Below are 57,671 nucleotides of genomic sequence, written 5' to 3'. Positions count from 1 at the left end.
TTGCGTGATAATATGAAATTTTCAAAATTTGAAAAAGTGCAAAGAGAACATAATTTTGTTATACTTGATGAAGTAGATAGTATTTTAATAGATGAAGCAAGAACTCCACTTATTATAAGTGGGCCTACAAATAGAACTTTAGATGGTTATATTAAAGCAAATGAAGTAGCAAAACAAATGCAAAAAGGCCAAGCAGCTGCTACTCCTCAAGAATTACCAAGTGGTGATTTTGTTGTCGATGAGAAAAATAGAACTATCATGATTACAGAGGCTGGAATTTCTAAGGCTGAAAAATTATTTGGAGTAGAAAATTTATATAGCTTAGATAATGCAATATTAGCCCATCAACTTGATCAGGCCTTAAAAGCGCATAATTTATTTGAAAAAGATGTGCATTATGTATTAAGAGATAAAGAAGTTGTAATTGTTGATGAATTTACGGGAAGGCTAAGCGAAGGAAGACGCTTTAGTGATGGCTTGCACCAAGCATTAGAGGCTAAAGAAGGAGTAAAAATTCAAGAAGAGAGCCAAACTTTAGCAGATATTACTTTCCAAAATTATTTTAGAATGTATAAAAAATTAGCAGGTATGACAGGTACTGCACAAACTGAGGCAACAGAATTTTCTCAAATTTATAATTTAGACGTAGTGTCTATACCTACAAATATACCGGTTGCAAGAATAGATAAAGATGATTTGATTTATAAAACTCAAGAAGAAAAATTTAAAGCAGTTATTGAAGAGATAAAAAAAGCAAATGCAAAAGGTCAACCGGTTTTAGTAGGGACTGCAAGTATTGAAAGAAGTGAAGTATTTCATAATATGCTTGTAAAAGAACGCATTCCTCATCATGTGCTTAATGCTAAAAATCACGAGCAAGAAGCTTTAATTATCCAAGATGCGGGTAAAAAAGGCGCAGTAACTATAGCTACCAATATGGCAGGTCGTGGGGTTGATATAAAAATAGATGATGAAATAAGAGCTTTAGGAGGGCTTTATATCATAGGAACTGAGCGCCATGAAAGCAGAAGAATAGATAATCAACTTCGTGGGCGTGCAGGACGTCAAGGTGATCCTGGCGTAAGTAGATTTTATTTAAGTTTAGAGGATAATCTTTTGAGAATTTTTGGTGGTGATCGCATTAAAAATATCATGGAAAGATTAGGTATAGAAGAGGGTGAGCATATAGAAAGTCGCATTGTTACAAGAGCTGTAGAAAATGCTCAAAAAAAAGTTGAAAGTTTACATTTTGAAAGTAGAAAACATTTGCTTGAATATGATGATGTGGCAAATGAACAAAGAAAGACTATTTATAATTATAGAAATGAATTACTAGATGAAGAATTTGATTTGCAAGATAAAATTTTAAAAAATATTGCTGAATACAGCAATCATTTGGTAAGTCAAATTTATCTAAATGCAGAGCTTGAAGATGATGTTAAGCATTTTGAAAGTTTAAAACAAAAAGTAAGTTATGAGTGTAATCTTGAGCTTAGCGAAGCTGATTTTAAAGATTTAGGTGTAATTGAAGTAGAAAATAAATTAAGTGAAATTTTAGAAAAAGCTTACAAAGATAAAATGAGTATTATTGAAGATAAGGAAGCTAGAAGAATTGAAAGAATTTTATATCTTCAAATTTTAGATAATCTATGGAGAGAACATTTATACCAAATGGATATTTTAAAAACTGGTATAGGTTTAAGAAGTTATAATCAAAAAGATCCTTTGGTAGAATATAAAAAAGAAAGCTATAATCTTTTCATGGAGCTTGTTGAGCGTGTTAAATTTGATAGTTTAAAATTACTATTTAATGTAGTTTTTACTCAAAAAGAAGCGCAAAATTTTGAAGAAAAAAGCCACGAACAAAACGAGCAGTTTTTAGCTAGTACTACAGAAAGTGGTGTTGATGAAAATGGTGAAGCACAAATTACTAAAGTGCCTAGAAATTCACCTTGTCCTTGTGGTAGTGGTAAAAAATATAAAGAATGCCATGGTAAAAGTGGTCCTAAAAAAGGTATTTTAGCTTAAGGTATATAATGAATTTAGTTATAGTTGAAGATGATATAAATATGAGAAAATCACTCGAAATCGCTTTGAGTGAGTATGAAGAATTTACTATAAAATCTTATAAATCAGCAACTGAAGCTTTAAAGAAGCTAAATGATGATGTTGATTTGATTATTACAGATATTAATATGCCAGGTATGGATGGTATTGAATTTGTGCAAGCTTGTGAGAATAAATATGATTTTATTATTATTACAGGTAATGCAACACTAAATCGTGCTATAGAGGCAGTAAGGCTTGGGGTAAAAGACTTTCTAGTAAAACCATTTGATATTAATACTTTAGTAACTGCGATAAAACGCGCAAAAATAATTCAAGAAAAGACTTCTAAAAAAACAAATAAAAAGACTGTCAAAAAAGATGAAAATCAAGATTTTTATGGCACTTCTAAGGCTTTGGAAGATTGTTTAAGATTAGCTACAAAAGCTGCTAAAACAGATGCAAGTGTGCTTTTTTTTGGAGAAAGTGGGGTAGGTAAAGAGGTTTTTGCAAATTTTGTACATAAAAATTCAAAAAGAGCGCAAAAACCTTTTGTGGCTATTAATATGGCAGCAATTCCATCAAATTTAATAGAAAGTGAGCTTTTTGGTTTTGAAAAAGGTGCATTTACTGATGCTAATACTACTAAAATAGGGTTGTTTGAGCTTGCTAATGAAGGCACTTTGTTTTTAGATGAAATAGGTGAAATGCCTTATGAAATTCAAGCAAAATTATTAAGAGCTTTGCAAGAAAAAGAAATTACAAGATTAGGAAGTACTAAAAGTATAAAGATTGATGTAAGAATTATTAGTGCAACTAATGCTCATATAGAAAAAAAGATTGCAGATAATGAGTTTAGACAAGATTTATATTATAGACTTAATACTATTCCTATTAATATACCACCACTAAGAGAGCGTCAAGAAGAAATTTTACAAATTGCGCAAAAGGTCTTGCTTGATACGTGTAAAGAATATGATTTTAATGAAAAAACTTTAAGTCAAGAAGCACAAGATGCTTTACTAGCTTATGATTTTCCAGGTAATATTAGGGAATTGATTTCTATTATACAAAGAGCTTGTATTTTAAGTGAAAATGATGAGATTAGTACTCAAGATTTATTTTTAGAAAGTAGAAAAAGTAAAGATATTAAAAATCTCGAAAAAGAATTGATTTTAGAAGCTTTAAAAAATTCACAAGATATTACAGAAGCAGCTAAGCTTATAGGGATGAGTGAGAAAATTTTTAGCGAAAAAATGAAAAAATATAATATTACTTAAAAAGGACGGACAATGAAAAAAATAGCTATTGTAGGTGCAACAGGAGCAGTTGGTGAAGAACTTTTAAATGTCTTAGACGAGCTTGATTTCCCAGTTGAAAGTATTTTACCATTAGCAAGTGCAAAAAGCGCAGGTAGTGAAGTAGAATTTAGAGGTAAAAGCTATAAAGTAAAAGAATTAACTCCAAGTGTTTTTAAAGAAAATCCTGTAGATATTGCTTTTTTTAGTGCTGGAGGAAATATAAGCGCTGAGTATGCAAAATACGCAGTAGAATGTGGTGCTGTGGTAATTGATAATACGAGCCATTTTAGAATGGATGAGAATGTTCCTTTAGTAGTTCCTGAATGTAATAGTGAGGATATTAAAGATTGGGAAAAAACAGGGATTATTGCTAATCCAAATTGCTCTACTATACAAATGGTGCATGTTTTAAAACCACTTGATGATGTATTTAACCTAAAAAGAGTAGATGTGAGCACTTATCAAGCAGCAAGTGGTGCGGGTAAAGAAGGTATGGAGGAATTAGTTCAAGGAATGCAAAGTTTTTTTGCTTTTAAACTAGATGAATTTGAAGCAAAAACTTTTCCATACACTCTGGCTTTAAATTTGATTCCTCAAATTGATGTTTTTAGTGACAATGGCTACACTAAAGAAGAATTAAAAATGGTGAATGAAACGCAAAAAATATTACATAAAAAACTTGAAATTTCAGCAACTTGCGTAAGAGTCCCTGTGCTTAGAAGTCATAGTGAAGCCATTACTATGCATTTTGAAAAAGATGTTGATGTTGCTAAGGTTAGAGAGATACTTTCTAAAGCACCAAGTGTTGTTGTGATTGATGATGTAGAAAATAAAAAATATCCTATGCCGCTTTTTACAAGCGATACTAATGAAACTTATGTAGGAAGAATAAGACGTGATATTAATCATAAAAACATTTTGCACTTATGGTGTGTGGCTGATCAAATTCGTGTAGGAGCTGCTACAAATGCAGTGCGTATTGCACAAAAATGGCTAGAGTTAGTTTAAAAGGAGAAAAATGCTAGAAAGATTTTTTGAGAATTTATTAGTTAAAAGTCGTTTGGTTACTATTTTACCTGTAATTTTTGGTTTAATAGGGGCTTTTGTTTTATTTTTTATCGCAAGTTATGATGTGATTAAAGTTTTAAAATATGTATTTGAATACTTTATGTTGCCAAATTCTACGGTGGATTTGCATGAAGATATTGTTGGTTTGATCATAGGAGCTGTGGATTTATATTTAATGGCTTTGGTTTTATTTATTTTTTCTTTTGGAATTTATGAGCTTTTTATTAGTGAAATAGAGGATTTCAAACAAACAAAGCAATCAAAAGTTTTAGAAGTGCATAGTTTGGATCAACTAAAAGATAAACTTGCAAAAGTAATCATCATGGTTTTAGTTGTAAATTTTTTCCAAAGAATTTTACAAATGCAACTTAATACAGTTTTGGATATGACTTATTTGGCAGGTTCTATTTTGGCTCTTTGTGTGGGGCTTTATTTCTTGCATAAAAGTGATCATTAATAAGGAATAAAAATGATTTTTATTGATGCGTGTTTTAAAAAATCAACCCCTTATACTCCAGTTTGGATGATGCGTCAAGCAGGAAGGTATTTACCTGAATACATGGAAGTTAGAGCAAGCGCTGGGGACTTTTTATCACTTTGCAAGGACTATAAAAAAGCAAGTGAAGTTACTTTGCAACCTGTGGATATTTTGGGTGTTGATGCAGCTATTATTTTCTCAGATATTTTAGTGGTGCCTTTAGAAATGGGTATGGACTTAAAATTTGAAAAAGGTGAAGGGCCGGTATTTTCAAATCCCATTAAAACTAAGGAAGATTTGGAAAGATTAGATGTTGAAAAAAGTATTAAAAATCTTTCTTATGTTTATGATGCACTAGCACTTACTAGAGAAAAACTTGCGCATGATAAAGCTTTGATTGGTTTTTGTGGAAGTCCTTGGACTATTGCTACTTATATGATAGAGGGTGGTGGTAGTAAAAATTATGCAAAATGTAAAAAATTAGTTTATCAAAATCCTGAATTTTTACATCAAATTTTATCTAAACTTACTTTGGCTTTAAAGTGTTATATCCAAGAGCAAATTAAAGCAGGTGCTAATGCTATACAGATATTTGATAGTTGGGCAAGTGCTTTAGAAAAAGAAATGTTTTTTGAGTTTTCTTTTAAATATATGCTTGAAATTGCTGATTTTATTAAAGAAAAATATCCACATATTCCTGTGATTTTATTTCCTAAAGGTGTTAGTGGATTTTTAGATGATATAAGTGGGAATTTTGATGTTTTTGGTGTAGATTGGAGTACGCCTTTAGAATTAGCAAAAGAAAAACTAAGCGCTAAATATACTTTACAGGGTAATATGGAGCCTTGTAGATTGTATGATAAAAAAGCTATTGAACAAGGTGTGGATAAAATTTTAAATATCATGCAAGATAGTGCACATATTTTTAACCTAGGACATGGTATTTTGCCTGACATTCCTGTTGAAAATGCTAAATATTTTATCAAGCTAGTTCAAGAGAAATCTAAAAAGTGAATAAAATTACCTTTGGCCCCATAAGCTCAAGAAGATTTGGGCTTTCTTTAGGGGTTGATTTAAGTCCAAATCAAAAGCAATGTAATTTCGATTGTGTATATTGTGAGTTGCAAGCTGCAAAACCCGTGGAAAAATCTTTAGTATATCCAAAAATTCAAGATATCTTAGAACAGGTAAAACAAGCTTTATCTAGTAATGCGAAATTCGATTTTCTGACATTAACTGCAAATGGTGAACCTAGTTTATATCCTCATTTAAAAGAATTAGTTTGTGAGTTAAATAAAATAAAACAAGATAAAAAACTCTTAATCTTAAGTAATGGTAGTGGTGTGTTAAATACACATGCATTTGATGCTTTAATGGATATTGATGTGGTTAAATTCAGTCTTGATAGTGCTAAAGAAAAAACATTTTATAGGATAGATAGAGCTTTAAAACAAATTAAGCTTGAAATAATGATTGAAAAAATGATAATTTTTAGGAAAAAATTTCTAGGTGAGCTTATCATGGAAGTATTGATTGTACAAGGCTTAAATGATAGTAAAGAAGAAATGTTAGCTTTAAATGAAGTATTTGATAAAATAAAGCCATCAAGAGTAGATTTTAGCACTATTGATAGACCTCCAGCTTATCCTGTTAAAGGTATATCTATGGAAAAATTAGAAGAATTAAGTATGTATATTACTAGTGTGCCTGTTGTGCTTGCTAAGCATTATTATAAAGGCGAAAAGATTGATTTTAATACTCAAGAGCTTTTGAAGATGTTACAGCTTAGAGCGCAAAGTGAATTTGATATAGAAAATAAATTTAGTCAATATAGCAAAGATGTATTAGAAAAATTAATTAAAGAGCAAAAAGTCGTTGTAAAAAATTTAGCAGGAGTAAATTTTTATAAAAAAATATAATTTTTTGTAAAAAACTCTTGACAAAAGTTGTTTTTTCTTATATAATACCATTTCTTATTTATTGATGTTCCGGATTAGCTCAGCGGTAGAGTAGTCGGCTGTTAACCGATTGGTCGTAGGTTCGAATCCTACATCCGGAGCCACTTCATAAAATTATTTCCATATATTATAGTGTATTAACAAGTTAATTTATAATTTATTTTTGTATATATTTTTTAAGAATTAATTAGTATTTTCTTGTTTTATGAAAATACTAATTTTTAATATCAAAAGTAAAGAATTTGCTTTCAAAATTATTACCTACTTTTTCATATTGAAACATAGCAGGTTCTAGGTTTTGCACTTCATGGTATAAAAGTCCTAAAGCAAGCCTTGCTTCTAAGGTTTCTTCGTTTTCCAATCTTGCTAGTTCAAGTAAGGCTATAGCTGAATTTGGATTGTTTGAGCCTATTGCTGCAACTGCAGCTAAAAATAAAGTTTGCGCATCTTTGATTTTATAATCATCTATTAAAATATTATAAAGTGTGTATGCTTCTTGGTATTCTTTTGCAAAAATATCAACATAAGCTAGAGCAAAAATCAGCCCGATGGAGTTTTTATTGCTCATGGCAAGTCTTTTTTTAATGTCGTTTCTAACATGATTAAGCAAGCCTGTTATTTGCATAAGTGTTACATAACTATCTTTAACTATTCCAGCTCCACCAAATAAAGAATTATAATCAAGTTTGGTAGTTAAAAAATACATTTGTGCTTGTTTGGCATACTCTTTAATATCAAGATTTGTATTTTTAGAATTAAAATATAAAATATTGCTAATTATATCTTCATTTAATAGATCTTTTAATTCCTTAATTTTTTGATTTCTTAAAGTTTCAAGATTATTGCCATTAGCGGCTATAATAGCAAACATTAGCTCTAAAGGTGTATTGTTTGTGTTTGAAAGATTATCTAAATAAGGGATCATGGCGGTAAAATCATTTTTGGCTAAATGCAATAGGTATTTAAATATATTATGATTTTGATCTATAGTGTTGTCTGCTTGGAGATTTTCTAAAAGCTCATTAGCTAGTTTGGTATAATCTTTTTTTACTAAATCCATACAATATATAGCAAAAATCCCTGCGATATAATTTTTGGGATTTAAATGATATGCGGTTGAAAAATGCTTATAGGCATTGTTATAATCTTGTAATTGTGCATAAGTTAGCGCAAGATTATAATGAATTACATCGTGAGCATGATAAATTTCACTTAAGTTTTTAAATTCTTGATTTGCTTCTCTTAAATGAAAATTAAAAGCTAAATTAATAGCATGAGATAATTCTATATTAACCCCTGATAAAGCCTTACTTTTAACAAGCAATTCATTTTCGTATTCATAACCTTGTATAAAATTACCCAAATCAGCCTTTGTGATAAGCTCCATACTTTGCTTAATATCAAAAACACGATAAGGCGAGAAGTAAAACAGCAAATCATAAATTTGTTGTTTTCCGGTAATCAATCTTTTGGCAAAATGCTGTTGGGCTATGTCGATATTTGAAAAATTTCTTTTTAATCTGGTTTTGATATTATAATATTTTGAACCTATATTTCTATCTTTTATATATAAAGCTTTTAAAATTTGAGCTCCGCTTTCAAATTGCCCTGTTTTTAATTCTACTAAAGCTAGGGCAACTTTACTTCTTGCCTCGTGATTTTCTATTTTTGAAGCTTTTTCAAGATATTCTTTAGCTTTTTGATATTCACCTGATTTTGCATATAATAAGCCCAAGGGTAAACTTACTTCGTAATCTTCTTGTTTTTGTAAAAATTCAATAGCATTTTTTTCTGATTTTAATAATGCATAAATTTTTGCTCCAAGGTAGTAAGATTCGCTTTGGTATCCATTAATATTATTTGAACGCATAAACATCTGTAAAGCTTCAGGATAAAATCCTTGATAATAATTAATTAAGCCTAGGTAATAATCATACAAAGATGATTTAGAATCTTGTGGTAAATGTACTTTTGCTAAGTCAAGATAGTAATTAAATTTTTCTTTATTACCAAGATTAAAATAGCATACAGCTATATTGATGGCCGCAGCTACTTTATGTTCTTCTAATTCTAAAGATTGTTTAAAATTTTCAATGGCACTAGCATAGTCTTTTTGTTTCATTTGAGCTACGCCAAGATTATAGCTAGATAAGGATTGATTGAAAATATTAATATTATTATAAAGTTCTAAAGCGCTTTCTACATCACCTTTTTCGTATAATAAATTTGCTTTTTGCACTACAAGATCTAATGCTGATTGTTTTACTCTTGTGATGCTTGCACTAGTATTATCATCTAAGATTTGAGTACTTAAAGCGGATTTTTTATCTTCTTTGAAGACTATGAGTAAAATTAAAACTACAAGCAGTATTAGAGCAAGACCTCCAAGCGCAGAAATTAAAATAATAAATTTTTTATCAAAAAGCTTTTTTTTCTCTTCAGGTTGTGGTGTTTGAGGTTCTTCTTCTACTCTTTGAAAGGTACTTTCTTCCTCCTCTAGTTCAGGAGGTATCATACCAGGAGGGATAGCTTGTTCTTCTACTCCTGGATTTTCATCTATCTCAGAGAAAGCTTTTTCTTGATTATCTTGTTCTTTAAGTGTTACTTCTTCGGCCATGTTTTCTCTTAAAAGTATTTTCTTAATACATCAGGAATTCTTATATTTCCATCTTTTTCTTGATAATTTTCCATAATAGCTACTAAGGTTCTACCAACAGCTAATGAAGAGCCATTAAGTGTATGCACTAATTCGTTTTTGCCTTTATCATTTTTAAAGCGAATTTTTGCACGTCTTGCTTGAAAATCTTTACAATTAGATACAGAGCTAATTTCACGGTATTTATTTTGTGATGGAAGCCAAACTTCTAAATCCACTGTTTTTGCAGCTGAAAAACCTAAATCTCCAGTACAAAGCATCAAATGTCTATGTGCTAGACCTAAAGAACTTAGTAAATCACTAGCACAATTTAGCATTTCTTCAAACATTAGCTCGCTTTGATCAGGCTTGCATATGCTAACAAGCTCTACTTTTTCAAATTGATGTTGTCTTATAATACCTCTTGTGTCTCTACCTGCACTTCCTGCTTCTTGTCTAAAACAAGCACTATAGCAAGTCATTTTTAAAGGTAATTCTTCTTGAGTTAAAATTTCATTAGAATAAAGATTAGTTACAGGAATTTCAGAAGTTGAGATGAGGTATAAGTCGTCATTTTCTACCTTATACATATCATCTTTAAATTTGGGAAGTTGTCCGGTGCCATACATGGTCGCACTATTTACTAAAAATGGCACATTAACTAACTCAAAACCTCTGCTTCTATTAAAATCTATCATATAATTTACCAAAGCTCTACTTAGTAAAGCCCCTTCGTTCTTAAGCACACAAAAGCGACTTTGTGAGATTTTAACTCCTCTTGTAAAATCAAGCCAATTTAATTTTTCTCCTAAATCATGATGTTCTTTGATTTCAAAATCAAAACTAGGTGGAGTTAAAACTTTTTTTAATTCTATATTCTCATCTTCATTCTCTCCAAAAGGCACGCATTCATCAGGGATATTTGGTATTGCTAGAGCAATTTGTTCTAGTTTTTCTTCTAATTCATTAACGATTTTTGATTGAGTATTAATTTTTTCTTTATTTTGACTTAGTTGCGCTTTTAAACTTTCTTTATCTTGCGCTGTTGCAAGTTCTTTGCTAAATTTGTTTTGAAAAGCTTGAAATTCTTCTAAAAGCGCTTTTTCTTTTTTTAAATTTATAAATAAATCACTCAGTTCTTTAAGTAAATTTTCATCCACTTTTTTAGCTTTTAGTTTTTGTGCAATTTCATCAAAATTATTTTGCAAAAGTTTTAAATCTAACATTCTAACTCCTTTTATAGTCCTATTTTAGCATAAATTTTTTCCATTGTTTCTTGGGCTTGTTTTTTTGCTTTGTTTGCTCCAAATTCTAAAATCTCTTCGATTTTAGAAGGATTAGCTAATAATTTTTCATATTCTTCCTTAGCCGAGGCAAAATACTCACTAACGATTTCATTTAAATACATTTTAAAATGCCCATAGCCTTCGCCACCTTTTTCATAACGGCTTTTTAAAGCTTCTTGTTCTGTTTTGTTTAAAAACAATTTTGCGATTTTAAATATATTACAATTTTGCCAATCTTTTGGATCTTCTAAAGCTGTACTATCTGTGACAATGGAAGAAATTTGTTTTTTAATAGCTTTTGGTGTATTGAAAATATCAATTGTATTTTGATAGGACTTACTCATTTTAGCTCCATCAGTACCAGGTACTACAGCAACTTCATCATTAACTTTAGCTTGAGGTAGGGTAAAAATTTCACCCCATTCATTATTTACTTTTAAGGCTATATCTCTTGCTATTTCAACGTGTTGAATTTGATCTTTACCCACAGGAATTACTTGAGCATTAAAAAGTAAAATATCTGCAGCCATTAAAACAGGGTAAGAAAAAAGTCCATGGTTGGCATTTAAACCTTTGGCAATTTTATCTTTATAGCTATGTGCTCTTTCTAAAAGTCCCATTGGGGTAAATTGAGAAAGAATCCAATAAAGCTCTATTACTTCTTTTACATCGCTTTGCAACCAAAACACACTTTTTTGTGGATCAATCCCTAAGCTTAAAAAAGCTGCCGCAGCTTTGAGTGAATTTTGTCTGAGTTTTTCTCCATCAAAACTTGAAGTCATAGCATGATAATTTGCTATAAACATATACATTTGATTTTCTTCTTGCATATTTAGCATTTGTCTTATAGAGCCAAAATAATTTCCTATATGTAAATCCCCACTTGGCTGTAGTCCCGTAATAACTCTCATTTTACCTCTTTTTTAATTTCTTTAATAATCTCATTAACGCTTTTATTTTCAATATCTATAATAATATTTGCCTTTTTTTCGTATTTTTTTGCTCTTTGATCAAAAAGAATTTTGGCATTATTTGTATTTGCAAATAAAGGTCTAGTGGTTAATTCTTCTTTGCTTAGTCTTTGTAAAAGATAATCAAAACTTGCTTTTAAATAAACAATAATACCAATATTTTTTAATTTTTTTTGCTCTATAAAACCACCGCCACTTGCAATGGAGCAATTTTGCAAACAATGTAAAAATAAAGCTATTTTTTGCTCTTCTTTACGAAATTTTTTCTCTCCATATGTTTTAAAAATTTCACCAATTTCAAGATTATATTTTTCTTTGATTAAACTATCTGTATCTAAAAAGATTTTATCATATTTTTTAGCATAAGCTCTTGCTATGGTTGTTTTACCACAGCCCATAAAGCCTACAAAAAGGAGATTATCCTTCTTGCTCATCTTTGCTACCTTTTTTTCTTGAAGCTAAAATCAAAGGAACACCTTCAAAATTAAATTGTTTTCTAATTTGATTTTGCAAATAGCGCTTATAGCTAAAATGTAAAGCTTTTGGTCTATTCATAATTAGAGCTATTTTTGGAGGTGCTAAGTCATATTGAACTGCATAATAAATTTTTACTAATTTACCATAATCATGTGGTAGTGGATGAGCTCTTGTGGCTTCTTCCACTAAAGCATTTAATTTTGCAGTTGGAATTTTTTGCGTGAAATTGGCAAAAACTTCTAAGATTTTATCTAAAAGTACATGTACTCTTTTTCCGCTTAAAGCTGATACGCTTACAACGGGTGCATAAGCTAGAAATTTAAAACGATCTAGTTTTAATTCTTTTAAAGTTTTATCAAAATCAAGTTCGCTTTTATCCCATTTATTAAGCACGATAATCACACCTAAACAATGTTTAGCAGCAAGTCCTGCAATACGCTCATCAAGTTCATTAAAACCCTCAGCTGCATCAAGTACTAAAAGTGCAATTTGAGCATTAGCTAGGGCATATTCGGTTCTATTTAGCGCATAACGTTCCAAGCCTTGTATTTTCCCACGTTTTCTAATCCCTGCAGTATCTACAAACTCAATGATTTTATCTTTATGCATAATGCTTTCATTAACAGGATCAATCGTAGTGCCTGCTATATCGCTTACCACGCTACGTTCTTCTTTTACTAAAGCATTTAAAAGACTTGATTTTCCTACATTAACCCTGCCGATAATTCCTACTTTAATATGGTTTTCATTGATGGTTTTTAGTTTAAAATCTCCACTATTTTCATCAAAATTTTCTAAATAACTTTCAAAGTCTTCTTCTTCATCTGCATTTAAATAACTTTCATTTAAAAACTTACCAGCCCACATGCAAAGCTCATCAATGCCTATATTATGTGTAACCGAGATGTTAAAAACTTCTTTTACTCCAAAATTAGAAAATTCCCAAGATCTTTCCTCATCTTTTTTGTTATCGACTTTATTGATTACTAAAGCTATGGGTTTGTTGAGTTTTTTCATTTCATAAAAAAATGCTTTATCTTCATCATCAGGTAAAAATTTACCATCAACCATATAAAAGATAATATCACTATTTTTAGCAGCTTTAAGCGAATTTGCTTTGACATTTTTAAAAAGCTCATTGCTCTCATCAAGCCCACCACTATCTATTAATAGGGCTTTTTTGCCATCAATTTCTACCTCTATTTTGTTAGTATCTCTTGTAGTTCCGCTTATGTCGCTAGTTATTGCAATGCGCTTTTTTGCAAGTCTATTAAAAAGACTTGATTTGCCAACATTTGGTTTTCCTATTAAAATAATACTTTGCATTAATACTCATTTTTTAAATTTTTATTTGTGATTATATAAAAATTGCCTTAAAATTAAGCAAAAAAGACTAAAATAACGGGAATTTTTATATGGAATTTATATGTTAAGAATAGTTAAAAAGAATTTAGGTATATATTTTATGATTATTGCTTCTATAGAATTTGCACTTGTAGGTGCTTGTGCAAAAATTCTTAGTGAAGAATTATCATCGATCGAAATTATGTTTTTTAGAAATATCATAGGCACAGCTTTTATGCTTTATGCGCTTTCAAAATTAAATTTTCATAAAAGTGGTGGGCATTTAGGTTTGCTGATTTTTAGAGGTGTTATAGGGACAATCGCTTTATATCTTTTCTTTTATAATGTTTCTAATATTTCATTAGGTGGCGCTTTTGCTTTTCAAAAAACAGCACCTATTTTTATAGCTTTGATCGCTTTTTTGTTTTTTAAAGAAAGTTTAGGATTAAAAGCTTGTTTTGGGATTTTGATTGCTTTTATAGGGGTGTTGTTAATTTGTCAGCCTTTTGCAGATAGCACTACGCATTCAGGTTTTGATTTAAAAAATAGTATTTTAGGAATTTTAAGTGGTTTTTGTGCAGCTTTAGCGCTAACTAGTGTAAGAGAACTTAGAAAATCATACCCAGCGCCTTTTATAGCTTTATCTTTTGTTTTAATTGGTACTTTGATGCCTTTAATGTCTATGGTTATAGGTTCTTTTTATGAAATAAAAGAGCTTGATTTTTTAATTGCTCCTTTTGTTATGCCTAGTTTTAAAGCTTGGATTTTTATTGTTTTGATGGGAATTTTTGGAGCAATGTATCAAATTCATGTTACTAAAGCTTATGGAGTAGCAAAAAAGGCAGGGGTTGTTGCAGGAGTTAGTTATATAGATGTAGTTTTTACTTTGTTTTTAGGTATATTATTAGGAGATGAATTTCCTAGTTTTATGGTTTTTATAGGAATTTTTAGCATTATTTTAGGAGGAATTATTTTGGTTAGTAAGCAAACAAAAGGAAAGAAAAATGGAAAATAAAACAGATTTAATTTATGGTTTAGAAGATAAACCACCTTTTGCTAAAGCATTTTTTGCTGCATTAGTGCATTTGATGGCTATGTTTGTGGCTGTGATTACACCTGCTTTATTAATTTGCAAAGGTCTTGGAATAGATGATACTAATACAGCTAGAATTATTTGTATGTCGCTTTTTGCTTCAGGTGTTGCTTCGCTTTTGCAGATTAAAACTTGGGGTCCTATAGGGAGTGGGCTTTTATCTATTCAAGGAACTAGTTTTAACTTTGTTGCGCCTATTATTTTAGGTGGGCTTGTTTTAAAAAATAATGGTTTATCGCAAGAAGCAATGCTTGGAGCTATTTTTGGTACTTTAATGCTTTGTTCTACTACCGAAATGATTATTTCTCAAATTTTACCTTTTGTAAGAAGAGTGATTTCGCCTTTGGTTTCTGGTATAGTGGTGATGATTATAGGTCTTAGTTTGATTAATGTTGGCCTTGTGAGTGCAGGAGGTGGATTTGCGGCTAAAGCAAGTGGTGAATTTGGTTCTTTGCAAAATTTATTATTAGCCGGAGTTGTAATTTTAAGTATTATTGTTTTAAATCGTTTTAATAATGCCTATATAAGAATTTCTTCTTTATTTATAGCTATGATAATAGGGCTTTTAGTGGCCATGACTTTTGAAAATTTTAGCTTTAATTTTAATGAAAATTTGCCTTTAGTGTTTTTACCTGATCCTTTACATTATGGCTTGAGTGTTGATTATAATCTCATTTTACCTTTGATTTTGGTTTTTATGGTAACTTCCTTAGAAACAATTGGTGATATTAGTGCTACTAGTGAAGTTTCAAATCAGCCGGTTAAAGGTGAACTTTATGCAAAAAGATTAAAAGGCGGGGTTTTAGCAAATGGTTTTAATTCTTTTGTTTCAGCCTTTTTTAATACTTTTCCAAACTCATGTTTTGGGCAAAACAATGGTGTCATAGCTTTAACAGGTGTTGCAAGTCGCTATGTTGGATTTATTGTAGCTTTTATGTTGATGATTTTAGGTTTATTTCCTATTGTGGCTGATATTACTTTACAAATTCCAGAGCCTATTTTAGGTGGAGCAACTTTAGTAATGTTTGGCACTATAGCTGCAACAGGAGTTAGGATTATTTCTAAAGAAAATTTAAACCGTCGTTCTATTATTATCATAGCTATGAGTTTGGGTATAGGGCTTGGAGTTTCTAATAATCCTGATATTTTAGAATTTATGCCAATGTGGTTTAAAACTTTATTTTCTTCAGGGATTGCAGCAGGTGGGATTACAGCTATTATTTTAAATTTTGTTTTCCCTCTTGAAGAAAATAATAAAAATAAAGTAAAATAATAAAAATAAAGTAAAATAATAAAAAACAAGGAAAAATGATGAAAAAAATGATACTAATAGCAGGGCCTTGTGTGATAGAAAATGAAGAACTTGTTTTTAAGGTTGCACAAGAGCTTGAATGCTTTTTAAAAGATGATAGAATTGATTTTTATTTTAAATCAAGCTTTGATAAAGCAAATAGAACTAGTATTAATAGTTTTAGAGGACCAGGTCTTGAAAAAGGTTTGGAAATTTTGCAAAAAGTGAAAGATAAATTTGGTATGCAAATTCTTACTGATATTCATGAGAGTTCTCAAGCAAGTATTGCGGCTGAAGTTGTAGATGTTTTACAAATTCCTGCCTTTTTATGTAGGCAAACTGATTTATTAGTAGCTGCTGCTAAAACAAAGGCTAAGGTAAATGTAAAAAAAGGGCAATTTTTAAATCCTGAAGATATTAAATACAGCGTAGCTAAAATTTTACAAACTAGAGACATTAACGAAGAAGGTTTTGAAATAGCCAAAGAAAATGGTGTTTTTGTAGCTGAGAGAGGTTCTAGTTTTGGCTATGGAAATTTGGTTGTAGATATGAGAAGTTTGGTTATCATGAGAAAATATGCTCCGGTTGTTTTTGATGCTACTCATAGTGTGCAAATGCCAGGAGCAAATGGTGGAAGTAGTGGAGGCAAAAGTGAATTTGTAGAACCTTTAGCAAGAGCTGCTGCTAGTGTGGGTGTGGATGGATTTTTCTTTGAAACGCACATTGATCCTTGTAAGGCTTTATGTGATGGACCAAATATGCTTGATCTTTCAAGACTTAAAAACTGCGTAAATACGCTTTTAAAAATTCAAGAAATCATTTAAAAAGGAAAAATATGAATATAATAGAAGGAAATTTAAGTTTAAAAGGTGATGAGAAAATTGCAATTATCAATGCAAGATTTAATCACATTATCACAGATCGTTTAGTTGAAGGTGCTAAAGATGCTTTTTTAAGACATGGGGGCAAGGAAGAAAACTTAAGTCTTATTTTAGTTCCAGGTGCTTTTGAAATTCCTTTTGCATTAAAACAAGCTTGTGAGAGTAAAAAATTTGATGGAATTTGTTGTGTTGGAGCGGTAATTCGTGGAAGTACGCCACATTTTGATTATGTAGCAGCTGAAACTACTAAAGGTATAGCAAGTGTAGGGCTTGGAGCTAATATGCCTGTAAGCTTTGGAGTTTTAACAACTGATACTTTAGAGCAAGCCATAGAAAGAGCAGGCAGTAAAGCAGGTAATAAAGGTTTTGAAGCTATGCTTACTGTAGTTGAAATGCTTAATTTAATCCAAAAAATTAAGGCTTAAAATGGCTACTAGACACCAAGTAAGACAAAGTATAGTTTCTTTGCTTTATGCAGCACAGTTAAATCAAGAAAATAAAGATTTTATTAATGAATTTTTAGATGAGAAAAAAATTCGCAATGATCAAAGAAAATTCACTCTAGATTTATATAATGGCATTAATGAGCAACTTACTTTGCTTGATGAGAAAATTAATGAGTGTTTGAAAGAGCATAAGTTAGATGGAGTGGCTAGTATAGAAAAAGCTATTTTGCGTTTGGGTGCTTATGAGATTTTATTTACTTCTACGCAAAAAGCGATTATTATTAATGAAGCTATAGAGCTTGCAAAAGAAATGGCAGGGGATAATGCTCCTAAATTTATCAATGGAGTACTAGATAAAATCAACAAGGAAGCGCAATGAAACTTTGTGTGGCTTTTGATGTGGCAAGCTATGATGAGTGTATAAATTTAGCCAAAGAATTAAAAGGCTTAGACCTTTGGGTTAAAATAGGGCTTAGATCGTATTTAAGAGATGGGGTAAAGCTTTTAGAGGCGATTAAAAAAGTCGATAATTTTAAAATCTTTTTAGATTTAAAACTTTATGATATACCAAATACTATGGCAGATGCTTGTGAAGAGCTTGCTAAGCTTGATGTAGATATGTTTAATATTCATGCAAGTGCAGGTAAAAGTGCTATGTGTATGATTATGGAGCGTTTAAATGCTTTAAGCAAAAGACCTTTGGTGCTTGCCGTATCTGCTTTAACTAGTTTTGATGAGCAAGAATTTTTTAGTGTATATAAACAAGATATCAAGCAAGCTGTTAAGGATTTTTCTAAAATTAGCTATGAAAGTGGTCTTGATGGTATGGTTTGTTCGGTATATGAAAGTTTATTAATAAAAGAAAACACTAATTCAAATTTTATCACATTAACCCCTGGAATTCGTCCATTTAAAGAAAATTCAGACGATCAAAAAAGAGTAGCTGATATAGAGTGTGCTAAGGATAATTTGTCAGATTTTATCGTAGTTGGAAGACCTATTTATAAAGCAAAAGAACCTAGAAAGGTTTGTAAAGATATATTAGAGCATTTAAAATAAGCCTTTCTTTAGGCTTATTTTAAATATACTTTCATTTTTTTATTATTTAAAACAATTCCATCATCATCACTAATGATTTGAAAATCTCCGTTGAAATTTCTTAAGAAATTATCTTCAAATTTCATAGATTCTTGATCGCAAAGCATTTTTGTTGAAGCAAGATTATCTTCTATTTTAATGCTATTTCCTTGATCTTTATAGTTTCCAAAAAATCTATTACATCCTGAAACACCAAAAACTCTTTTGTCTTTATTATCAAAACTAATGCTTGCTTTAGAATTTTGAGGAAGTTCATAACTTTTTCCATTAGCTTCATAAGAACTTATAGTAAATTCTTTATTTTGTAAATCATCAACACTTAAATTTGCCACAGAACACCCACTAAAAATAGCTAAGCTTGCTATACTTAATGTAATTATTTTTTTCATTTTGATTCTCCTTATACATGAAAATGTTTTAATTCATCTTCTAAATTTTGACAAACTACATTTAACTCATGAGCAACATCAAGTAAAATTTTTGAAATTTCTTCGTTTTTATCACTTAATTTTACTGTTTCTTGCATTTTATCAAGCAAAGATTGTAAAGTTTCTTGTGTGCTTGAGATTTTTTGCATACAAGCATTTGCTAAATCTCTTGCATTTTCATTGCAAACTTTTACTTCATTAGTTCCTTCTACAAGATCTTTTGCATCTTGATTTAAAGAATTAATTTCTTTAGCATTGTGTTTTAACTCTTTGGAAACTTCATTAATACTATCTACTAATTGCTTGGTGACAATAGCAATATTTTTTAAAAATTCCTCTGAGTTTTGAGCAAGATTTCTTACATCTTCAGCAATAACTGAAAAGCCGCGACCAAATTCTCCAGCACGTGCTGCTTCAATACCTGCATTTAATGATAAAAGATTAGTTTTATCGGCAATTTCTCCCATCATATCAGAAGCTTTTTTAATCTCTTCTGCTTGTTTTTCCATAACTTCAACTTTTTGAGATAACACATCTTCATTTTCTGCAACAACTCTTACTTTATCTACTACCTGATTTAGTGAATCAAGCATAGTATTTAAAACTTCAAAAGATTTTGTATTTGCCTTGTTTGCATTATTTGAAAGTTCAGCAAGATCTTGTAACTCTGTATGAATTTGCTCACTTAAATGATAAGATTCATCGGTTTTTGTATGACCTTCTTTAGTTCTATTTGCTAGATCAAGTGCATTAGCATTTAAAAGTTTAGATTGTTTATCTACCATTTGAGAATTTTCATTAGTAGAAATTACTGCATTTTGAATTTTTTCAATAAATTGATTAATATAAGTACAAGCTTTACCTATCTCATCAGTGCTTTTTATGTTAATTCTTGCGCGTAAATCTCCATCGCCACTAGCTAGCTCTTTAGCATGTTTTAAAAGATCTAAAACAGGATTACCCACAACTATTTTTAAAATATAAAGCACAGCAAAAACAGTAAAAAGTAAAGCTATGCTAAAAATAACAATATAAGTTCTAGCTGAGCTTGCTAAATCATCATCTACATGTTTTAAGTCATTATACATATCCATAACCCCTAAAACATCACCTTCTTTAGCATTTGCATGGCAAGCAAGACAACTCTCATTGGCAATTAATGGACGTATAAGCCTTAGATAATGTCCTTGATCATTATTAATCTCAACTGCTTTAATTTCTGGCTTGTTAAATTGCTCATTGATAATACTTTCATTGCTTTTTGTGTATTTTTGCATTTCAAAAAGCTCAACGGTGCTTTTTGAAGGATAAATTTTAATATCTTTTATACCTTCTATCTCACCTGCTTCTTTTATAGCTTGTTCTATAATGGCAGGATCACCCAAATTCATCGCCATTCTTAGTGTTTGAAAAACAGAAGTGCTTAAGGTATCTAAATTTGCACGGCTGATTCTATTGGTCGTTTGCTGAGAGTCTTTTTGTAAAATAATTTGCATAATAATAAAACTAATTAGCAATGTAGAAATCATTGCTAAAGATATCTTTGCACCTATGCTTTTAAACATTTAAGCTCCTTGTGTTAATGTAAAAAGTGTCTTACGCCACTAAAATATAGTGCAATACCATATTCATTAGCAGCTTGGATGATATCCTCATCTCTTATGCTTCCACCTGGTTCAATAATAGCTTTTACACCTATTTTGCTAGCCTCATCTATGCTATCTCTAAATGGAAAGAAAGCCTCGCTTGCTAAAACACAACCATTTAAATCAAGTCCCATTTCCTTAGCTTTATTAATAGCTGCTTTAGCTGCATCAATACGACTTGTCATACCCATGCCAATAGCCACCATAGCGCCATTTTTTACATAAACTACGTTATTTGATTTGGTAAATGCAGCAATTTTCATAGCTATTTCAAGATCTTTTAATTCTTGTTCATTAGCTTTTCTTTCGCTTTTTAATACCGCATTTTTTAATTCATCTTCTTTAACTTCATCGCTATCTTGATATACAAAACCACCATCTATATGTTTAAAATCATATTTATCATAGGCTCTAGTTAAAAATGGCGCTTTTTGTGTAAAGATTTTAATACGTTTTTTATCTTTAAATACTTCCAAAGCATCATCATCTACATTTGCTGCAATGATTACTTCTATATAAATTTCATTGATTTTTTGCGCTAATTCTTTATCTAAAGTTCCATTAATAGCTACAACTCCTCCATAAGCACTTAAGGTATCGCATTTAAGCGCATGGATATAGCTTTGGAGTAAGTTTTCTTTTATGGCAAATCCACAAGCATTTGCATGTTTTACAATGGCTACTGCTGGAGCTTTATCAAAAGCACTTGCTAAATTTAAAGCTGCGTTAATATCGGTTAGATTATTAAAACTTGCTTCACCTTTTAAGGTTGTAAAATTGTGCGTGAAAAAGTCATCAAATTCATATAAGGCACCTTTTTGATGAGGGTTTTCTCCATATCTTGTATCAAATACTTTTTGACCTACAATAAATTTACTTGCCCCAAAACCACCATTAAAACGCTCGTTCATATAGTTTGCTATATAAGCATCATAATTTGCTGTATGCTCATAAGCTTTGATCATCAATGTTCTTCTAAAATCAAGATCTAAAGTATTATCTTTTAAAGCTTGTATGATTTTACCATAGTCTAAAATATCGCAAACCACAATGACATTTTTAAAGTTTTTTGCACCACTGCGTATCATAGCAGGACCGCCGATATCGATATTTTCTACAATCTCATCAAAATCTTGGGTTAAAATTGTAGTTTTTTTGAAAGGATATAAATTCACACAAAGTAAGTCTATGCTTTCTATATTATGTTCTTTAGCTTGCTTTTGGTGATTTTTATCTTCTCTTTTGTATAAAATTCCGCCATGAATTTTTGGGTGCAAGGTTTTTACGCGTCCTTCAAACATTTCAGGACTTTGAGTAAAATCACTAACTTCTTGTACTTGTAGGTTGTTTTCTTTTAAAAGCTTATAAGTGCCTCCAGTAGATAAAAGCTCAAAACCTAATTTTGCAAGCTCACTAGCAAATTCTACTACTCCTTCTTTATCACTGACACTAATTAGTGCTTTCATTGATTTTTCCTTTCTATGTATTGTTTTAAAAATTCATAAGATTCATTAACTTCTTGAAATTTTTTTACACCTTCTTTTATTTTTGCTTCATCGCTGTTGTTCGCGTTTAAAATATCAGGATGATATTTTTTAGCAAGTTCTCTATAGCGTTTTTTAAGCTCTTGTAAATTTACATTTTCGCTTACACCTAAAATCTCACATGCTTTTTGCAAATTCATGCCTACTTTTTGAGTTTGCATAGAATTTAGAAGTCTTTCAAGTATATTTAGATCAAGATTAAAGGCTTTGACAATGGCTTTTAATACATCTTTTTTAGTGCTGTTAAGTTCTCCATCAATCAAGGCCATTGCAACCAAAACATTTAATATATTAATTCTTTCTTGTTGAGGTAAAGGTACTTCCTTGATGAGTTCTTTGGCTACTTCATAGGTGTCATTTAAGGTGTTTTTGTGTTCATTAAAACTTTGTTTTAAAAATTCTCTTTCTCTTGAATCTTTAGCGTTATAATCAAGAATTTGTGAGATCATATTAGCTTCATTTTCGCTAACCCTGCCATCACTTTTTGCTATTTTTGCTAAAAGTGCTATTACATAGTAGTTTAATCTTCTTTTAAAGCCATCAATTCTTTCTTCGTGATAGCCTTGCTTAAAACCTTGAGAGAAACTTTTAGCCCCTTTTTTAAAGGAGCCTAAAAGATCATCTTTACCCCATGTTTTATAATACCAATAAAATGCCAAAATTGCCAATACAAGTAAAACAAAAAGCATTTTTATCCTAAATACTCATTAAATTTATCAAAATAAATTGTTTGTAGTTTTGCTAAAGATATCTTAATATCATCTAAAATGAAATCTTTTTCATTTAAATTTCCAAGTTTTGTAAATTTAATTCCCATTTCATTTACAAATTTAATAAATTTTTCTTCATCTTTAACGCCAACTATAACTCTTGTCGGACTTTCTTCGAAAATAAAACTCTTATCTTCAAAATCAGTTTTTACTTCAATACCTAAATTTGCTTTTGCACTCATTTTAGCTAAAGTAATAGCAAGACCACCTATGCCTATGCTATTAGCACAATCAAGTAATTTTGCTTCGTTTGCTTTTAGCAAGAAATCCCATAGTTTTAATTCTGCTTTAAAATCAATATCTTTAAGTTCTCCTGCTACTTTTTGATCTAGTACTTTAGCAATCAAAGATCCACCAAAACTACCTTTGCTTTCTCCAAGTAGATAAATAGCCCTAGTGTCTTTACTAAAATATGATTTTAAAACATTTTCTGCTTTTTCATTTACCCCAACGCAAGCTATAGTTGGGCTTGGAAAAATACTTACACCATCGGTTTCATTGTATAAAGAAACATTGCCGCTTACTACAGGGGTATTGAGTTCTTTACAAGCTAATTTAATACCTTCGCAACCTTGTGCAAATTGCCACATTACCTCAGGATTTTGTGGGTTGCCATAGTTTAAACAATCACTAATTGCTAAAGGTCTGGCTCCTGAGCATGCTATTTTTCTTCCTGCACTTGCAACAGCTGCTGCTGCGCCGATTTTTGGATTTACATAGTTTAATCTTGAGTTGCACTCAATGACCATAGAAAGTAAGCAGTTATTTTCTTTAATTCTAATACTATTTGCACCTAAAGCCCCATCACTTTTTAAAGTATTGGTTTGTACGCTTGAGTCAAATTGCTCATAAATATAAGCTTTATTGCTAACATTTTCATCTGCAAGGAGTTTTTCAAATGCTTCTTGAGTAGGAATGTTAAGCTTAAATTGATAGTTTTTTATCTCATCTAAGTATTTTGGTTTAGCCACAGGTCTATCAAGCATAGGTGCTTTTTCGCTTAGTGGCTCAATCGGGATCAAACCAACTAATTCATCATGCCAAAATAGTTCCATTTTACCAGTATCGGTAACTTCGCCTATAATGGCAGCATCAAGCCCCCATTTGTTAAAAATTTCAATAACTTTTTCTTCATAGCCTTTTTTAGCACAAATTAGCATTCTTTCTTGAGATTCACTTAACATTAACTCATAAGGAGTCATACCTTCTTCTCTCATAGGAGTTTTATCAAGGTAAAGTTTCATACCGCTACCACTGCGTCCTGCCATTTCAAAAGAGCTTGAAGTAAGTCCTGCTGCGCCCATATCTTGAATTCCAACTATATAATCAGTTTTGAAAAGTTCTAAACAAGCTTCCATTAATAATTTTTCAGCAAATGGATCGCCAATTTGCACGGTTGGTCTTAAGCTTTTGCTAGATTCATTAAAACTATCGCTTGCCATTACAGCTCCACCAAGCCCGTCACGACCAGTTTTTGAACCCACATAAATTACAGGATTACCTATACCTTCAGCTTTTGCATAAAAAATATCTTCGATTTTGCAAGTTCCAAGTGCAAAAGCATTAACTAAGATATTTCCGTTAAAACACTCATCAAAAGCACATTCTCCACCTATGGTAGGCACACCCATGCAATTACCATAGTGTGAAATTCCACTTACTACACCTTTAACTAAATATTTTTGATGTTTGCCTATTTTTTCATTATGGATATTACCAAATTTTAAAGAATTCATACCTGCAACAACTCTTGCACCCATGGTAAAAACATCACGTAAAATTCCGCCCACACCTGTTGCTGCACCTGCGAATGGCTCTATAAAACTTGGGTGATTATGACTTTCTACTTTAAATACAGCTGCCATTCCTTTGCCTATATCTATTACTCCAGCGTTTTCACCAGGACCTTGGATTACCCAAGGGGCCTTGGTTGGAAAGCCATTAAGGTATTTTTTACTTGATTTATATGAGCAATGCTCACTCCACATAGCAGAAATTACTCCAAGCTCTAGCAAATTAGGCTCTCTACCTAGTATGTTTAAAATTTCTTGATATTCCTCGTCGCTAATTTTGTGTTGTTTTATAATTTCTTTATCCATTTTCTCTCCTTTTTATTTTCCTAAACAAAAATTACTAAACATAGCATCTAAAATTTCATCTCTTTCAAAATATTTTGTAAATTGAGCTATTTCTCCTATGGCTAAATTTAATTCAAAAGCAAAAAGTTCTAAAGAACTTTCTTTTAATAAATCTCTTGCACGCAAAATAGCTTCGCTAGCATTTTTACAAGCATTGAGTATTAAGGTATTGCTAATTAGCATTCCATCGCCATCTAAAGTATTTAAGTATTCATTTAAACTTTCCTTAATGGCTTGAGTGTTTTCTTGGGCGCAAATGCGTATACAAGAAGTGCTAATTTCATGTTTAAATTTGGTGGTTAGATCGCTTTTGTTTAAAACATAAATGATTTTTTTATCACAATCTTTTAAAGCTTGTAAAATACGCTCATCTTCTTCTTCAAATTCTTTAGATCCATCGAAAACAGCTATGATAATATCTGCTTCTTTAATACTTTCATAGCTTAAATTAACCCCGATTTTTTCTATCTCATCATCTGCATTTCTTATACCTGCTGTGTCGATGATTTTGATTAAATGTGAGCCTATTTTTAAACTTTCCTCGATACGATCTCTTGTGGTGCCTGCAATATTAGAAACAATAGCTCTATCAAAAGCTAAAAGTGAATTTAACAAGGAGCTTTTTCCCGCATTTGGCTTACCGATAATAGCGACTTTAAAGCCTTCTATAAGTCCTTTTTTACTTAAAGAAATATCTACTATATCACGTAAAAGTTTTGAATTTTTTTCACACATAGCAATGATTTGATCAAGCAAATCTTGCGGTAAATCATCATCTGCATAATCAATGCTTGTTTCTACAAAAGCAAGGGTTTGAACAAGATCCATTCTAATGGTATTTAAAAATTTACTTAAATCACCTTTAATGTTTTTTGCTATGATATTTGCAGCACTTGTTGATTTTGACATGATGGCATCCTGTATGCTTAAAGCTTTTAAAAGATCCATCTTGCCATTTAAACAAGCTCTTTTGCTAAATTCTCCAGGGTTAGCAAGGCGTGCACCTGCTAAAATAAGCTCATCAAGTAAAATTTCACTCAAAGAAAAACCCCCATGAAGTTGAAATTCTACTATATCTTCTCCTGTAAAAGAGTAGGGGGCTTTAAAATAAATTACTAAAGCTTCGTCTAAAAAATCGTTGTTGTTTTTATAAAGTTTGCACAAATGTGCATAGCGGGGTGTTAGTTCTTTTTTGTGGGTAATTTTCAATGCAAGCTCTAAAGCTTTCCCCCCACTTATTCTAATAATACTTATAGAGCCCACTCCATGGGCTGTGGCAATGGCAGCTATAGTATCATTCATTCATTTTTCTTCAAAAAATCATTCACAACGATATATCTTTGATCGTCATTTTGTTTGATAGCTACATATTTATCAGGAAAGCGTTCTCTTAATTTTTCTAAAGCAAGTTTTAGCCAAATTCCATCAAGTGGTTTTGTTTGAACTCTTCCTGTACTTTCTACTTTTTCTATAAGAATTTTTAAATAATTTTCTATAGCTTGGGTTTGATTTTCTAAAAATTGAGCAATTTCTAGTCTTGGTTGAATTTTGTATTTAGCGCTAAGCCAGTTATAAAGTAAATAAGAAAAAGCCTTATATCTATGAGCTTCTTTGCCTATAAGTAAAGCCGCGTCTTCTCCATCAAGTTTTATTAGTACGCAATTTTCATCCCAAATGCTAACTTGTACAACTTTGATGTCAAAATCAAAAGTTGCTAGTAGCTTTTCTAGTGAAATTTTTATCTCATCAATATAGGAAGCGATATTTCTTTCTTCTGATGATTCTTTATGAAATGAATCAAAAATGGCATCATTTTTTACTTTATAGTGCTCTTTAGGTTGAGTAATATCTTCAATTGGTTTTTGAAAATTTTCTTTGTATTCTTTCTTAGGTTCGTTTTTATCAAAGTTTTTTTGCGTATGCTTGTTAAATTTCTCATTATGAAATTTTTTAGTTTTTTCTTGATGAGGTTTTTGAGTTTTTTTATGCCCTTTGATACAAATAATAGCATTTTTTCTAAACAAACCAAAAAATCCTGCTTTAGCATGCTGAATAACTTCATATTCTAGATCAATCACAGAGCACTCAAGTTGCTTTGAGGCTTCTATGAGTGCGGTTTGTAAGTCTTTAGCTTCTATGTTCATGTTTAGCTATTTCCTCTTTTTTGTGGTTTTTGAAAAGTTTATTTACAATCACTTGTTGAATAAGTGAACATATATTATTTACACACCAATATAAAGTTAAACCTGCTGGGAAGGTTAAGAAGAAGAAAGTGAAAATTAATGGTAAAAATTTCATAATCTTTTCTTGCATAGGATCTTGTATGGCCATTGGTGTGATAAGTTGTTGGATAAACATAGTTAGACCCATAAATATAGGTAAAATAAACCATGGATCCATTACAGATAAATCTGTAATCCAAAAAGCCCAAGGTGCAGCTTTAAGTTCTATAGCATTTAGTAAAACTCTATAAATTGCAAAGAAAATTGGAATTTGAATAAGTATAGGCAAACATCCACTCATAGGATTTGCGCCATGTTTTTTATAAAGTTCCATCATATGTAAATTCATTTTTTGCGGATCACCTTTATAGCGCTCTCTGATATCTTTCATTTTAGGTGCCAAATCTTTGAGTTTATTCATAGAAATCATTGATTTATAAGTAAGTGGGAAAAGAATAATACGCACGATTAAAGTCATCACTACAATAGCCCAACCCCAGTTGCCCATGTAGCCATGTAAGAAATTTAAAAATTCAAACATAGGCTTAGCTATAAAAGTAAACCAACCATATTCCACAACATCATCTAAATCCGCATGAATGCTTCTTAAAATTTCATGCTCTTTTGAGCCAACATAACCGCTTGCTTTAAAAGTATTTGTCGCACTTGCAAAAACGATAGAGTTTTCGTGATTGTCTTTAGTAACTACAGCATTAAGTGGTTTTTCAAAATTATAAAAGAAGGCACTATAATAGCGATCTGAAGCTGCCATAAGGGTTACATTAGAAAAACTTTCATCATTTTCTACATCGCCATCTTCTAACATTGTGATTTTATCATCTTTATCTAAGATTAAAACCCCATGCACTGTATAGCTATCAACTGCTATATTTGGACGATAACCTGGAGTGATAAAATAAGCTGCGTCTTTACTTAAATTAACCTCTAAATCATAGTTTCCATATTTATGGAAAGTAATTTTTTTAGTTACTACTAAATCGTTTAGATTTTGAGTAAGGATTAAGGTTGTGTTTTCATCGCTTACATTGATAGTTTTTTGACTTGTGGTATATGAAGTATTAAAAGCTTCTTGATTGATTTTTGCATCGCTAAATCTTACTTCTAGTGGTAAAGGCGATAAAGAAGTATCTACTAGATTAATACTTTTACCATTTTCATCTTTGTATTTTTCATCACTTAGATAAAATTTAGCTATCCTACCTAAAGAGTCAATATGTGCTTCAAAATGCTCACTTTTAACAACTGCTATTTCTTCTTTTTGATTAACACTAAGTTCTGTTTTTGGAGCTTGGGTGTTTGTGTTTGTAGTGCTTTGTGGAGCTGAGTTGTTTTGTTCTATTTGGGTGATATTTTGCTCAGTTTGTGGAGCTTTGGGGATAAAAAAATAATCATAAACTACAAAAAATAAAAATGATAATACAACAGCGATTAATATGCGTTTTTGTTGAGATAAATTTTCTGACACGGATTGTCCTTTGGAAATATAATCTTAATTAAAAAAAATTGATTATCGTTGCAAGGGATATAAAGATAGTTGAGTTGTTTTAAAGCATTAAAACTAGGTTTAAAACATATACCTGAGTTTAGATTATTCTTGCGTATTTTAGGATAATCAATACCACCTTTAAAAAACGGATTGCATTTTAAAATTCTTAAAAAAACTGCACCAAATGCTTTAATAATATTATTTTTTTTAAATTGCCACAAGGCGTATTCAGAGCAACTTGGGTAATACCTACAGCATTGTGGTTTAAAAGGACTGATAAAGAGTTGATAAAATCTGATAAGTTTTAGACAAGCTATTTTATACATCCTATTTTTTTCAAACCCCATTTCAAGTTTTTTTCTAATTTTAAAAAAGGAATTTCAGTGATACTTGTTTTAGCTACAAGTATGTATTTTCCGTTTTCAACTTGATTTTTAACCTGAAAAAAAGCTGATCTTAAGAGCCTTTTGGCTCTATTTCTTATGACAGCTTTTCCAACTTTTTTGCTAGCAACAACAGCGAATTTTTTTTCATCACTCAAAATGTAAAAGATGATCATGCCTTCGCAATGCCATTTTTTACCTTCTTTATAAATTGTTGCAAACTCTCCTAAGTCGTTAATACTTAGAAAATCTTTTATACCGCTAATCTTTTTCTACCTTTAGCGCGTCTAGCATTGATCACTTTGCGACCATTTTTACTTTTCATACGTACGCGAAAACCATGAGTTCTTTTTTTAGGGGTTTTATGTGGTTGGTATGTTCTTTTCATATTTTTTCCTTAACTTAAAATAAAAAACAAAATAATAAGCGAGTATGTTAGCAAAATCTTACTTAAATCTGCTTTTAATTAAGAGTTATTTTAAAACTTTTTGCTAAATTTTGATTTTATTTTGTAAATTAAGGAAAAATAATGGCTTTTGAAATTTGTGAGAGTAAAAAAGAAGATTTAGAAAAAATTTTGGAATTACTCAAAGAACTTGCTATTCATGAAAATATGCTTGATGATGTAAAATGTACAACTAAAGAGCTTGAAGAATCGTTTTTTAAATATGAATATGCTAAGGCTTTGAGCTTAAAGGTTGATGGTGAGATAATAGGTTATGTGATGTATTATTTTACTTTTTCATCTTTTTGGGGTTTGGGTGGGTTGTACTTAGAAGATATTTACATACAGCCAAAACATAGAAAAAAAGGCTATGCTAGAGCTGTTTTTAAATACTTAGCACAAATTTGTAAAGAAAAAAATCTCAAACGCTTAGAGTGGGTTTGTTTAAATGATAATGATTTGGGTATTGAATTTTATACCAAGTTAAATGCAAGACATATGAGCGAGTGGAGAACTTATCGTTTAGAGGGTGAAAATTTAGAAGCATTGATGTGATGAATAAACGCAGTTTGTATTATCTAAAAGCTTTTGGTTATGAATACTTAAATGAACAAAAGAAAATTAGACATTTTAACTTAAACTTTAAAGAATTAAATGAAAGAGTGAAAACTTGCAATCTTTGTCATTTTTCTAAACTAAGAAAACATAGTTTAATAGAAAAAGAAGCCAAAAATGCTAAAATTTTGATTTACCAAGCCTTTGTTGATAAAGAAGAAAATGAAAGTGGAAAGTTTTTTGCTTCTAAAAATAAGCAAGAGTTTTTAATGCTTTGCGAAGAGCTTTTAAATTTAAAAGAAGATGAAATATATTTTTCTTATATGTTTAAATGTTTTAGTAATTTTAAAATAGATGATCAAGCACTAAAATTATGCTTGCCGTATTTTTATAACGAGCTTGATTTTGTAAAAGCAAAGATTATTTTATGTCTTGGTCAAGAAGCTTTTGCGAGTTTGGGTTTTGAGAATTTTCAAAAATACAAAGGGCAATGTATGCGTTTTAATAATGCTTTGCTTTTGCCAAGTTATGATTTGAATTTTGTGAGTAAAAATCCTAGCTTTTATACTGAATTTATAGAAGATATTAAAAAAATAAAAGGTTATTTATGAGAAAAAGTTTAGTTTGTTTGTTGATGAGTTTTGTTTTAACTTTAAGTGTTTTTGCAAAAGAGCAAAAGCCATCACCCATAGAACCTAGTGAGTCTTTTTATCCTAATTTAGAATTTCAAAATTGCGATAATGATTGTTTGTTTACTTTGTTAGAAACAGGACTTTATTTTAATTTCTTATCAAGATTTAACAATGATAATGCAAATGAACTTTTGGTTAATATCTATACTAAACTTTTAAATTCTATTATAGATTTTGAAAAAAGAATTCAAAAAAATGCTAGTGTAAAACTAGCTATTATTTTACCTGAGCAAACGATTAAAAGTTATTCTAATACTATTATAAACTCAAGTATAGCGTATTTGCTAAGACAAAGAGCGCAGATAAAAGTAAAGGTGTTTTTAATAGGTACTGAAGATGAGAGCAAGATAGCTAAAGCTTTTAAACAAGCTCAAGAAGAAAAATTTAATTATATCATCGCAGGTTTTACGGATAAGGGTGTGAAAAATTTATTAAAAGAAAATCTTGATTTAAATGTAAAAGTTTTCATACCAACTGTACATAAAAGAAATTTTGATACGCAAAATGAAAATGTGTATTTTGGAAGTATAGATTATCAAAAACAAATTCAAAAACTTTTAGAGTATTCAAATGGCAAAAATATTATTTTTTCAGATGGAACACCTTTGGCAAATCGCTTAGATGAGAATGTTTTAAACGCAGGTAATGGTAGCGAGAAAATTTATACTATTAATAGTTCTAAATTTGATTTTAGAAGTATTTTAAATCAAAATAGAAGTTTTCAAGATTCTAGTATTATTTTAAATACCTCTTTGATAAAAACAGCGCTCATAAGCTCGCAAATAAGAACTTATGATATAGAACCTTTTGTGTTATTATCAACTCAGATTAATTATAATCCTATTTTGCTAAGTTTAACGCAAATTAATGATAGAAAAAAACTTTTGCTAGCAAATTCCATTTCTAATGAGGATCAAACTCTAAGCTATCTTAATGAGCTTTTTTCGCAAAATATTAACTATAACTGGATAGCGTATGCAACTAGCGTGGGTCTTGATTATTTTTATACGCAGTTTTTAGATAAAGACTCTCAAAGAATTTTCGATGAGAGTTTAAATAATAATCAATTTGACTATAAGGTTAAGATCATACGCTCGCAAGGCTTAGGTTTTACTCCTTTGCAAGATCAGTAAAAACCCTAGCTATAGCCTCATCTATAGGGGCTACTTTTTCATTTTTTAAAAAGGCTAGGGTAAATTCAGCCTCAAAAAGCTTGGTATTTTCTTTATAAATCTCTTGTTTTATACAAACTGAGGCTTTTTTAAGCTTTGTGATAAATGTTTTTACTTCTATAAGATCTCCAAGTTTAGCGGGTTTTAAAAAGTTACAATTTGCTTTAGTAAGTAGGAAATGTCCTGTATTTTTATCAAAAATTTTTGCATTTTTTTGAAAAAATATCTCACTTCTTGCTCTTTCGCAAAATTTTAAGTAGTTGCTATGGTATACCACTCCACCTGCATCGGTATCTTCATAATAAATTCGTATTTGCATTTAAAATCCTTTTTTTGTTTTTTATAATACATTATATTGAAAGTAAATTGAATATCAAATATGAATTTTAATCATTAATATTCTGTCTTAAATACATTAATAATTAGATATTATTCTATAATTTTTATTTTATATTTGGAAATTACATGAAAAAAGTGAAAAATAAAACTTTAGCCGAACAAGTATATGATGAATTAGAAAGAAGAATAGTTTTTTGTGAAATAGAGCCTGGTAGTATTTTGACAGAACAGGGCATAGCAAATATGCTTGATGTTGGACGTACGCCTGTAAGAGAAGCATTATTGTTGCTTTCAAAACGTTATTTGGTGAATATATCAAATGCAGGAATAATGGTTCCACAAATGAATGCTTCTTTACAAATGCAACTTTTGGAAGTAAGAAGAGTTATTTTGAAACTTTGTATAGAATGTGCTATAAAAAGACTTACTGAGGATGATAAAAAAGCTATAAATGAACTTTTAAATGAAATTGAAAATTATGATGAAATAAATTTTTTATCATGGCTTGATAAAAGACAAGATGTATTAGCTAAAGCTTCTAAAAATTATTTTATTTACGAAGAATTGAGAAATGTACAAGGGATTTCAAGGAGATTTTGGTATCGCTATGCTCAAAATAGTCAACATGATATTGTAAAAGAAAAACACAAGAATATATTAAAAGCTGTGTATCAAAAAAACACAGAAAAAGCCTTGGAATATGTTGATGATATTATTGATTATTTTGAGAATTTTGTTAAACAATATTTGATTTGATATAATCATATAATTAAGTATATATATTTAATTTTACAACTAAAACTACCTTACTAACTTATTTGGTATTTTAATCATAGGAATATCTTTTAAATATGTTTACCAATATTCACATATTTATATGTTTTTTCAAGGTAATAAAATATATAATATATTTATTGTCGACATTAAGTATTTATTAAGTTTTTTTCCTATAGACTTGAAAATATAACAATACAAAAAGGAGTTGTATGTCAAGTAAAATAGCGGTTAAAACAAAATTATTCCCCTCAAAATCTCCATTAGAATGGGCTGTTGTATCAAATAATATTTTATATACAGCACAAATTCCTATTGATAAAAATGGAGAGGTTGTTACTGGTGGTATAGAAGCGCAAACCAAACAAGTTTTTTCAAATCTTATTCATACTTTAGAATGTGCTGGTTCTAAATTAGATGATGTGTTACAGATTTTAATTTATGTTACAAAAAGAGAAGATTTAAAATTTGTAAATTCGGTATATTCAACCTATTTTAATACAGTTTATCCAAATAGAGCTGCATTTATTGTTTCTGGTTTGGCTAGAGAAGAAATGCTGGTTGAATTTGTAGTTTATGCACAAACTCATAATTAAAATTATAAAGGAGGTAAAATGTTAGATTGTACTAAGGGTTTATATATTAATGGTCAATGGGTAGAGGGTGTTAATACTATAAAAAATATTAATCCATCTGATATTGATAATGATCTAGGGGATGTAGCACAAGCTGATAAAAAACAAGTAGAGCTAGCTATTGATGCTGCCAAAGAGGCTCAAGTTTCTTGGGAAAAAACTCCTTTAGAAGAAAAGGCAAATTTGCTTTATAAAATCGGCGAATCTTTAATGAATAGAAGCGATGAGATTGGAAAAATCATATCTTTAGAAGAAGGAAAAACAAAAATAGAAGGAAAAGGAGAAGCGTTTAGATCAGGTCAATTTTTTCAATATTATGCAGCTGAAGTATTAAGACAAATTGGGGAAAATGCAGCGTCTGTAAGAAGTGGTGTTGATGTTGAGATTACAAGAGAGGCTGTTGGTGTTGTTGGTATTATTTCTCCTTGGAATTTCCCTATTGCAACAGCTTCTTGGAAAATAGCTCCTGCTCTTTGTTTTGGTAATAGTATAGTATGGAAACCAGCTAATACCACTCCAGCTTCTGCTGTAGCTTTGGCTGAGATTATTCATGAGCATGGATTGCCAAGTGGTGTATTTAATTTAGTTTTAGGTAGTGGTGGAGAAGTTGGTGAGACTATTATTAATTCTAGAAATATCAACGCACTTTCTTTTACTGGATCTGTTGATGTTGGTAGAAAAATAGCACGTGCTACGGCTGCAAATTTTGTTAAATGTCAATTAGAAATGGGTAGTAAAAATGCCTTAGTTATTATGGATGATGCAGATCTTGATCTTGCTGTTGAGTGTGCTATTGCAGGAGCTTTTTCGGGTACTGGACAAAAATGCACAGCAAGTTCTCGTTTGATTGTTATGGAAAATATTCACGATGCTTTTGTTGAGAAAATGGTTTCTAGAATGAAAACAATAAAGGTTGGCCATTGCTTAGATGATGGAATTTTTATGGGACCAGTAGCTGATAATAAACAATTTGAATCTAATTTCAAATGGGTTCAAAGAGCTAAAGATCTTGGAGCGGAATTGGTATTTGGTGGTGAAAAATTATCACTTGATAAAAATGGTTACTATATGTCTCCTACTTTATTTATTAATACTAAAAATGATTGGGATGTTAATCAGGAAGAAATTTTTGCTCCATTAGCATGTGTGATTAAAGCAAAAGATTTACAAGAAGCTGTTGCACTTAATAATGGTACTCGTTTTGGATTGACTTCAGGGATTGTAACATCGAGTTTAAAAAATGCAAACATATTTAAAAAAGAAGCAAAAAGTGGTTGTGTTATGATTAATCTTCCTACAGCTGGAACAGATTATCATGTACCTTTTGGAGGTAGAAAAGAATCTAGCTTTGGTCCAAGAGAGCAAGGTGCTTATGCGAAGGAATTTTACACAGTTGTAAAAACAACTTATGTAAAAGCTTATTAAATGTTGTTTAAAAAAAGGAGGTGGTTATGTTTGGGAAAGATATCATTATAGATGGTTTGCAATATTGCAAATGGGATAAAGAATATTTTAAATTTTTAAAATCAAGCGGTGTTAGTGCTGTGCATGTTACTTTAGTATATCATGAAAATGCTAGAGAAACACTTACTAGATTTGCCCAGTGGCATAGATTTTTTGAAGAATTTAATGAATATATATTGCCTGTTTTTTCAAGCGAAGATATTTTAAAAGCAAAAGCTCAAAATAAGGTAGGGATTTTTTTTGGAGCACAAAATTGTTCTTTGATTGATGATGAAATAGGGTTAATATCTATTATGAGACAGCTTGGTTTATTGATTATGCAGCTAACTTATAATAATCAAAGCTTATTGGCTACTGGTTGTTATGAAAAAAACGACAGTGGTGTTACTCGTTTTGGTAAACAAGTGATTGAAGAAATGAATAGGGTTGGTATGATTGTTGATATGTCTCATAGTAGTGATAGATCAACATTGGAAGCTATTGACATATCGTCCCGCCCTATATGTATATCTCATGCTAATCCTAAATTTGCGCACAATGGATTGCGAAATAAAAGCGATGAGGTGATAAAGGCTTTAGCCAAGAGAAAAGGTTTAATAGGTTTGTCTTTATATCCTTTTCATTTGCCAAATGGAAGTGATTGTACATTGGATGATTTTTGTAAAATGAGTGCTGATTTGGCAGATATGATAGGGGTTGATCATATAGGTATAGGAAGTGATTTATGTTTAAATCAACCATTAGATGTACTAGAATGGATGCGCAATGGTAGATGGTCTAAGATAAAAGATTATGGCGAAGGTAGTGCTACTAATTCCACATGGCCTAAAAATGTGTCTTGGTTTAATGATTCTAGTGGCTTATATAATATTTATAAAGGATTGATTAATTATGGGTTTTCTGAGAATGATGTAAAAAAAATCATGGGTCTTAATTGGCTTTATTTTTTACAAGATGGCTTAAAAGCTCAAACTTGCTAAGGAGTTAAAATGTTAAACAGTACTCCTAAAAACAATACTCGTATTGATAAGTTGACTTTAATTTGTAGTAGTGGATTTTTGATGATATTTGTTGTAATAGCTTTAATTGATTCAAAGTTACTTAGTGCGATCGTTGAGTTTGGTTTTAATGTCTCAGCAAAATACTTTGGTGCTTATTGGCAAATTTTACTACTTTTGACTTTTATTATTGGGATCGGGCTTAGTTGGGGAAGAACAGGCGGCGTAGTTTTGGGTAATATTAAAAATCCTGAAATGAGTACATTTCAATGGATATCTATTATTATGTGTACTTTACTTGCAGGTGGAGGTGTTTTTTGGGCTGCTGGAGAGCCTATAGCTCATTTTGTTTCTCCATCTCCTGTATTTGGAAATACTAGTAATATTTTTCAAAAAATCACAGAAGCTCTAGCGCAATCTTACATGCATTGGAGTTTTTTATCTTGGGCTATTTCTGGAACTATTACCACAATAGTGCTAATGTATTTACACTATGAAAAAGGCCTTCCCTTAAGACCTAGAACTATTCTTTATCCTATTTTTGGTGATAAAGTTATACACGGATGGATTGGTTCTTTAATAGATGCTTTTTGTATTGTGGCTGTTGCTGCTGGTACTATAGGACCTATAGGATTTTTAGGTTTACAAATTTCTTATGCACTAAATATGATTTTTCAAATACCAGATAATATAATCACTCAAATGAGTATTATTATTTTGGCTATTTTAGTTTATACTATATCTTCACTTAGAGGTTTAGCAAAAGGCATTCAAATTCTTAGTAAATGGAATGTTATTTTAGCTGTAGGTTTGATGTTTTTTATTTTTATTTTTGGTCCTACAAAATTTATTTTGGATGTTTATGTTCAAGGTGTTGGAACTTTGATACAAAATTTTATACCTATGGCTACTTATAGAGAAGATACTGTTTGGCTTGCATCTTGGACTTTGTTTTTTTGGGGGTGGTTTTTAGGATATGGTCCAGTATTGGCTATCTTTATTGCTAGAATTTCAAGAGGTAGGACTTTAAGAGAGCTTATTATAGCTGTGAGTATATGTGCACCAATTATCACAATGTTTTGGTTTACTATTGTTGGTGGAACAGGATTGTATTTTGAAATAGAAAATCCAGGCAGCATAAGCTCTGCTTTTAAAGGTTTTAATATACCTGCTGCGTTAATAGCAATAACACAGTCATTGCCATTGTCAACATTTATTTCAGCATTATTTTTGATATTAGCAGCTATTTTTATTATTACAACTGGTGATTCTATGACTTATACTATGAGTGTTATTGTTAGTGGGAACACTGAACCTAGTAAGTTTCTTAGAGCTTTTTGGGGAATTTTAATGGGGGTATTGGCAATTATTTTAATATCTATCGGACAGGGAGGAATTTCGGCTTTGCAATCATTTATAGTAATTACTGCTGTGCCTGTTTCATTTATATTATTACCAACCTTATGGAACTCTATACAGATTGCAATTAAAATGGCAGATGAGCAAAATTTACGTTAATACAAAAAAAGGAGACAAAATGAAAAATGATATGAAATTAAGAAGTCCACAAGAAGTCATGTCTTTAGAAAGACTAGGCTCTATGCACTCATCTAGACTTAGTTTTACTAGAACTTTGATGAGGAAAATTGCTCAAGAAAAATGGGTATTAAAAAATATTTTATGGGATTTAGATGATAAAGGATTTGGTGATGTAATATATCAAGTTAGAACACCTCATGGAATATATCATCTTGTTATATTTGCTAATTATATAAAAGATGAAGAAAGAAATGATAGAGTTATAGCAAATAAGTGGGATGTTACTTTTACTTTTGTAAATGGAGAGATTGATAGTGGGTTATTGACTGTTTTAAAAGAAAATGTTCCACTGCAAGAAGCTGGTAGAAATTTTAACAATGCTTTTGTTTTAGCAAGGGCTAATAAAAGTGTAAGAATTTTTGAATATATTGTTAATTCTTTAGCTAATGGAAAACAACCTGATTTAGATGAACTAGCTAAAGTTGGTTATATATTAAGAACCACAGCTGTATATGGAAGTGGAAAATTTGGAATTTCTGATTTTGATAATCTGCAAAAAAATGGAGATTTTTCTCAGTCATTTTCTGCTGAAATGTGCGCTGTTTATATTGTAAGGCAATTTAGTTTAGATTGGGTAAATTATATAGCCAAACAGCGTGGTGGAGATAAAGCTGTAGAACTTGATAGAGATATTCAAAGATATTTAGGTGTGGGAAATGCTACTGGACTTGGTATGGCTCCTTATTTGATTAAACACCCAAAAGTTGTTGATAATTGGCTTTATCAAAGAGAATTAGCTTTGTCAAAAGTTATGCAACAAAAGCTTGATATGAGTAAGGCTAAAGAATTGATTGATTATTTAAAAAGAGCAAGTTTACATCTTAAAGAAATAACAACAATAGATTCAAGGCAAGATAATTTAAACAAAATAGCTTCAAGTGAGCTTTCTTATATAGTAAAAGAAATAAAAACAAAAATAAATGCTTCTATGGTTATTGAGGAATTTGTAGAATATACAAAAAAATATTCTTTGGAAGCACAAGAAATCGTACTTTCGTGTTTATTAGAACTGTATCCTGAATTAGTTGATATACACGATAAAATGATGACAATCGATGAAACTCCATTAGAACTTACTGGTGTTAAAATTTCTGAAATTAAAAATGTAATAGAGAAAAAATATGATTGGGCTTTAGGTATTAATTTTGAAAATCCTGAAAATAATTATTGGTTTTGGTATATATCTGAAGAAAAAGAAGAGCCTAGGCTTGGAGTAAGAGGTATTGATAATGGAGATGAACTAGAACAACCTTTAGATATTGCTAGGCAAGTGGTTAAATTTTACAATACTTTAAAAAATCAGGATGATTATTTACATATAAGTAAATTTTTATTAGAAAACCCTTGTTTTACATCTATAGCTAGAAGAGTTTGGACTATGGGAAATTGTGTAATGGGTGATATAAGGGCTAATGTTTTAGCAAAAGACTTTTTGCCTATGCATCTTTTAAGAGCTAAATTGTCTATGTTTGGTGCAACAAAGTATGATCCAAGATCAGATAGATGGGTTCAAGTGACATTGTTTCAGAATGCACCTTTAATGGATGAAATTCATGCTAATGAGTGGATGTTTCCATTATTGCCAAAAAATAAGCATAGTGTTTGTGATTTATCTAATAATAATGTTTATGTTTCCAAAAACGAACTTAAAGCTGCTTGTATTAAAGCTTATAATGGATTAAAATTAAATCTTGGAGAAGCTGATTTAATTGCATCTATGGTTATTGACATGCAAATGGCTGGATTAAATGGATTATCAAATTTTCTTAAAGCTGCGCCTTATTTGAAAAGCGACAATTTAGATACAACATTAAATATTACAAATGAGTATTTAAGTGTTGATCTTAATCATCATAGCATATTATGTCATATTCAAATTATTATTGCGTATGCGCTTGATTTTTTAAATCAATATAATTCTTTAAATATAAAAATTTCAAAATGTTATAATAGGTGTTTTGTGTATTCTCAGTTAAAAAGATTATCAAATAAAAATTTATATGTTAAAGCTTATTGGTATGACATAAAACAATCTCAGTATGTGGAATACTTTATAAAAAATAATGAAGATTTTCCAGATGTTTTAATGAAAAATATACCTTGTGATTTAGATGAAAGAGCACTTTATATTGAAATTTCTAAAAACTCTTTAGTTAGAAATGATGAGAATGTAAGCATCTCTCATGATATTATTGAAAAAAATTACGAAGAGAGTGTTCAAAAAGGCATCTTATTACAAAAGAAAGAATGGGAGGAATTGTTGAAATACACAAAAGGAATTATGGTTCAATCTAGTGAGCAATCAAGAAAAGATGCTGGGGGCGTGGTTGAATTCTGATATTTATGATATTACAATATAATTATATTGTAATATCATGATATAGGAGTTAAAATTGAATTTAAAAAATATTTTTTTGATTGTTTGTTGTGCACTCGGTTTTGCTATAAATGCAAATGCGTTAAGTGAGGGTAAAGAGTATATTACTTTAAAAACACCCATCCCAAATGCACAAAATTCTTTGATAGAAATTTTTTCTTATCGTTGTATCCATTGCTATAATCATCATCAATTTCACACTCTAGCAAAGGTTAAAGAAGCTTTGCCAAATTTAAAATATGATCTTTTTTCGGTAAGTTCTATGAGTGAGTATGGTGGTGCTTTAAATGAGATGTTTGCTTTAGCTTCTTTTAAAGAAAAAGCTTTAGGTTTAGATGTTACTAGTGAAAAAAGTCTTACCTATAAGCTTGCTGATGTGTATTTTGTAAGTCATTTTGAAAAAAAATTAAATTTAAATAATCTTGATTTATTTTACAAAATAGGCTTAAATGCTATCGGCGCTAGTAAAGAAGAATTGCAAAAATTTTTACAAACTAAAGAAGCCAAAGAGCTTTTAGCTGCTTATGACATGGCTAATGAAATTTCAAGAAATTATGGCACGCCTGCTTTTGTAGTAAATGGCAAATATCAAATCAATCCTGAGTATATCACTTCTTTGGAAGAATTAATCCGTATAGTTAAAGAACTTTCTACTAAATAATGCTTTTTTTAAAAGCATTATTTAGTAATCCATCTTCTTTTATTTTTTATGATAATATATTATCGTTTTTTTTTTTTTTTGATAATTGCATTTTATTTTGTAAATTTTTTCTTATATTTAATAAATATTTAAGTTATGTTAATATAGCTTTACAAAGTTTATAATAAATATTTGTAATTTATTATAAATAATAAAAAATTTAGGAGAAATAAAATGAATTTTAACTTTAGTAATTGGTCTAAAGCAGTAGCAATAGCTGCTTTTGTTTTTGGTGTGAGTGCAAATGCACTTAGCGAAGGTAAAGAATATGTGGTTTTAAAAACACCTATCCCAAATGCTCAAAATTCTTTAATAGAAGTGTTTTCTTATCGTTGCACGCATTGTTATGATCATCATAAATTCAATACAATCTCAAAAGTTAAAGAAAAATTACCACAATTAACTTATAAATTTTATCCTGTTAGTTCTATGGGTGATTATGGTAAACAAGCTAATGAAATTTTTGCTTTTGCTGCTTTTAAAGATGAGCAAAATAAAGTAAGTCAAAGTGATAAAAATAGTTTAACTCATAAAGCTTCTGAAGCATATTTTAATGCTTATTTTAAGAAAAAACAAAGATGGGGAAATGGAGCTAATCCTGAAGCATTTTATGAAGTAGGATTAAAAGCAATTTCAGCAAGCAAAGAAGATTTGGATAATTTTTTAAAAACTCCTGAGGCTAGCGAAATTTTAAAATCTTACGAAAGTGCTAATGATATTTCTAAAAACTATGGTACACCTGCTTTTGTAGTAAATGGCAAATATCAAATCATACCACAAGCTATCACATCTCCACAAGCTTTAATAGAAATAACAGAAGAGTTAAGTAAAATGTAGTTTTGGAGTCAAAATGAATTTTTGTCTTATTAGTAAAATTGGTGCTTGGCAAAATACTAGGTTGCCTTGGTTAATAATGGTTATAGCTATGGTAGGCTTAACTTTCATAGCGCACTTTTTATTTCAAGAATATCTTTATATGGAACCTTGTGAGCAGTGTGTTTATATAAGATTTGCTATGTTAACTATGGCTTTTGGTGGTATTTTAGCCTTGATAGATCCTAAAAATGATTATCTAAAAATTTTTGCTTATATTTTTGTTTTTTGGGGTATATGGCTTGGTATAGAGTATTGTATTACTCTTAATCATATCCACGAGGTAGTGCATTCAGAAAATCCTTTTGCTGGTGTTGATGGATGTAGAGAAATTCCTATATATCCTTTTAATTTACCATTGCATGAATGGGCACCAGGATGGTTTTTACCAACAGGTGAGTGTGGCATGGATACACCTATAGTACCTGAAGATGTTTATGGTAGTTTAAATGCTTTTCAGAAATTTTTTGTTGGAACTCCTCCAAATTTTGAAGATGGGTTATATAGCAATGGTTGGTATTTGATTCCTAGTATGGAATTTATGAATATGGCGGTTTGTTGCTTATTGGCTTTTGTTGTTTGTTTGGTGATTTTAGGAGGCATGTTTGTTTCTTATGCGTTTTCACACTCTAAGGCTAAAATTTACGCTTTGATTGTCTTGGTGTTTGTGATTATTCTTAAAATTTTAGGTGAGCCAAGTGTGCAAATGGCTTAGTAGTATTGAAAAAGGAGAAAGAATGAAAATTAGTAAAATTGTAAGTAGTATTTTGCTTGCTAGTAGTGTTGTTATGGTGGCGCCTAGTGTTTCTTTAGCTATGGGTGGACCTAGTGGTGCTAAAATTGATTGGGAAATTCAAGGCAAAATTGGCGCAGTAAAGATGAATCCTTATGGTTTATCTCCTCTTAGCGCTGTAATTATGGATGGAGGATACAAACTAAGCGATGTGAGCGTAACTATAGTTCCAAAACCAAATGGGCAAACTATATCTTATAAGGTTAGCCCTAATAAAATTAAAACTTATGGAGGAATTCCTGTTTTTGGACTTTATCCATCATATTTTAATACAGTAAAAGTAAGTTATACCAAAACTGCTTTTGGAAAAAGTGAAAAAGTAGTAGATGAGGTATATAAAATAGCAACTGGTGGAGTAAATATAGAGCCAAGTGGAAGTATTATGCAAAGAGGTGTACCTTTTGAAAAAGTGGAAGTGATTAAAGTAGATAAGGGTTTTGAAGATAGGTTGTATTTGGTTAATAATGCTCCGGGGAAACAAAGTGGAAAAGGTTCTCAATCTGTTTGGAATAACCCAGCAGGTGGTGCAATGGAATGGGATGAAAATTCAAATGCATTTATCATTGATACAAAAGGTGAAATTCGTTGGTATTTTGATAATGATAAATTAATGGATTGGAATAATATTTACAATCGTGGTATTATGATGGGATTTAAACAAAATACCGATGGTGCTTTGAGTTTTGGGTTTGGTCAAAGATATGTTAAATATGATTTAATGGGTAGAGAAATTTTTAATCGTCTTTTACCTTCTTCTTATATAGATTTTTCTCATTCTATGGATAATATGCAAAATGGAAATTATCTTTTAAGGGTGGCTTCTGCCAATGTTAAGCGTCCTGATGGTAAAAATGTACGTTCAGTGCGTGATGTGATAGTAGAAGTTGATAAAAATGGCAATGTAGTAGATGAGTGGAGATTGTTTGAAATTTTAGATCCATATAGAGCGAATGTAATCAAAGCATTAGATCAAGGCGCGGTTTGTTTAAATATTGATGCGAGTAAAGCAGGGGTTACTTTAAGTGATGAGGATTTAGCTAAAATGGATGCAAGTGATTCTTTTGGCGATATAGCAGGTACTGGAGTAGGGCGTAACTGGGCTCATGTAAATAGCGTAGATTATGATCCAAGTGATGATAGTATTATTATTTCAAGTCGTCATCAAAGTGCTATTATAAAAATAGGACGCGATAAAAAGGTAAAATGGATACTAGGAGCACATAAAGGCTGGACAGAAAAATATAAAAAAGCACTTTTACAACCTATTGATAAAAATGGCAAAAAGATAGTTTGTGAGGATGAATATAGCAAATGTCCAGGTTATGAAAACGAAGAAGGTGGTTTTGATTTTACATGGACACAGCATACTGCTTTTAGAATAGATGAAAAGTCTGATAAAAGATATATTTATGTTACAGCTTTTGATAATGGTGATGCAAGAGGTATAGAACAACCTGCTTTTGCTTCGATGAAATACTCAAGAGCGGTTGTGTATAAAATAGATCAAAAAAATAAAACCGTAGAACAGGTATGGGAATACGGAAAGCAAAGAGGCAATGAATGGTTTTCACCTGTTACTTCTTTAACTGAGTATTATAAAGATAAAAATTCTATTATGGTTTATAGTGCTACTGCTGGAATGTCATTTGACTTAAGCAAAGGTGCTGCTGTAGGTGAGCCAAGACCTGAAATAGATGAATTTAAATGGGGAGCTAAAGAACCTTCAGTGCAAATTCGCTTTAGCGGAGCAAGTACTGGTTATCAAGCTATGCCTATTGATTTAGAAAAAGCATTTAAATAAGAAAAAAAAGGGCTTTCTTTAAAGCCCTTTAAATTTTATAAATATCCCGCACCTAAAGCTAAGAAATAACCTACTATACAAGAAACGATTACACCGATTAATCCTGGTAAGATAAAGCTGTGATTGATAACAAATTTACCTATTTTTGTAGTACCTGATCTATCAAATTGTATGGTTGCAAGATCACTTGGATAAGTTGGTAAAATATAATATCCATAGCACGCTGCTGCAAAAGCAATGATAATGCCTGGTTCAACACCAATGCCTAATGCAAGTGGCACAAAAGCTGCGATTGCCGCTGCTTGAGAATTAACAAATTTAGAAATTAATAAAAGCATAACCGCATAAGTCCAAGGGTGTTCTATAACGATATTACCTAAAGATTCTTTCATCATAGGAGTATGCACTGCAAACATAGTATCTGCCATCCAAGAAATTCCAAAAACAGCCACTAAAGCTATCATGCCTGATTTAAAAATTTCATTTTTTGCAATTTTGCTTGCATCAAGTTTAGTAAAGATGATGAGTGCTGCACCTGCTAAAAGCATAAACATTTGAATGGTTGCAACCATATTCATAGGTTTAGTAACGCCTTTTGAGGTGAATTGTGGTCTAAGCTCTGGGAAGGCTCCAAGTATAGCTACTATTGCAATAGCGCCTAAGAAAATCCACATAGCTACCCATTGAATGGTTGGAAGTTTTTGACCAAGAAGAGTTTTGCTATCACCATAGATATATTCTCTTTGTTCTGGATCTTTGATTCTAGCTTGAAAGTCCGCATCTTTATCAAGATCTTTTCCTCTAAACCAAGAAAAAATTCCTATAGCTAAAACACCTACCAAAGTAGAAGGTATAGTAATAGCAAGTAAATCCACATAACCATCAAAACCTGCTAAAGGATGTTTGTTGATTTCTGGATTTAAAAGTAGTGCTGTTAAGCTTACAACAGCAACTGAAACAGGGCTTGCGATGATACCAAGCTGAGAAGAAATACTAGAAGCAGCCATTGGTCTTTCTGGGCGTATGCCGTTTTTAATAGCAATGTCGTAAATAATAGGCATCATGGTATAAACAACATGTCCGGTTCCGCAAAGCATGGTTAAAATACAAGTTACAAAAGGTGCTAAGATGGTTAAAAATTTAGGATTTTTTCTTAAAACTCTTTCTGCTACTTGTAACATTACATCTAAACCACCGCTAGCTTGCAAGGTTGCACTAGCAACAACTACAGCTAAGATGGTAAGCATAACATCAATTGAAGGTTTTCCAGGTGCTACAGCAAAACCAAAACTTAAAACCAATAAACCTATACCGCCTAGTAAACCAAGAGCGATACCGCCTTTTTTTGCCCCATAAAAAAGACAAATAAGAACTACAGCTAGTTGGATACTAAATTGAGTGCCTTCGCTAAGGCTAGTTAGTATTTCCATACTCTCTCCTTGTTTGTGAAATATGCGAGAGTATAATGCAAGTTTTATTAATAGTAAATAAAATTTTTTATTATTTAAATAAATATTTACCAATATTTTGAATTTATTTGTCAAAATATTGGTTTTTTTATCTATATATTACTGGTGATTTTTTAAAATTGTAAAAAGAATTTTACTGATTTTTTCGATAGAAGCTATTTCGCATTTTTCATCTGTTGAATGTGGACTATATATATTTGGCCCTATAGAACAACATTCTAGAGGTTGTTTTTCGCTGATAATACCACATTCTAAACCAGCATGTATAGTGTAAAGCTTGGCGTTTGGATTTTCTTTTTTAAAATAACTTAGAATTTCTTCTCCAAATTTAGTATCTTTGTTAGCCCAAGGTGGATAAAAATTTGCACTTGAAACTTCACAGCTTTGCATTTTAAAATAGGTTAAGGTTTCAAATTCTATATTTTTAAGCTCTTGTAAATCATTTGATCTTGCAAAAAGTTCAAAATGAAATTTACCTTCTTTTTCATAAGCTAGTGAAAGATTAATACTTGTTTGGACTAAATTTAGATGATGATTAAAAGTTCTAACACCTTGTGCAAAAGCATTGATAAGATTTAAAATGATTTGAGAATTTTTATAATATGTTCTTTTGATTTTACCTAGATATTTTATTTTAAAATGATTATTTTCTTTTGGAGGATTTTTAAAAAATGCTATAACTTTAGCATGTTTTGGTATAGAATTTATTCTTTCACCTGCTTTAAATTCGCAAAGTTCTCCTTGATTTTGAGTGATAAAATAGCTCACTTCTTTAATAGAAGATTTAATGTTTTTAACAATATCAATTCCCGAGTGACCACCTTTAAAATCAATTGTTTCTATCTCATAACAATTTTCTTCTTTTTCATCTATTTCTAATTTCAAATTAGCAAAAATATCTACTCCGCCAGCACAACCTATAACAACTTCATCATCACTTTCATGGTCTAAATTTAACAGCTTGTTTGAAATCAAAGTATGTGTAAGATTATTTGCTCCACAAAGGCCAACTTCCTCATCATTAGTAAAAAGACATTCGATATTTTCAAAGTCTTTTAAAGCTTGCATCATTAATGATACTCCTATGCCATTATCTGCACCTAAACTTGAGTTTTTAGCTTTTAAATATCCATTTTCTTCATACATTTGTATATTTGGAGCCTCCCCCATGCAAACCATATCATAATGGCTTTGTAAACAAATTTTTGGATTTCCTTTGTATGTGTGGATATTACCTGCATTATCAACGCTTACTTGACAGTTGTGACTTTTAGCAAAATCAATGAGAAAATTTTTTAATTCTTCGGTTTTAAAACTACAATGAGGTATTTGAGTAATTTGTTTAAAATTTTGTATAATTTCTTGCATAAATTTCTCCTTTTTATTGTAATTATGGCATATTTTTATATAGATGAGGTTTAAATGAAAATTTCTAAAAAGCAAATTAAATTATTAATAACCTTATTAAAAGAGCCAAAGAAATTTTTAATTGTGCTTTTTTTAGTCGCTTTTGCTTATATTTTAAATTATGATAGTGGCTCATATATTAATGCTAAAGTAAGTCGTGTAGTAGATGGAGACACTATTGAGGCTAAATTTGAAGATGAAAAGCTTAAAATCAGACTTTTTGGTATAGACGCGCCTGAGAGTGATCAAGCCTATGGAAAAATGGCTACGCAATTTTTAAATGCAATTGTGTTGAATAAAGAAGTGGTTTTGAATGTAAAAGATGAGGATAAATATGGTAGAATTTTAGCCATTGTATATTTAAATGATAAAGATATCAATCAAGTTATGGTTAAAAATGGCTTTGCTTGGGCTTATGAACATTATAGTGATTTATATGTAAATGAGCAAAATTATGCCAAAGAAAACAAAAAAGGTTTATGGGTTGATGAAAATCCTATAGAGCCTTATAAATGGCGTAAGCAAATAAGATTAAAATAGGATGAGAAATGTTTAAAAGTGTATTTTTTCTAGGGTTTTTAGCATTATTTTTTAGCGGTTGCTTTGTAAACGAAAGAGGGGTTTCAAACCGTTTTTATGATGATTGTAAAGAATATTATGATGCAAGTGGGACTTATCATAAAGAATGCCCAAAGAATTGGGTGGATTTACCTTTAACCCCCGATTCCTTTTAAGACCGCATTAAGCTCTTCTTGTGTAGTTTCTTGTTTGGCTGGTTCTTGTTGGTTTTGATTGTTGTTTGTGGCAGTTTGATTTTGTTTGAGTTTAAATATATGATCATCGGTGGTAATTACTTGAAATGATGCGTCAAAAATTTTAATTTCATTGACAAAACCAACCACTTTAACTTCTCTTTTTCTTGAGTCATCACTAAATAAAGCACTTGCTTCAAGATTTAGAATATCTCCTACTTTTAAAGGAGCATAAAAAAAGCTTCTTGAGCCTATTAAGACGCTAAATTCTTTATTGATTGCAGCTTGTGCTATATAATTTGCTGCATTAAATACAAAACCACTATGCACTAATCCTAACTCATCTACTGCCATATCATGAGTTGTGATTAAAATACCCTTGGCGAAATTTTTTTCTATATGAGAAATGCTTCCTGCTAAAGTATTGTTTATCCCTGGACAAGTGATAAGTTCTGATTTAATGCGATTTAATTCTTCTGGATCTATTAATTCTTCTATGTTAACAGCACTTACTGTTCTTGCCATTTTTACACCTTTAATTTAACATAAACTCTTTTTGGTGCCTCATAGCCTTCGCAAGTTAAATTTGAGTCGTTTTCATCTAAAAATTGATCTAAAGAATAAGAATCAATCCATTGTGTTTTTCTTTGTTCTTCAAAATCAGTTTGTTTAGTTGTTATAACTTCAAATTCACTAAATCCAGCTCTATAACACCAATTTCTTAAACCCAATATCGACGGAATGAAAAAAATATTTGGTATTTTTGAATAAGTTTTTTGAGGAATGAGTGCAATTTCTCTTTCATCTTCTATATACATAGTATCTAAAAAGACTATACCATCTTTATTTAAAGATTGCTTGAGTTGTTTTAGCATGGCTATAGGATCACTGCGGTGATAAATTACACCAAGACAAAAAATCACATCAAATTTTATACCATAATTTGGCACATCGGCCACACCTAAAAGTTCATATTGTATAGGAGTTTTTGCAATAGAGTTTAAAAGTAAAAATTGTAAATAATACTTAATAGAAGGATCAAAACCTATCAGTTTTGAAGGATTAAATTCAAGCATTTTAAACATATAATAACCATTATTACAACCAATATCTGCAACTATTTTGCCTTTGATCTCTTGCATATATGGTTTTAATATATTAAATTTTATAAAACTTTGCCATTCTGTGTCTATAAATAAATCATTAATTTTAAAAGGCCCTTTGCGCCAAGGTTTTAATTCTAAGGCAATACTATTAATTTCATCATCTAAGCTTTTATCACAAAAAATATCAAAGCTATCATTTATAAGATAACTTGATTTTTGAATTTTGATACTAAGTTTTTGGATTTTTTCATATAAAGGATGTTTTAAAACTTGCTTTAACAAAGCATTATCTTGCATATTTTTCCTTGAAAAACTCCCTTATTTGGGAGTTTTTGTTATTGAAGCAAACTTGCTAGTTTAGTTTGCAACATTACATTTGAGTGAGCATTTGCAAATAAAAATGCATTTTCTTTTAAGTAGTTTGCATTAAAATCATTGATATTTTGTGCTAAGTCATTATTTTGCAATTTACTTTCAGCTTCTTTAGTGTTAATGCTAGTTTGCAAAGATGAGTTGATATTAGAATGGATAGCATTAATCCCAGCACCAATATCTGCGCGTAAAGAACCTACTTGATCTTGAAAATCACGAATTCCATCTTGGTTTTCAAGGCTTAAATTTGCTGTGCTTGGTTGATTTAAATTAATACTTTCAACCCCAGTACCAACAACAAAATCCATACTCTGAAATACATTTTTTCCATTAAAAGTCGCATTAGAAAAAGCATCATTGATTGAAGTTACAAGTTTGCTTGCTTCAGAATTTAGCATACTTTTTTGTCTGTCATTTAAAGCAGCATTGTTTGAGCGCACTGAAAGTTCATTGAGTTTGTCTGCAGTAGCTGAAATGTTATTTAAAGTTGAATCAGCAATTTGTAAAACTCCTATGGAATCATAGGCATTTAAAATACCTTGATCTATAGTGCTATATTGACTTCTTAAAGAATCAGCTATGGCTAAATTTGCTCCATCGCTCCCATCTATAGCACGGATTGCAGCTATGTTTTCTAAAGCTTTTTCTTGGCTTTTTTGAGCTTGATTTAAGTAGTGATTTTGTTGAGTTGTTCCTATATCGCCTATTTTCATCTTTGACTCCTTTTAAAGACTTATTTTATTATATCATTTTTTTGTTTTAAAATTTAAGAAAAACAAAATTACTTGTGATAACATGATAATTTTCATCACAACTTCACTTGCACCATGAATTTTTATAAATTCTTGAGTTTTAGTTGCTTCTTCTCCTAAACTTTGTGCTTCTAAAACATAAGCAGTGAAGTAAAATACAAAAAGCAAACTTAGTGCCAAAATGATCAAAGAAAGCATAAATTTTGAAAAATTTATTTTAAAAGTTAAATTTTTGTCTTTAAATGAAAAAATTTCTATTAAAATAGAAAAAACACTCACACCTAACAAAACATAGCCAAATTGCACAAAAATGTGTGTCATTAAAAGCCCACTTTGAAAATGAGTTAAAACCCCTTCACCTATGAATTTAGCAGGATAAAATATAGTCGGAGCTAAAAACACACCTATGCTAATTTCAATCCCAATTAAGCTTGCTAGTAAAAATAAATATATTGATTTCATATTTTCTCCTATAATAAAGATAATTATAGTCTAATTTTTTAAATTCCATGCAACAAAGGCTCTATCAAATCCATTATAATCTTGATAAAAAGTAGCTTTAAAATCATTTTCTTTTAAAATTTTATTTAAAATTGTTTTTTGATCATAGCCAAACTCACATGCTAAGACTTTTGTGTTGTGATTTTTGGCAAAAAGAATAATTTCATGTAAAATTTCCCAACCTTTATCTCCACCAAATAAAGCATTGTGTGGTTCGTTTTGAACCCATTTATCTAAAGGATAGTCATTTTTTATGTAAGGAGGATTAGAAAAAATAAAGTCAAAATTTCCTTGTATATTTTTAAAATCACAAAGTTGAAAATTGATTAAATTTGAAACATTATGAAAATCTGCATTTTTTTTAGCAAGCTCTAATGCTTTTGGATTGATATCACAAGCTTGTATAAAAATTTGTTTTAACTTTGCTAAGCAAATACTTAAAATTCCACTTCCAAAGCCAATTTCAAGTATATTTTTAAAAGAGTTATGATCTAAAATTTCTAAACATCTTTCAAGTAATATTTCACTATCAAAACGCGGTATCAAAACCCCTTTTTTAGTAAAAAAATCAAAACCATAAAATTGTGTTTTTTGAAATAAATACTCAAAAGGCTCACCATTTAAAAATCTATCTACATATTCTAAAAAAACTTTTTCATCAATTTGAAATTCAGGATTTAAAAAAATCCAAGCTTTATCTTTTTGTAAAAGTTCACAAAGAATAAAAAGTATATATTCTTTGTGAGTAGGATCTTTTGCGTAAGCTTGCTTTAAAGCTTGTTTGATTGAAATCATTGCAAAGCTTTGATTCTATCGTAAATACAAGGATGACTTAGATGAAAGAAAGTATAAATTTTACTTGTTTTAACAAAGGCTTTGTTTTCTTTTGCTAAAGCTATGAGAGCATTTTTCATATCTTCTCTAGAGCTTAGTTTTGCTCCGTGTAAGTCAGCATTAAATTCATTTTTTTGACTCATTTTATTAAGCAGTGGAGAAATAATAAAAGTAAAAATATTTCCAAAAATCAATAAAAGTGCAAAAACTCCAGCATTCACTCCATCTAAATGACTTTCAATATAAAAAAAGTTTGGTAAATGTGCAAAGATGAAAAATAAAGCAAAAAGCATCAAAGCACTAGCAAATAACATTTTTAGCAAATCTTTATGCACAAAATGTCCTAGCTCATGACCCAAAACAGCAATGAGTTCTTTTTCTTTTAAAGCATTTAAAAGTGTATCAAAAAGTACTACTCTTTTGCTTTTAAATAAGCCACCAAAATAAGCATTTAATCTTTTATCTCTTTTGCTTGCATCGATAACATAAACACCATTTGCACTAAAGCCACATTTTTGCATTAAATTAGTGATTTTTTCTAATAAATTTTCATCTTCAAGTTTTTTCATTTTGTTAAACATAGGTGCAATAAGTGTAGGGTAGATGAGATTTATAATAAGTATAATTATAAAGCTTAGAGCAAAAGCCACTACCCACCAGTATGTGTTAAAAAATTCAAAGCAAAATACTAAGGCATAGATGATTAAAAAGCCAAAAACAAGCATTAGAGCTAAAGATTTAATGCTGTCTTTAACAAAAAGTGCTAAAGTCATATTTGAAAAGCCGTGTTTTTTATCTTTTATAAAGCTTTCATAATAGCTAAGTGGTAAATTTAAAATACTAATAATAAATAAAAATGCAAGCAAAAATAAAGTATTTTCTAAGGTAGAATTTTCTTTTATAAAAATTTCTTTTAAATACAAAAAGCCAAAGCTAATCCAAGAAATGTTAATCATCAGATTATAAAGATTAGAAAAGATTTTGTATTTTTCATTTTCTATGGCGATATTTGCAGCATTTTTATAATCGTACTTACTTAAAATAATTGCTTGTTTTTCTCTTTCTTTTTTTAAAAAAGAAATTTGCACATAAGATATAAAAACCAAAAAAGCTGTATAAATACATAAAATAGTTATCAAAGTCATAGTTTTTCCTTAAATAAATTTGAGTAATTTTATCTTATTTAAAATATATAAAGTTAATCAGTATTTTCACTTTTTTCTAAAACCTCAAAATAAGCTTCTTCTAAAATACTAAGTTCATTTTCTAATGAATTTAGCTTTTCATAAAGGGTATTTATACCTAGCTCTTGATAGATTGTAGGATTACTTAGAGCATTTTTTATTTCTTTTATTTCTTCTTCTAATTTATGAATTTTATCAGGATATGAGTTTAAAATTTCATTTTCTTTATAGCTTAGTTTTTTACTCGTTTTTTCTTTTGTTTTTACGCTTGCGGTGGTATTTGTTTCTAAGCTTTTAGAAAATTCTTCAAAGTCTTTGTATTCTTTTTCATTTTCTAAATATTCACTATAAGAAAGAACTTCTATATTAATATTTGCATTATCTTCAAAAGCATAAAGTTTAGTCGCTATTTTATCAACAAAATATCTATCATGTGAGACAAGCAAAATCGCGCCTTCAAAAGAAAGTAAGTATTCTTCTAAGATATTAATCGTAGCTATGTCTAAATCATTTGTTGGTTCATCTAAGATTAATACATCATATTCTTTGGTAAAAAGCAAGGCTAGAGCAACTCTGTTTTTCTCACCCCCACTTAGCACACTCACGCTTTGCTCTAAAAATTCTTTTGGAAATAAAAATTGTTTTAAATACCCATAAACATGCATATTTTTACCACGCACTTGAATGTGATCGCCACCATTTGGGCAAAAAATTTCTAAAAGTTTTTTATCAGTGTTTAATAAACTCCTGCTTTGATCAAAATAGCCTATTTTAACTTCACCTCTTTTAATCTCTCCGCTATCAAGTGGAATTTGGTCAAGTAAAATCTTTAAAAAAGTAGATTTCCCGCAGCCATTTTTACCTACTATGGCTATGCGTTCACCTTGTAAAATTCGTGCATTAAAGTCTTTAAAAAGTGTCTTGTTGGCAATAGACTTTGAGATATTTTTAAATTCAAAAAGCATTTTTTTGCGGTTTTGGCTTTGAGTTTGGTTAAAATTTTTACTTGCTCTTTTGATTTCAAGTTGTAAGCGTTTGATAGCTCCTGGGTTTTTCTTAGCTTCTTCACGCATTTTAAAAATGCGTTCTTTGCGTCCTTCGTTGCGTTTAAGCCTAGCTTTGACTCCTCTTCTTAGCCATTCTTCCTCACTTTTTAGTTGCTTAAGCAAGGTTTCATGGCTTTTAGCTAAGGAAGCTAAAATAGCTGCTTTTTTTTCTAGATATTGCGTATATCCACCATCAAAAATGCTTAATTTTCCTGCTTCTATTTCTACGCATTTTTGCGCTATAGCATCGATAAAATACCTATCATGAGAGATGAAAATAACACACATTTTAGAAGCTTTCAGTCTTTCTTCTAAAAAGTTACTCATATATACATCTAGATGATTAGTTGGTTCATCAAGCAATAATATATCAGGATTTTTTAGCAAAAGTGTGCAAAGCCCTACGCGTCTTATTTCGCCCCCACTTAAAGAGCAAAGTGTTCTGTCTTTGTATTCTAATAGTTTAAATTCTTCTAATATTCTTTGTATTTTTTGGTCTAAATTCCATGCGTCTTTTGAATCTATAAATAAACTTAATTCATCTACTTTTTTTAAATATTCTTTATTTTCAGGATCAAAAGCTAGTTTTTCATTATAGCTTTCAAATTCTTTCAAGGCTTGATAAATTTCTTCAAGTTCTTTTTTGATGGCTTCGCTTACGCTTAAGGTGCTTTCAAAGCTTACTTGTTGGCTTAGCATACCTATACTAGTGTTATTTTGTTTAATTACTCTACCGCTATCTAGTTTTAAAGTTCCCATAAGGGCTTTTAAAAAGCTTGATTTTCCTTCGCCATTTTTGCCTATAATGGCGATTTTTTCTCCTAAATTTGCACTAAAATTTGCATTTTCTAAAACTATTTTTGTATTAAATTTCTTATTTGCGTCGATTAAATCTATTAAAGCCAAATTTCTTTCCCAAATGTTTTTTGCGATTTTACTTTAAAAAGTATTAATTTTGCTTAAATAAAATTACGCCATGAGAGCATTTGTTTTTTTTACTTTATTAGTTTTATTTTTTGCTTTGGCAAATTGGTATATTTATAAAAGATTTTTAAGTAGGGTTGATTTTTTAAAACCTTATAAGAAGTTTGTATTAGCTTTTATTTTAATAGTTTTTGCATGTGAATTAATCTTTTTTATAAATATGCGCGGGGACTTTTTACATGAAAAGCTTTATTATATTTTAGCTATTTTTCCTACTATTACTTGCTTTTTCTTGCTTTTTGGAGTGATTTTTGAAATTGGCTCTTGGATTTTTTTTAATGAAAATAAAAAAGAGCAAATTTTCAGTGTCCAAAGAAGAAAGTTTTTAAAATTAATTTTTGATTCTTGGCTTATTATACTTAGCGTTAGTATGGTATTTAAAGGTTTTGTAAATGCTATTAGCACACCTAAGGTTAATGAGGTAGATATTAAAGTTAAAAATTTAAAAGAAGATTTAAATATAGTTTTACTTTCTGATGTGCATTTGGGAAAAAATTTAGGAGAAGATTTTTTAAAAACCTTAATCGATGAAGTTAATATTTTAAATGCTGATATAGTCATTATAGCTGGGGATTTAATCGATGCAGATATTGCTAGTATGCCTTATATTAATTTATTAGAAAATTTTAAATCAAAATATGGTACTTATTTTGTTTATGGAAATCATGAGTATTATAATGATATAAATGCAATAAGCAAAAAGCTTAAAACTCTTAAAAATTTCAAAGTTTTGGAAGATGAAAGTATTGATTTTGGGGATTTTACTTTAAGTGGGACTTTGGATTTGGCTGCCAAGCGTTTGGGTTTTAAAGAAAGCAATATAGAAAAAATCAAAACTCAAATCAATCAAGAAAAGGTTAATATTTTAATCACTCATCAGCCAAAATATGTAAAAACTTATGATGTGAGTGGGTTTGATTTGATTTTATCAGGACATACACATGCAGGACAAATTTTCCCTTTTTCTTTGCTAGTATATTTAGAACAAGGCTTTGTGTATGGGCTTTATAAATTAAGCAAGGATAGTTTGCTTTATGTAAGCAGTGGAGCTGGATTTTGGGGACCTGCTGTGAGATTTTTAGCCCCTAGTGAGATAGCTTTGATTAGATTAAAAGGAGAATGAGTGGGATTTAGCAATAGTGCTTCAAAAATGTTTGGAATCATAGCAAAATATAAATTTCCAAAAATTATACAAAAAAATATTAATAAAGCTTATGTAAATGCTTTTAATATCAATATGAGTGAATTTAAACCTTTAGAAGAATATGAGAGTTTAAATGCTTTATTTACAAGAACTTTATTAAATGAGCGAGAATTAGAAGATGGCTTTATAAGTCCAAGTGATGGTAAAATTTTAGAACTTGGAAGTAGCTTTCAAAATGATTTAAAAGAAAATTTAGCCTTTAGCATTAAAGGTTCAAGTTATAGTATAGAAGAGCTTTTAAAAAACTCAGCTAGTAAAGAAGAATTGGAAAATGGCATAGATTATGCAAATATTTATTTATCTCCAAAAGATTATCATCATTATCATGCACCTTGTAATATGCAAATTTTAAGTGCTACTTATATGAGCGGGGCTTTATTTAGTGTGAGTGAGGCAAAGTTAGCTAAAATTATAAACCTTTATACTAAAAATGAAAGAGTAGTTTTAAAGTGCTTAGTGGAAGGAAAATTTATACTTTGGATGGTATTTGTGGGTGCGCTAAATGTCGGTAAAATGCACTTTAGCTTTGATACTAGCATACAAACTAATGCAGCAAATTTTGATTTTACTCATACCTATGAAGATCTTTTTGTAAAAAAAGGCCAAAGACTTGGAAATTTTGAGCTAGGTTCAACTATAGTTTTAATCGCTCAAAAAGGGTTTTTAAAATTTAGTAAAAATGCTTATGAGCAAGTTGAATTTTCTAAGAAGATTGCGGACTTTGCTTAGTCTCATCTTCATTAGCAACTTTATATAAAAAGGCAAAAATTTCAGCCACTGCTTTATACATATTAGGTGGGATTTCATCGCCTAGATCAAGTTTGCTAAGCACTTCTACTAAGTCTTTGTCTTCTTTTATGGGTATGCCATTTTCTTTGGCTAAAGAGATGATTTTAGCAGCGTTTTCACCTTTGGCATTAGCTAGGATTTTTGGTGCATTTTGTTCTTCTTTGTTATAGCCTAGTGCAACGGCTTTTTTTGTTTTTTTAGCCATTTTTAAGCCCTTGTGTCAAAACCCATATTAAAGTCATTATATTCTTCTTGATTGTGAAATTTACTTTTAATTATATCGCTGATGAAAAAATTAGAGCTTAGAAGTCCTACTTTAACTAAGGCTTTTTTTAGTTCATGTGCTCTTTCATAAAGTTTTTTTCTAAAATTAGCATTTTCTATCATCATATTTATATCGATGTATTTATCATTACTTAGAGATAAAAATACATTGATTTTTCCTAATTTTTCAAATTCAAGATTAATTTGTGCATAAAATTTATCTTTTTTACCGCGTTTAAAAACTACATTAGATTTTTCTAAATCATCCCAAAAGAAAGGTAAAAAAGTATGAATGCTATTATTGGCTAAAGATAAAAGTTGGTTAAATTCAAGCTGAGCTATAAGACGATTTGCTTGATTTAGTATGCTTTCATTGTCTAAATTTTTGGCTAGATTAGAAACTTGCAAAAGAGTGGATTTAATATCTTTTTGTAATTCTGAAGAAATTTCTGTGCTATCTTTTTGGGTGATTTTTCCAAGATCTTTTATAGAAAGTTCTAATTTTTTTTCTATATTTTTTATATCATCTAAAGAATTTTTTGCCTCATAATTTTTAGGATCTAAAGCTTTTAAAACTTCATTGAGTTTTCTTCCTATTAAGCCTAGTTCTTTGTTTAGATTGTTTAAAAGCTCTTCTTGTAAATTTTGGCTAAAATTAAGATTTTTGCTTACATTTTGTTTGAAAATATCTTCTAGTAAAATTTTACCCGAAGTGCTTTTAAATATATCTTCTAACTTAGTATTATTTGTTTGTAAATTTTGACTTTTATTATCATTTT

Annotated in this window: 57 protein-coding genes and 1 tRNA gene (1 of these 58 running past the window's edge); 30 read left to right on the top strand and 28 right to left on the bottom strand. The window is 30.1% G+C overall.

All coding sequences use genetic code 11. The features are described 5' to 3' along the window. The 7 genes from secA to L8W68_RS04815 all read left to right on the top strand — a co-directional run. On the top strand, positions 1-2,028 hold the 3' portion of the coding sequence (secA, locus tag L8W68_RS04845; protein ID WP_263675210.1) for a preprotein translocase subunit SecA. Its footprint begins 564 nt before the window's first position; 2,028 of the gene's 2,592 nt are visible here — the last part of the coding sequence; its start codon lies off the left edge, out of view; the stop codon is at positions 2,026-2,028. Positions 2,029-2,036: 8 nt separating this feature from the next. Beyond that, positions 2,037-3,326: a sigma-54-dependent transcriptional regulator gene (locus tag L8W68_RS04840; protein ID WP_263675209.1), complete on the top strand. Its 1,290-nt coding sequence runs from the start codon at positions 2,037-2,039 to the stop codon at positions 3,324-3,326. A 12-nt stretch (positions 3,327-3,338) separates the two neighbouring features. After that, positions 3,339-4,355, top strand: a complete 1,017-nt coding sequence (locus L8W68_RS04835; RefSeq protein ID WP_214124637.1) for an aspartate-semialdehyde dehydrogenase — start codon at positions 3,339-3,341, stop codon at positions 4,353-4,355. A 10-nt stretch (positions 4,356-4,365) separates the two neighbouring features. Continuing rightward, positions 4,366-4,872: a YqhA family protein gene (locus L8W68_RS04830; protein ID WP_012661246.1), complete on the top strand. Its 507-nt coding sequence runs from the start codon at positions 4,366-4,368 to the stop codon at positions 4,870-4,872. A 12-nt stretch (positions 4,873-4,884) separates the two neighbouring features. Continuing rightward, positions 4,885-5,907 (top strand): uroporphyrinogen decarboxylase, encoded by a 1,023-nt coding sequence (hemE, locus tag L8W68_RS04825; protein ID WP_263675208.1) that lies wholly within the window; start codon positions 4,885-4,887, stop codon positions 5,905-5,907. After that, positions 5,904-6,812 (top strand): radical SAM protein, encoded by a 909-nt coding sequence (locus tag L8W68_RS04820; RefSeq protein WP_263675207.1) that lies wholly within the window; start codon positions 5,904-5,906, stop codon positions 6,810-6,812. Before hemE ends, L8W68_RS04820 begins: the two co-directional genes overlap by 4 nt. A gap of 68 nt (positions 6,813-6,880) precedes the next feature. Further along, positions 6,881-6,955, top strand: a tRNA-Asn gene (locus L8W68_RS04815). A 110-nt stretch (positions 6,956-7,065) separates the two neighbouring features. Here L8W68_RS04815 and L8W68_RS04810 read toward each other — a convergent pair. The 5 genes from L8W68_RS04810 to der are packed head-to-tail and all read right to left on the bottom strand — an operon-like array spanning position 7,066 to position 13,546. Beyond that, on the bottom strand, positions 7,066-9,468 hold the full coding sequence (locus tag L8W68_RS04810; RefSeq protein ID WP_263675206.1) for a tetratricopeptide repeat protein: 2,403 nt from the start codon (positions 9,466-9,468) through the stop codon (positions 7,066-7,068). Positions 9,469-9,476: 8 nt separating this feature from the next. Further along, a complete protein-coding gene (gene serS, locus L8W68_RS04805; protein WP_263675205.1) occupies positions 9,477-10,712 on the bottom strand; it encodes a serine--tRNA ligase in 1,236 nt (411 codons plus the stop codon). Between the two features lie 11 nt (positions 10,713-10,723). Next, positions 10,724-11,683, bottom strand: coding sequence for a tryptophan--tRNA ligase (trpS, locus tag L8W68_RS04800; protein WP_263675204.1), 960 nt, complete (start codon positions 11,681-11,683; stop codon positions 10,724-10,726). Further along, the gene (locus tag L8W68_RS04795) at positions 11,680-12,177 is read right to left on the bottom strand and encodes a shikimate kinase (RefSeq protein ID WP_263675203.1); all 498 of its coding nucleotides are present in this window, start codon (positions 12,175-12,177) and stop codon (positions 11,680-11,682) included. The genes trpS and L8W68_RS04795 overlap by 4 nt, the downstream gene beginning before the upstream one ends. Then, the gene (gene der, locus L8W68_RS04790) at positions 12,161-13,546 is read right to left on the bottom strand and encodes a ribosome biogenesis GTPase Der (protein WP_115645269.1); all 1,386 of its coding nucleotides are present in this window, start codon (positions 13,544-13,546) and stop codon (positions 12,161-12,163) included. The genes L8W68_RS04795 and der overlap by 17 nt, the downstream gene beginning before the upstream one ends. 100 nt (positions 13,547-13,646) lie before the next feature. On the opposite strand from der, the gene L8W68_RS04785 reads away from it, so the two are divergent. From L8W68_RS04785 to pyrF, 6 genes are read left to right on the top strand one after another with little or no spacing between them, the layout of a single operon-like run. Beyond that, a complete protein-coding gene (locus L8W68_RS04785; protein WP_263675202.1) occupies positions 13,647-14,579 on the top strand; it encodes a DMT family transporter in 933 nt (310 codons plus the stop codon). Continuing rightward, a complete protein-coding gene (locus L8W68_RS04780; RefSeq protein ID WP_263675201.1) occupies positions 14,569-15,930 on the top strand; it encodes a uracil-xanthine permease family protein in 1,362 nt (453 codons plus the stop codon). Before L8W68_RS04785 ends, L8W68_RS04780 begins: the two co-directional genes overlap by 11 nt. 38 nt (positions 15,931-15,968) lie before the next feature. Further along, entirely contained in the window at positions 15,969-16,772 is an 804-nt protein-coding gene (gene kdsA / locus L8W68_RS04775; RefSeq protein WP_263675200.1) for a 3-deoxy-8-phosphooctulonate synthase, read from the top strand. A gap of 11 nt (positions 16,773-16,783) precedes the next feature. Then, positions 16,784-17,254 carry a 6,7-dimethyl-8-ribityllumazine synthase gene (gene ribE / locus L8W68_RS04770; protein ID WP_257938136.1) on the top strand — a complete coding sequence of 157 codons (471 nt, stop codon included), beginning with the start codon at positions 16,784-16,786 and terminating at the stop codon, positions 17,252-17,254. 1 nt (position 17,255) lies between these two features. After that, a complete protein-coding gene (nusB, locus tag L8W68_RS04765) occupies positions 17,256-17,654 on the top strand; it encodes a transcription antitermination factor NusB (protein ID WP_257397005.1) in 399 nt (132 codons plus the stop codon). After that, complete coding sequence (pyrF, locus tag L8W68_RS04760; protein ID WP_263675199.1) at positions 17,651-18,334, top strand: orotidine-5'-phosphate decarboxylase; 684 nt, start codon at positions 17,651-17,653, stop codon at positions 18,332-18,334. Before nusB ends, pyrF begins: the two co-directional genes overlap by 4 nt. A gap of 14 nt (positions 18,335-18,348) precedes the next feature. Here pyrF and L8W68_RS04755 read toward each other — a convergent pair whose 3' ends face one another. Genes L8W68_RS04755 through rpmH form a run of 11 tightly spaced genes read right to left on the bottom strand, consistent with a single transcriptional unit; the run spans position 18,349 to position 29,399 of the window. Continuing rightward, positions 18,349-18,762 carry an META domain-containing protein gene (locus L8W68_RS04755; protein ID WP_263675198.1) on the bottom strand — a complete coding sequence of 138 codons (414 nt, stop codon included), beginning with the start codon at positions 18,760-18,762 and terminating at the stop codon, positions 18,349-18,351. Positions 18,763-18,773: 11 nt separating this feature from the next. Further along, entirely contained in the window at positions 18,774-20,366 is a 1,593-nt protein-coding gene (locus tag L8W68_RS04750) for a methyl-accepting chemotaxis protein (protein ID WP_263675197.1), read from the bottom strand. A 14-nt stretch (positions 20,367-20,380) separates the two neighbouring features. Continuing rightward, positions 20,381-21,913, bottom strand: coding sequence for a bifunctional phosphoribosylaminoimidazolecarboxamide formyltransferase/IMP cyclohydrolase (gene purH, locus L8W68_RS04745; RefSeq protein ID WP_263675196.1), 1,533 nt, complete (start codon positions 21,911-21,913; stop codon positions 20,381-20,383). Next, on the bottom strand, positions 21,910-22,680 hold the full coding sequence (locus L8W68_RS04740; protein ID WP_257904721.1) for a DnaJ domain-containing protein: 771 nt from the start codon (positions 22,678-22,680) through the stop codon (positions 21,910-21,912). Before L8W68_RS04740 ends, purH begins: the two co-directional genes overlap by 4 nt. 2 nt (positions 22,681-22,682) lie before the next feature. After that, entirely contained in the window at positions 22,683-24,860 is a 2,178-nt protein-coding gene (purL, locus tag L8W68_RS04735) for a phosphoribosylformylglycinamidine synthase subunit PurL (RefSeq protein ID WP_263675195.1), read from the bottom strand. 12 nt (positions 24,861-24,872) lie between these two features. Continuing rightward, the gene (gene mnmE, locus L8W68_RS04730) at positions 24,873-26,201 is read right to left on the bottom strand and encodes a tRNA uridine-5-carboxymethylaminomethyl(34) synthesis GTPase MnmE (RefSeq protein WP_263675194.1); all 1,329 of its coding nucleotides are present in this window, start codon (positions 26,199-26,201) and stop codon (positions 24,873-24,875) included. After that, positions 26,198-27,043: a Jag N-terminal domain-containing protein gene (locus tag L8W68_RS04725; protein WP_263675193.1), complete on the bottom strand. Its 846-nt coding sequence runs from the start codon at positions 27,041-27,043 to the stop codon at positions 26,198-26,200. Before L8W68_RS04725 ends, mnmE begins: the two co-directional genes overlap by 4 nt. Then, a complete protein-coding gene (gene yidC, locus L8W68_RS04720; RefSeq protein WP_263675192.1) occupies positions 27,027-28,607 on the bottom strand; it encodes a membrane protein insertase YidC in 1,581 nt (526 codons plus the stop codon). The genes L8W68_RS04725 and yidC overlap by 17 nt, the downstream gene beginning before the upstream one ends. Next, complete coding sequence (gene yidD / locus L8W68_RS04715) at positions 28,571-28,954, bottom strand: membrane protein insertion efficiency factor YidD (RefSeq protein WP_263675191.1); 384 nt, start codon at positions 28,952-28,954, stop codon at positions 28,571-28,573. The genes yidC and yidD overlap by 37 nt, the downstream gene beginning before the upstream one ends. Continuing rightward, a complete protein-coding gene (gene rnpA, locus L8W68_RS04710) occupies positions 28,942-29,268 on the bottom strand; it encodes a ribonuclease P protein component (RefSeq protein ID WP_263675214.1) in 327 nt (108 codons plus the stop codon). The genes yidD and rnpA overlap by 13 nt, the downstream gene beginning before the upstream one ends. Beyond that, positions 29,265-29,399: a 50S ribosomal protein L34 gene (gene rpmH, locus L8W68_RS04705; protein WP_012661270.1), complete on the bottom strand. Its 135-nt coding sequence runs from the start codon at positions 29,397-29,399 to the stop codon at positions 29,265-29,267. The genes rnpA and rpmH overlap by 4 nt, the downstream gene beginning before the upstream one ends. A 138-nt stretch (positions 29,400-29,537) precedes the next feature. On the opposite strand from rpmH, the gene L8W68_RS04700 reads away from it, so the two are divergent. From L8W68_RS04700 to L8W68_RS04690, 3 genes are read left to right on the top strand one after another with little or no spacing between them, the layout of a single operon-like run. Then, positions 29,538-30,011 (top strand): GNAT family N-acetyltransferase, encoded by a 474-nt coding sequence (locus L8W68_RS04700; RefSeq protein WP_263675213.1) that lies wholly within the window; start codon positions 29,538-29,540, stop codon positions 30,009-30,011. Continuing rightward, positions 30,011-30,622 (top strand): uracil-DNA glycosylase family protein, encoded by a 612-nt coding sequence (locus L8W68_RS04695; RefSeq protein WP_263675190.1) that lies wholly within the window; start codon positions 30,011-30,013, stop codon positions 30,620-30,622. Before L8W68_RS04700 ends, L8W68_RS04695 begins: the two co-directional genes overlap by 1 nt. Then, positions 30,619-31,836: a hypothetical protein gene (locus L8W68_RS04690; protein ID WP_263675189.1), complete on the top strand. Its 1,218-nt coding sequence runs from the start codon at positions 30,619-30,621 to the stop codon at positions 31,834-31,836. Before L8W68_RS04695 ends, L8W68_RS04690 begins: the two co-directional genes overlap by 4 nt. On the opposite strand, the gene L8W68_RS04685 is transcribed toward L8W68_RS04690, so the two are convergent. Beyond that, the gene (locus tag L8W68_RS04685) at positions 31,814-32,194 is read right to left on the bottom strand and encodes a YbgC/FadM family acyl-CoA thioesterase (RefSeq protein ID WP_257936520.1); all 381 of its coding nucleotides are present in this window, start codon (positions 32,192-32,194) and stop codon (positions 31,814-31,816) included. The genes L8W68_RS04690 and L8W68_RS04685 overlap by 23 nt on opposite strands. A 146-nt stretch (positions 32,195-32,340) precedes the next feature. Between L8W68_RS04685 and L8W68_RS04680 the strand changes: the two genes are divergently transcribed. The 10 genes from L8W68_RS04680 to L8W68_RS04635 all read left to right on the top strand — a co-directional run bounded on the left by L8W68_RS04680 (position 32,341) and on the right by L8W68_RS04635 (position 44,228). Then, the gene (locus L8W68_RS04680) at positions 32,341-32,970 is read left to right on the top strand and encodes a GntR family transcriptional regulator (protein WP_263675188.1); all 630 of its coding nucleotides are present in this window, start codon (positions 32,341-32,343) and stop codon (positions 32,968-32,970) included. A gap of 230 nt (positions 32,971-33,200) precedes the next feature. Next, on the top strand, positions 33,201-33,584 hold the full coding sequence (locus L8W68_RS04675) for a RidA family protein (protein WP_263675187.1): 384 nt from the start codon (positions 33,201-33,203) through the stop codon (positions 33,582-33,584). An 18-nt stretch (positions 33,585-33,602) separates the two neighbouring features. Beyond that, the gene (locus L8W68_RS04670; RefSeq protein WP_263675186.1) at positions 33,603-35,048 is read left to right on the top strand and encodes an aldehyde dehydrogenase family protein; all 1,446 of its coding nucleotides are present in this window, start codon (positions 33,603-33,605) and stop codon (positions 35,046-35,048) included. A gap of 26 nt (positions 35,049-35,074) precedes the next feature. Next, positions 35,075-36,067 carry a dipeptidase gene (locus tag L8W68_RS04665; RefSeq protein ID WP_263675185.1) on the top strand — a complete coding sequence of 331 codons (993 nt, stop codon included), beginning with the start codon at positions 35,075-35,077 and terminating at the stop codon, positions 36,065-36,067. 9 nt (positions 36,068-36,076) lie between these two features. Then, positions 36,077-37,603 (top strand): BCCT family transporter, encoded by a 1,527-nt coding sequence (locus tag L8W68_RS04660; RefSeq protein WP_263675184.1) that lies wholly within the window; start codon positions 36,077-36,079, stop codon positions 37,601-37,603. Positions 37,604-37,622: 19 nt separating this feature from the next. Further along, positions 37,623-40,022 (top strand): DUF3726 domain-containing protein, encoded by a 2,400-nt coding sequence (locus tag L8W68_RS04655; protein ID WP_263675183.1) that lies wholly within the window; start codon positions 37,623-37,625, stop codon positions 40,020-40,022. Between the two features lie 55 nt (positions 40,023-40,077). Beyond that, complete coding sequence (locus tag L8W68_RS04650; RefSeq protein ID WP_263675182.1) at positions 40,078-40,722, top strand: thiol:disulfide interchange protein DsbA/DsbL; 645 nt, start codon at positions 40,078-40,080, stop codon at positions 40,720-40,722. A gap of 213 nt (positions 40,723-40,935) precedes the next feature. Next, positions 40,936-41,598, top strand: a complete 663-nt coding sequence (locus tag L8W68_RS04645) for a thiol:disulfide interchange protein DsbA/DsbL (protein WP_263675181.1) — start codon at positions 40,936-40,938, stop codon at positions 41,596-41,598. Between the two features lie 13 nt (positions 41,599-41,611). Then, positions 41,612-42,349 (top strand): protein-disulfide oxidoreductase DsbI, encoded by a 738-nt coding sequence (gene dsbI, locus L8W68_RS04640; protein WP_263675180.1) that lies wholly within the window; start codon positions 41,612-41,614, stop codon positions 42,347-42,349. Positions 42,350-42,371: 22 nt separating this feature from the next. Further along, positions 42,372-44,228 (top strand): aryl-sulfate sulfotransferase, encoded by a 1,857-nt coding sequence (locus tag L8W68_RS04635; protein WP_263675179.1) that lies wholly within the window; start codon positions 42,372-42,374, stop codon positions 44,226-44,228. Positions 44,229-44,263: 35 nt separating this feature from the next. Here L8W68_RS04635 and L8W68_RS04630 read toward each other — a convergent pair whose 3' ends face one another. Further along, complete coding sequence (locus L8W68_RS04630; RefSeq protein WP_263675178.1) at positions 44,264-45,658, bottom strand: anaerobic C4-dicarboxylate transporter; 1,395 nt, start codon at positions 45,656-45,658, stop codon at positions 44,264-44,266. 138 nt (positions 45,659-45,796) lie between these two features. Next, positions 45,797-47,065, bottom strand: a complete 1,269-nt coding sequence (locus tag L8W68_RS04625; RefSeq protein WP_263675177.1) for a M20/M25/M40 family metallo-hydrolase — start codon at positions 47,063-47,065, stop codon at positions 45,797-45,799. Positions 47,066-47,119: 54 nt separating this feature from the next. Between L8W68_RS04625 and L8W68_RS04620 the strand changes: the two genes are divergently transcribed. Together L8W68_RS04620 and L8W68_RS04615 are read left to right on the top strand one after the other, a co-directional pair. Continuing rightward, positions 47,120-47,644, top strand: a complete 525-nt coding sequence (locus tag L8W68_RS04620; protein WP_263675176.1) for a thermonuclease family protein — start codon at positions 47,120-47,122, stop codon at positions 47,642-47,644. A gap of 8 nt (positions 47,645-47,652) precedes the next feature. After that, positions 47,653-47,838: a hypothetical protein gene (locus tag L8W68_RS04615; RefSeq protein WP_263662160.1), complete on the top strand. Its 186-nt coding sequence runs from the start codon at positions 47,653-47,655 to the stop codon at positions 47,836-47,838. Here L8W68_RS04615 and L8W68_RS04610 read toward each other — a convergent pair. Genes L8W68_RS04610 through abc-f form a run of 7 tightly spaced genes read right to left on the bottom strand, consistent with a single transcriptional unit; the run spans position 47,818 to position 54,557 of the window. Next, on the bottom strand, positions 47,818-48,381 hold the full coding sequence (locus L8W68_RS04610) for a hypothetical protein (protein ID WP_263675175.1): 564 nt from the start codon (positions 48,379-48,381) through the stop codon (positions 47,818-47,820). The two genes, L8W68_RS04615 and L8W68_RS04610, sit on opposite strands and share 21 nt — an antisense overlap. A 2-nt stretch (positions 48,382-48,383) precedes the next feature. Further along, positions 48,384-49,259: a tRNA 5-methoxyuridine(34)/uridine 5-oxyacetic acid(34) synthase CmoB gene (gene cmoB, locus L8W68_RS04605; RefSeq protein ID WP_257941533.1), complete on the bottom strand. Its 876-nt coding sequence runs from the start codon at positions 49,257-49,259 to the stop codon at positions 48,384-48,386. A 38-nt stretch (positions 49,260-49,297) separates the two neighbouring features. After that, positions 49,298-50,047: a flagellin gene (locus L8W68_RS04600; RefSeq protein WP_263660586.1), complete on the bottom strand. Its 750-nt coding sequence runs from the start codon at positions 50,045-50,047 to the stop codon at positions 49,298-49,300. 33 nt (positions 50,048-50,080) lie between these two features. Then, positions 50,081-50,548, bottom strand: a complete 468-nt coding sequence (locus L8W68_RS04595) for a DUF4149 domain-containing protein (RefSeq protein ID WP_263662163.1) — start codon at positions 50,546-50,548, stop codon at positions 50,081-50,083. Between the two features lie 30 nt (positions 50,549-50,578). Beyond that, entirely contained in the window at positions 50,579-51,379 is an 801-nt protein-coding gene (locus L8W68_RS04590; protein ID WP_263664770.1) for a HemK/PrmC family methyltransferase, read from the bottom strand. Then, positions 51,379-52,566, bottom strand: coding sequence for a M48 family metallopeptidase (locus L8W68_RS04585; protein WP_263675174.1), 1,188 nt, complete (start codon positions 52,564-52,566; stop codon positions 51,379-51,381). Before L8W68_RS04585 ends, L8W68_RS04590 begins: the two co-directional genes overlap by 1 nt. A gap of 53 nt (positions 52,567-52,619) precedes the next feature. Continuing rightward, complete coding sequence (abc-f, locus tag L8W68_RS04580) at positions 52,620-54,557, bottom strand: ribosomal protection-like ABC-F family protein (RefSeq protein ID WP_263675173.1); 1,938 nt, start codon at positions 54,555-54,557, stop codon at positions 52,620-52,622. 70 nt (positions 54,558-54,627) lie between these two features. Between abc-f and L8W68_RS04575 the strand changes: the two genes are divergently transcribed. Next, positions 54,628-55,758 (top strand): metallophosphoesterase, encoded by a 1,131-nt coding sequence (locus L8W68_RS04575; RefSeq protein WP_263675172.1) that lies wholly within the window; start codon positions 54,628-54,630, stop codon positions 55,756-55,758. Further along, entirely contained in the window at positions 55,759-56,568 is an 810-nt protein-coding gene (locus L8W68_RS04570; protein ID WP_263660591.1) for a phosphatidylserine decarboxylase, read from the top strand. On the opposite strand, the gene L8W68_RS04565 is transcribed toward L8W68_RS04570, so the two are convergent. Continuing rightward, complete coding sequence (locus tag L8W68_RS04565; protein ID WP_133319292.1) at positions 56,543-56,833, bottom strand: FlhB-like flagellar biosynthesis protein; 291 nt, start codon at positions 56,831-56,833, stop codon at positions 56,543-56,545. The two genes, L8W68_RS04570 and L8W68_RS04565, sit on opposite strands and share 26 nt — an antisense overlap. Positions 56,834-56,835: 2 nt before the next feature. After that, on the bottom strand, positions 56,836-57,671 hold an 836-nt coding region (locus tag L8W68_RS04560), incomplete at its 5' end, for a flagellar hook-length control protein FliK (RefSeq protein ID WP_263675171.1).

Origin of the sequence: Campylobacter sp. FU_497 (assembly GCF_025772425.1) — a bacterium.
Taxonomy (GTDB): domain Bacteria; phylum Campylobacterota; class Campylobacteria; order Campylobacterales; family Campylobacteraceae; genus Campylobacter_D; species Campylobacter_D lari_C.
The sequence above is the reverse complement of the archived record's forward strand: the minus strand, read 5'-3'. Positions and strand labels throughout refer to the sequence as shown.

Bases quoted from the DNA above. Each gene is read 5' to 3' on its own strand.
- L8W68_RS04840 (WP_263675209.1), top strand. From the start codon at position 2,037: ATGAATTTAGTTATAGTTGAAGATGATATAAATATGAGAAAATCACTC.
- L8W68_RS04835 (WP_214124637.1), top strand. From the start codon at position 3,339: ATGAAAAAAATAGCTATTGTAGGTGCAACAGGAGCAGTTGGTGAAGAA.
- L8W68_RS04830 (WP_012661246.1), top strand. From the start codon at position 4,366: ATGCTAGAAAGATTTTTTGAGAATTTATTAGTTAAAAGTCGTTTGGTT.
- hemE (WP_263675208.1), top strand. From the start codon at position 4,885: ATGATTTTTATTGATGCGTGTTTTAAAAAATCAACCCCTTATACTCCA.
- L8W68_RS04810 (WP_263675206.1), bottom strand. From the start codon at position 9,468: ATGGCCGAAGAAGTAACACTTAAAGAACAAGATAATCAAGAAAAAGCT.
- serS (WP_263675205.1), bottom strand. From the start codon at position 10,712: ATGTTAGATTTAAAACTTTTGCAAAATAATTTTGATGAAATTGCACAA.
- trpS (WP_263675204.1), bottom strand. From the start codon at position 11,683: ATGAGAGTTATTACGGGACTACAGCCAAGTGGGGATTTACATATAGGA.
- L8W68_RS04795 (WP_263675203.1), bottom strand. From the start codon at position 12,177: ATGAGCAAGAAGGATAATCTCCTTTTTGTAGGCTTTATGGGCTGTGGT.
- der (WP_115645269.1), bottom strand. From the start codon at position 13,546: ATGCAAAGTATTATTTTAATAGGAAAACCAAATGTTGGCAAATCAAGT.
- L8W68_RS04785 (WP_263675202.1), top strand. From the start codon at position 13,647: ATGTTAAGAATAGTTAAAAAGAATTTAGGTATATATTTTATGATTATT.
- L8W68_RS04780 (WP_263675201.1), top strand. From the start codon at position 14,569: ATGGAAAATAAAACAGATTTAATTTATGGTTTAGAAGATAAACCACCT.
- kdsA (WP_263675200.1), top strand. From the start codon at position 15,969: ATGAAAAAAATGATACTAATAGCAGGGCCTTGTGTGATAGAAAATGAA.
- ribE (WP_257938136.1), top strand. From the start codon at position 16,784: ATGAATATAATAGAAGGAAATTTAAGTTTAAAAGGTGATGAGAAAATT.
- nusB (WP_257397005.1), top strand. From the start codon at position 17,256: ATGGCTACTAGACACCAAGTAAGACAAAGTATAGTTTCTTTGCTTTAT.
- pyrF (WP_263675199.1), top strand. From the start codon at position 17,651: ATGAAACTTTGTGTGGCTTTTGATGTGGCAAGCTATGATGAGTGTATA.
- L8W68_RS04755 (WP_263675198.1), bottom strand. From the start codon at position 18,762: ATGAAAAAAATAATTACATTAAGTATAGCAAGCTTAGCTATTTTTAGT.
- L8W68_RS04750 (WP_263675197.1), bottom strand. From the start codon at position 20,366: ATGTTTAAAAGCATAGGTGCAAAGATATCTTTAGCAATGATTTCTACA.
- purH (WP_263675196.1), bottom strand. From the start codon at position 21,913: ATGAAAGCACTAATTAGTGTCAGTGATAAAGAAGGAGTAGTAGAATTT.
- L8W68_RS04740 (WP_257904721.1), bottom strand. From the start codon at position 22,680: ATGCTTTTTGTTTTACTTGTATTGGCAATTTTGGCATTTTATTGGTAT.
- purL (WP_263675195.1), bottom strand. From the start codon at position 24,860: ATGGATAAAGAAATTATAAAACAACACAAAATTAGCGACGAGGAATAT.
- mnmE (WP_263675194.1), bottom strand. From the start codon at position 26,201: ATGAATGATACTATAGCTGCCATTGCCACAGCCCATGGAGTGGGCTCT.
- L8W68_RS04725 (WP_263675193.1), bottom strand. From the start codon at position 27,043: ATGAACATAGAAGCTAAAGACTTACAAACCGCACTCATAGAAGCCTCA.
- yidD (WP_263675191.1), bottom strand. From the start codon at position 28,954: ATGTATAAAATAGCTTGTCTAAAACTTATCAGATTTTATCAACTCTTT.
- rpmH (WP_012661270.1), bottom strand. From the start codon at position 29,399: ATGAAAAGAACATACCAACCACATAAAACCCCTAAAAAAAGAACTCAT.
- L8W68_RS04695 (WP_263675190.1), top strand. From the start codon at position 30,011: ATGAATAAACGCAGTTTGTATTATCTAAAAGCTTTTGGTTATGAATAC.
- L8W68_RS04690 (WP_263675189.1), top strand. From the start codon at position 30,619: ATGAGAAAAAGTTTAGTTTGTTTGTTGATGAGTTTTGTTTTAACTTTA.
- L8W68_RS04685 (WP_257936520.1), bottom strand. From the start codon at position 32,194: ATGCAAATACGAATTTATTATGAAGATACCGATGCAGGTGGAGTGGTA.
- L8W68_RS04680 (WP_263675188.1), top strand. From the start codon at position 32,341: ATGAAAAAAGTGAAAAATAAAACTTTAGCCGAACAAGTATATGATGAA.
- L8W68_RS04675 (WP_263675187.1), top strand. From the start codon at position 33,201: ATGTCAAGTAAAATAGCGGTTAAAACAAAATTATTCCCCTCAAAATCT.
- L8W68_RS04670 (WP_263675186.1), top strand. From the start codon at position 33,603: ATGTTAGATTGTACTAAGGGTTTATATATTAATGGTCAATGGGTAGAG.
- L8W68_RS04665 (WP_263675185.1), top strand. From the start codon at position 35,075: ATGTTTGGGAAAGATATCATTATAGATGGTTTGCAATATTGCAAATGG.
- L8W68_RS04660 (WP_263675184.1), top strand. From the start codon at position 36,077: ATGTTAAACAGTACTCCTAAAAACAATACTCGTATTGATAAGTTGACT.
- L8W68_RS04655 (WP_263675183.1), top strand. From the start codon at position 37,623: ATGAAAAATGATATGAAATTAAGAAGTCCACAAGAAGTCATGTCTTTA.
- L8W68_RS04645 (WP_263675181.1), top strand. From the start codon at position 40,936: ATGAATTTTAACTTTAGTAATTGGTCTAAAGCAGTAGCAATAGCTGCT.
- dsbI (WP_263675180.1), top strand. From the start codon at position 41,612: ATGAATTTTTGTCTTATTAGTAAAATTGGTGCTTGGCAAAATACTAGG.
- L8W68_RS04635 (WP_263675179.1), top strand. From the start codon at position 42,372: ATGAAAATTAGTAAAATTGTAAGTAGTATTTTGCTTGCTAGTAGTGTT.
- L8W68_RS04630 (WP_263675178.1), bottom strand. From the start codon at position 45,658: ATGGAAATACTAACTAGCCTTAGCGAAGGCACTCAATTTAGTATCCAA.
- L8W68_RS04625 (WP_263675177.1), bottom strand. From the start codon at position 47,065: ATGCAAGAAATTATACAAAATTTTAAACAAATTACTCAAATACCTCAT.
- L8W68_RS04620 (WP_263675176.1), top strand. From the start codon at position 47,120: ATGAAAATTTCTAAAAAGCAAATTAAATTATTAATAACCTTATTAAAA.
- L8W68_RS04615 (WP_263662160.1), top strand. From the start codon at position 47,653: ATGTTTAAAAGTGTATTTTTTCTAGGGTTTTTAGCATTATTTTTTAGC.
- L8W68_RS04610 (WP_263675175.1), bottom strand. From the start codon at position 48,381: ATGGCAAGAACAGTAAGTGCTGTTAACATAGAAGAATTAATAGATCCA.
- cmoB (WP_257941533.1), bottom strand. From the start codon at position 49,259: ATGCAAGATAATGCTTTGTTAAAGCAAGTTTTAAAACATCCTTTATAT.
- L8W68_RS04600 (WP_263660586.1), bottom strand. From the start codon at position 50,047: ATGAAAATAGGCGATATAGGAACAACTCAACAAAATCACTACTTAAAT.
- L8W68_RS04595 (WP_263662163.1), bottom strand. From the start codon at position 50,548: ATGAAATCAATATATTTATTTTTACTAGCAAGCTTAATTGGGATTGAA.
- L8W68_RS04585 (WP_263675174.1), bottom strand. From the start codon at position 52,566: ATGACTTTGATAACTATTTTATGTATTTATACAGCTTTTTTGGTTTTT.
- L8W68_RS04575 (WP_263675172.1), top strand. From the start codon at position 54,628: ATGAGAGCATTTGTTTTTTTTACTTTATTAGTTTTATTTTTTGCTTTG.
- L8W68_RS04565 (WP_133319292.1), bottom strand. From the start codon at position 56,833: ATGGCTAAAAAAACAAAAAAAGCCGTTGCACTAGGCTATAACAAAGAA.